Source organism: Mangrovimicrobium sediminis (genome assembly GCF_004745945.1).
GTDB classification, from domain to species: domain Bacteria; phylum Pseudomonadota; class Gammaproteobacteria; order Pseudomonadales; family Halieaceae; genus Mangrovimicrobium; species Mangrovimicrobium sediminis.
The window spans coordinates 1-55,519 of the sequence record NZ_SRLE01000006.1 but is presented as its reverse complement, the minus strand read 5'-3'; the positions used below and the strand labels follow the sequence as shown (position 1 = coordinate 55,519).

At 66.0% G+C, this 55,519-nt stretch carries 55 protein-coding genes; 27 read left to right on the top strand and 28 right to left on the bottom strand.

Going from position 1 to position 55,519, the window contains the following annotated elements:
- Positions 1–96: 96 nt before the first annotated feature.
- From recA to E4634_RS07110, 4 genes are all read left to right on the top strand, one after another.
- Positions 97–1,146, top strand: a complete 1,050-nt coding sequence (gene recA / locus E4634_RS07125) for a recombinase RecA (RefSeq protein WP_135442259.1) — start codon at positions 97–99, stop codon at positions 1,144–1,146.
- A gap of 135 nt (positions 1,147–1,281) precedes the next feature.
- A complete protein-coding gene (locus E4634_RS07120) occupies positions 1,282–1,686 on the top strand; it encodes a regulatory protein RecX (protein ID WP_240725113.1) in 405 nt (134 codons plus the stop codon).
- A 68-nt stretch (positions 1,687–1,754) separates the two neighbouring features.
- On the top strand, positions 1,755–2,252 hold the full coding sequence (locus tag E4634_RS07115) for a phosphate-starvation-inducible PsiE family protein (protein WP_135442255.1): 498 nt from the start codon (positions 1,755–1,757) through the stop codon (positions 2,250–2,252).
- Positions 2,253–2,265: 13 nt separating this feature from the next.
- The gene (locus E4634_RS07110) at positions 2,266–3,669 is read left to right on the top strand and encodes an MBL fold metallo-hydrolase RNA specificity domain-containing protein (protein ID WP_135442253.1); all 1,404 of its coding nucleotides are present in this window, start codon (positions 2,266–2,268) and stop codon (positions 3,667–3,669) included.
- 247 nt (positions 3,670–3,916) lie between these two features.
- On the opposite strand, the gene E4634_RS07105 is transcribed toward E4634_RS07110, so the two are convergent.
- From E4634_RS07105 to E4634_RS07085, 5 genes are all read right to left on the bottom strand, one after another.
- Positions 3,917–4,804, bottom strand: coding sequence for a heme-dependent oxidative N-demethylase family protein (locus tag E4634_RS07105; protein WP_135442251.1), 888 nt, complete (start codon positions 4,802–4,804; stop codon positions 3,917–3,919).
- Positions 4,801–5,583 carry a mechanosensitive ion channel family protein gene (locus E4634_RS07100; protein WP_135442249.1) on the bottom strand — a complete coding sequence of 261 codons (783 nt, stop codon included), beginning with the start codon at positions 5,581–5,583 and terminating at the stop codon, positions 4,801–4,803. The genes E4634_RS07105 and E4634_RS07100 overlap by 4 nt, the downstream gene beginning before the upstream one ends.
- Before the next feature lie 89 nt (positions 5,584–5,672).
- A complete protein-coding gene (locus tag E4634_RS07095; RefSeq protein ID WP_135442247.1) occupies positions 5,673–7,163 on the bottom strand; it encodes a carboxypeptidase M32 in 1,491 nt (496 codons plus the stop codon).
- 264 nt (positions 7,164–7,427) lie between these two features.
- Positions 7,428–8,915 carry a YifB family Mg chelatase-like AAA ATPase gene (locus E4634_RS07090; RefSeq protein WP_135442245.1) on the bottom strand — a complete coding sequence of 496 codons (1,488 nt, stop codon included), beginning with the start codon at positions 8,913–8,915 and terminating at the stop codon, positions 7,428–7,430.
- Between the two features lie 33 nt (positions 8,916–8,948).
- Positions 8,949–9,200, bottom strand: a complete 252-nt coding sequence (locus E4634_RS07085; RefSeq protein ID WP_135442243.1) for an accessory factor UbiK family protein — start codon at positions 9,198–9,200, stop codon at positions 8,949–8,951.
- A 388-nt stretch (positions 9,201–9,588) separates the two neighbouring features.
- Between E4634_RS07085 and E4634_RS07080 the strand changes: the two genes are divergently transcribed.
- From E4634_RS07080 to glnK (E4634_RS07060), 5 genes are all read left to right on the top strand, one after another.
- Positions 9,589–10,305 carry a TorF family putative porin gene (locus E4634_RS07080; protein ID WP_135442241.1) on the top strand — a complete coding sequence of 239 codons (717 nt, stop codon included), beginning with the start codon at positions 9,589–9,591 and terminating at the stop codon, positions 10,303–10,305.
- Between the two features lie 67 nt (positions 10,306–10,372).
- On the top strand, positions 10,373–10,711 hold the full coding sequence (gene glnK / locus E4634_RS07075; RefSeq protein WP_135442238.1) for a P-II family nitrogen regulator: 339 nt from the start codon (positions 10,373–10,375) through the stop codon (positions 10,709–10,711).
- 33 nt (positions 10,712–10,744) lie between these two features.
- Entirely contained in the window at positions 10,745–12,034 is a 1,290-nt protein-coding gene (locus E4634_RS07070) for an ammonium transporter (RefSeq protein ID WP_135442236.1), read from the top strand.
- A 288-nt stretch (positions 12,035–12,322) separates the two neighbouring features.
- Positions 12,323–13,090, top strand: coding sequence for a TorF family putative porin (locus E4634_RS07065; RefSeq protein WP_346763333.1), 768 nt, complete (start codon positions 12,323–12,325; stop codon positions 13,088–13,090).
- Between the two features lie 133 nt (positions 13,091–13,223).
- Entirely contained in the window at positions 13,224–13,562 is a 339-nt protein-coding gene (gene glnK / locus E4634_RS07060) for a P-II family nitrogen regulator (RefSeq protein ID WP_135442232.1), read from the top strand.
- Positions 13,563–13,651: 89 nt separating this feature from the next.
- Here glnK (E4634_RS07060) and E4634_RS07055 read toward each other — a convergent pair whose 3' ends face one another.
- The 6 genes from E4634_RS07055 to lptM are packed head-to-tail and all read right to left on the bottom strand — an operon-like array spanning position 13,652 to position 18,294.
- Positions 13,652–14,374, bottom strand: a complete 723-nt coding sequence (locus tag E4634_RS07055) for an HAD family hydrolase (RefSeq protein WP_135442230.1) — start codon at positions 14,372–14,374, stop codon at positions 13,652–13,654.
- A gap of 5 nt (positions 14,375–14,379) precedes the next feature.
- Positions 14,380–15,294 (bottom strand): tyrosine recombinase XerC, encoded by a 915-nt coding sequence (gene xerC / locus E4634_RS07050; protein WP_135442228.1) that lies wholly within the window; start codon positions 15,292–15,294, stop codon positions 14,380–14,382.
- A 1-nt stretch (position 15,295) separates the two neighbouring features.
- A complete protein-coding gene (locus E4634_RS07045; protein ID WP_135442226.1) occupies positions 15,296–16,000 on the bottom strand; it encodes a DUF484 family protein in 705 nt (234 codons plus the stop codon).
- Between the two features lie 33 nt (positions 16,001–16,033).
- A complete protein-coding gene (gene dapF, locus E4634_RS07040) occupies positions 16,034–16,864 on the bottom strand; it encodes a diaminopimelate epimerase (RefSeq protein WP_135442225.1) in 831 nt (276 codons plus the stop codon).
- Positions 16,865–16,869: 5 nt separating this feature from the next.
- Positions 16,870–18,126 (bottom strand): diaminopimelate decarboxylase, encoded by a 1,257-nt coding sequence (gene lysA / locus E4634_RS07035; protein ID WP_135442223.1) that lies wholly within the window; start codon positions 18,124–18,126, stop codon positions 16,870–16,872.
- Positions 18,127–18,135: 9 nt separating this feature from the next.
- Positions 18,136–18,294: an LPS translocon maturation chaperone LptM gene (gene lptM, locus E4634_RS07030; RefSeq protein ID WP_206046821.1), complete on the bottom strand. Its 159-nt coding sequence runs from the start codon at positions 18,292–18,294 to the stop codon at positions 18,136–18,138.
- An 86-nt stretch (positions 18,295–18,380) separates the two neighbouring features.
- On the opposite strand from lptM, the gene cyaY reads away from it, so the two are divergent.
- Entirely contained in the window at positions 18,381–18,701 is a 321-nt protein-coding gene (gene cyaY, locus E4634_RS07025; RefSeq protein WP_135442221.1) for an iron donor protein CyaY, read from the top strand.
- Entirely contained in the window at positions 18,692–19,693 is a 1,002-nt protein-coding gene (locus E4634_RS07020) for a DUF3187 family protein (RefSeq protein ID WP_135442219.1), read from the top strand. Before cyaY ends, E4634_RS07020 begins: the two co-directional genes overlap by 10 nt.
- 21 nt (positions 19,694–19,714) lie before the next feature.
- On the opposite strand, the gene argH is transcribed toward E4634_RS07020, so the two are convergent.
- A complete protein-coding gene (gene argH, locus E4634_RS07015; RefSeq protein WP_135442217.1) occupies positions 19,715–21,118 on the bottom strand; it encodes an argininosuccinate lyase in 1,404 nt (467 codons plus the stop codon).
- A gap of 273 nt (positions 21,119–21,391) precedes the next feature.
- Here argH and E4634_RS07010 point away from each other — a divergent pair, with 273 nt between their 5' ends.
- From E4634_RS07010 to E4634_RS06985, 6 genes are all read left to right on the top strand, one after another.
- Positions 21,392–22,354, top strand: coding sequence for a sensor histidine kinase (locus E4634_RS07010; protein WP_167854806.1), 963 nt, complete (start codon positions 21,392–21,394; stop codon positions 22,352–22,354).
- On the top strand, positions 22,351–23,100 hold the full coding sequence (locus tag E4634_RS07005) for a LytR/AlgR family response regulator transcription factor (protein ID WP_135442213.1): 750 nt from the start codon (positions 22,351–22,353) through the stop codon (positions 23,098–23,100). Before E4634_RS07010 ends, E4634_RS07005 begins: the two co-directional genes overlap by 4 nt.
- Before the next feature lie 182 nt (positions 23,101–23,282).
- Positions 23,283–24,215, top strand: a complete 933-nt coding sequence (gene hemC / locus E4634_RS07000) for a hydroxymethylbilane synthase (RefSeq protein ID WP_135442211.1) — start codon at positions 23,283–23,285, stop codon at positions 24,213–24,215.
- Positions 24,208–24,972, top strand: coding sequence for a uroporphyrinogen-III synthase (locus E4634_RS06995; RefSeq protein WP_240725112.1), 765 nt, complete (start codon positions 24,208–24,210; stop codon positions 24,970–24,972). Before hemC ends, E4634_RS06995 begins: the two co-directional genes overlap by 8 nt.
- A gap of 3 nt (positions 24,973–24,975) precedes the next feature.
- Positions 24,976–26,223, top strand: a complete 1,248-nt coding sequence (locus E4634_RS06990) for a uroporphyrinogen-III C-methyltransferase (protein WP_135442209.1) — start codon at positions 24,976–24,978, stop codon at positions 26,221–26,223.
- A gap of 3 nt (positions 26,224–26,226) precedes the next feature.
- A complete protein-coding gene (locus tag E4634_RS06985) occupies positions 26,227–27,489 on the top strand; it encodes a heme biosynthesis HemY N-terminal domain-containing protein (protein ID WP_135442207.1) in 1,263 nt (420 codons plus the stop codon).
- A 24-nt stretch (positions 27,490–27,513) separates the two neighbouring features.
- Here E4634_RS06985 and ubiD read toward each other — a convergent pair whose 3' ends face one another.
- The 3 genes from ubiD to trxA all read right to left on the bottom strand — a co-directional run bounded on the left by ubiD (position 27,514) and on the right by trxA (position 31,197).
- The gene (gene ubiD, locus E4634_RS06980; RefSeq protein ID WP_135442205.1) at positions 27,514–29,013 is read right to left on the bottom strand and encodes a 4-hydroxy-3-polyprenylbenzoate decarboxylase; all 1,500 of its coding nucleotides are present in this window, start codon (positions 29,011–29,013) and stop codon (positions 27,514–27,516) included.
- A 316-nt stretch (positions 29,014–29,329) separates the two neighbouring features.
- The gene (rho, locus tag E4634_RS06975; RefSeq protein WP_135442203.1) at positions 29,330–30,598 is read right to left on the bottom strand and encodes a transcription termination factor Rho; all 1,269 of its coding nucleotides are present in this window, start codon (positions 30,596–30,598) and stop codon (positions 29,330–29,332) included.
- Between the two features lie 272 nt (positions 30,599–30,870).
- The gene (trxA, locus tag E4634_RS06970; RefSeq protein ID WP_135442201.1) at positions 30,871–31,197 is read right to left on the bottom strand and encodes a thioredoxin TrxA; all 327 of its coding nucleotides are present in this window, start codon (positions 31,195–31,197) and stop codon (positions 30,871–30,873) included.
- A gap of 126 nt (positions 31,198–31,323) precedes the next feature.
- Here trxA and E4634_RS06965 point away from each other — a divergent pair, with 126 nt between their 5' ends.
- The gene (locus E4634_RS06965; RefSeq protein WP_135442199.1) at positions 31,324–31,584 is read left to right on the top strand and encodes a GIY-YIG nuclease family protein; all 261 of its coding nucleotides are present in this window, start codon (positions 31,324–31,326) and stop codon (positions 31,582–31,584) included.
- Positions 31,585–31,627: 43 nt separating this feature from the next.
- On the opposite strand, the gene E4634_RS06960 is transcribed toward E4634_RS06965, so the two are convergent.
- Entirely contained in the window at positions 31,628–33,535 is a 1,908-nt protein-coding gene (locus tag E4634_RS06960) for an ABC-F family ATP-binding cassette domain-containing protein (RefSeq protein ID WP_135442197.1), read from the bottom strand.
- 259 nt (positions 33,536–33,794) lie between these two features.
- Here E4634_RS06960 and bamJ point away from each other — a divergent pair, with 259 nt between their 5' ends.
- On the top strand, positions 33,795–34,568 hold the full coding sequence (gene bamJ, locus E4634_RS06955; RefSeq protein WP_135442195.1) for a BamJ family beta-barrel-assembly machinery protein: 774 nt from the start codon (positions 33,795–33,797) through the stop codon (positions 34,566–34,568).
- 18 nt (positions 34,569–34,586) lie between these two features.
- Here bamJ and E4634_RS06950 read toward each other — a convergent pair whose 3' ends face one another.
- From E4634_RS06950 to E4634_RS06920, 7 genes are all read right to left on the bottom strand, one after another.
- Entirely contained in the window at positions 34,587–35,054 is a 468-nt protein-coding gene (locus E4634_RS06950) for an Rsd/AlgQ family anti-sigma factor (protein ID WP_135442193.1), read from the bottom strand.
- Position 35,055: 1 nt separating this feature from the next.
- Complete coding sequence (locus E4634_RS06945) at positions 35,056–35,565, bottom strand: disulfide bond formation protein B (RefSeq protein WP_135442191.1); 510 nt, start codon at positions 35,563–35,565, stop codon at positions 35,056–35,058.
- Between the two features lie 191 nt (positions 35,566–35,756).
- Positions 35,757–36,341 carry an acyl carrier protein phosphodiesterase gene (locus E4634_RS06940; RefSeq protein WP_135442189.1) on the bottom strand — a complete coding sequence of 195 codons (585 nt, stop codon included), beginning with the start codon at positions 36,339–36,341 and terminating at the stop codon, positions 35,757–35,759.
- Positions 36,338–37,933, bottom strand: a complete 1,596-nt coding sequence (gene gshA / locus E4634_RS06935) for a glutamate--cysteine ligase (protein ID WP_167854805.1) — start codon at positions 37,931–37,933, stop codon at positions 36,338–36,340. Before gshA ends, E4634_RS06940 begins: the two co-directional genes overlap by 4 nt.
- A gap of 171 nt (positions 37,934–38,104) precedes the next feature.
- A complete protein-coding gene (gene cmoB / locus E4634_RS06930) occupies positions 38,105–39,085 on the bottom strand; it encodes a tRNA 5-methoxyuridine(34)/uridine 5-oxyacetic acid(34) synthase CmoB (RefSeq protein WP_434783499.1) in 981 nt (326 codons plus the stop codon).
- On the bottom strand, positions 39,082–39,813 hold the full coding sequence (gene cmoA / locus E4634_RS06925) for a carboxy-S-adenosyl-L-methionine synthase CmoA (protein WP_135442187.1): 732 nt from the start codon (positions 39,811–39,813) through the stop codon (positions 39,082–39,084). Before cmoA ends, cmoB begins: the two co-directional genes overlap by 4 nt.
- Before the next feature lie 153 nt (positions 39,814–39,966).
- The gene (locus tag E4634_RS06920; protein ID WP_135442185.1) at positions 39,967–40,152 is read right to left on the bottom strand and encodes a hypothetical protein; all 186 of its coding nucleotides are present in this window, start codon (positions 40,150–40,152) and stop codon (positions 39,967–39,969) included.
- Positions 40,153–40,424: 272 nt separating this feature from the next.
- Here E4634_RS06920 and pepD point away from each other — a divergent pair, with 272 nt between their 5' ends.
- The gene (gene pepD, locus E4634_RS06915) at positions 40,425–41,867 is read left to right on the top strand and encodes a beta-Ala-His dipeptidase (protein ID WP_135442183.1); all 1,443 of its coding nucleotides are present in this window, start codon (positions 40,425–40,427) and stop codon (positions 41,865–41,867) included.
- A gap of 14 nt (positions 41,868–41,881) precedes the next feature.
- On the top strand, positions 41,882–43,069 hold the full coding sequence (locus E4634_RS06910; RefSeq protein WP_135442181.1) for an amino acid aminotransferase: 1,188 nt from the start codon (positions 41,882–41,884) through the stop codon (positions 43,067–43,069).
- Here the strand turns inward: E4634_RS06910 and E4634_RS06905 are convergent.
- The 4 genes from E4634_RS06905 to E4634_RS06890 form a co-directional block, all read right to left on the bottom strand.
- On the bottom strand, positions 43,066–43,863 hold the full coding sequence (locus E4634_RS06905; RefSeq protein WP_135442179.1) for a methyltransferase domain-containing protein: 798 nt from the start codon (positions 43,861–43,863) through the stop codon (positions 43,066–43,068). The two genes, E4634_RS06910 and E4634_RS06905, sit on opposite strands and share 4 nt — an antisense overlap.
- A 78-nt stretch (positions 43,864–43,941) precedes the next feature.
- A complete protein-coding gene (locus E4634_RS06900; RefSeq protein ID WP_135442177.1) occupies positions 43,942–44,457 on the bottom strand; it encodes a DUF4124 domain-containing protein in 516 nt (171 codons plus the stop codon).
- A 39-nt stretch (positions 44,458–44,496) separates the two neighbouring features.
- Complete coding sequence (locus tag E4634_RS06895; RefSeq protein WP_135442175.1) at positions 44,497–45,186, bottom strand: hypothetical protein; 690 nt, start codon at positions 45,184–45,186, stop codon at positions 44,497–44,499.
- 135 nt (positions 45,187–45,321) lie between these two features.
- Positions 45,322–47,208, bottom strand: coding sequence for an ATP-binding cassette domain-containing protein (locus tag E4634_RS06890; RefSeq protein WP_135442174.1), 1,887 nt, complete (start codon positions 47,206–47,208; stop codon positions 45,322–45,324).
- A 93-nt stretch (positions 47,209–47,301) separates the two neighbouring features.
- Between E4634_RS06890 and E4634_RS06885 the strand changes: the two genes are divergently transcribed.
- Together E4634_RS06885 and E4634_RS06880 are read left to right on the top strand one after the other, a co-directional pair.
- On the top strand, positions 47,302–48,555 hold the full coding sequence (locus E4634_RS06885; RefSeq protein ID WP_346763332.1) for an acetyl-CoA C-acyltransferase family protein: 1,254 nt from the start codon (positions 47,302–47,304) through the stop codon (positions 48,553–48,555).
- Positions 48,556–48,571: 16 nt separating this feature from the next.
- A complete protein-coding gene (locus tag E4634_RS06880; RefSeq protein ID WP_135442170.1) occupies positions 48,572–49,609 on the top strand; it encodes a COX15/CtaA family protein in 1,038 nt (345 codons plus the stop codon).
- Between the two features lie 2 nt (positions 49,610–49,611).
- Here the strand turns inward: E4634_RS06880 and E4634_RS06875 are convergent, their stop codons facing one another.
- Positions 49,612–49,827, bottom strand: a complete 216-nt coding sequence (locus E4634_RS06875) for a hypothetical protein (protein WP_135442168.1) — start codon at positions 49,825–49,827, stop codon at positions 49,612–49,614.
- A gap of 457 nt (positions 49,828–50,284) precedes the next feature.
- On the opposite strand from E4634_RS06875, the gene E4634_RS06870 reads away from it, so the two are divergent.
- The 4 genes from E4634_RS06870 (at position 50,285) to E4634_RS06855 (ending at position 55,498) form a co-directional block, all read left to right on the top strand.
- Complete coding sequence (locus E4634_RS06870) at positions 50,285–52,411, top strand: type I secretion system permease/ATPase (RefSeq protein WP_135442166.1); 2,127 nt, start codon at positions 50,285–50,287, stop codon at positions 52,409–52,411.
- A complete protein-coding gene (locus tag E4634_RS06865; RefSeq protein ID WP_135442164.1) occupies positions 52,408–53,823 on the top strand; it encodes an HlyD family type I secretion periplasmic adaptor subunit in 1,416 nt (471 codons plus the stop codon). The genes E4634_RS06870 and E4634_RS06865 overlap by 4 nt, the downstream gene beginning before the upstream one ends.
- On the top strand, positions 53,823–54,452 hold the full coding sequence (locus E4634_RS06860; RefSeq protein WP_135442162.1) for a response regulator transcription factor: 630 nt from the start codon (positions 53,823–53,825) through the stop codon (positions 54,450–54,452). The genes E4634_RS06865 and E4634_RS06860 overlap by 1 nt, the downstream gene beginning before the upstream one ends.
- A 173-nt stretch (positions 54,453–54,625) precedes the next feature.
- On the top strand, positions 54,626–55,498 hold the full coding sequence (locus E4634_RS06855) for a retention module-containing protein (RefSeq protein WP_135442160.1): 873 nt from the start codon (positions 54,626–54,628) through the stop codon (positions 55,496–55,498).
- The last annotated feature ends 21 nt before the right edge of the window (positions 55,499–55,519 follow it).

The following is a 55,519-nucleotide window of genomic DNA, read 5'->3' as shown; positions in this document are numbered from 1 at the left end:
CGGCGGGCTTGCAATTCCCTTTCAAAGCACTGAGTATATATACAGTAGTTTTACTGTATAGCCATTGATTCTCAGACACCAGCAGGGGAGCGACACATGGACGCAAATAAGGAAAAGGCACTGGAAGCGGCACTCGCGCAGATCGAGCGCCAGTTCGGCAAGGGCACTGTCATGCGCATGGGCGACAAGGAGCCCGAAGCGATTCCCGCCATTTCCACCGGCTCCCTGGGCCTGGACATCGCCCTCGGCATCGGCGGCCTGCCGCGCGGCCGGATCTGCGAAATCTACGGCCCGGAATCCTCCGGCAAGACCACCCTGACCCTGCAGGTGATCGCCGAGGCGCAGAAGCTCGGCGGCACCGCTGCCTTCATTGATGCGGAGCACGCACTGGACCCCAGCTACGCCGAAAAACTGGGCGTGAAGATGGACGACCTGATCGTCTCCCAGCCGGACACCGGCGAGCAGGCCCTGGAAGTCACGGAGATGCTGGTGCGCTCCGGCGCGGTGGATGTGCTGGTCGTCGACTCCGTCGCCGCGCTGACCCCGAAGGCGGAAATCGAGGGCGAGATGGGCGATTCCCATGTCGGCCTGCAGGCGCGCCTGCTCAGCCAGGCGATGCGCAAGCTGACCGGCAGCATCAAGCAGACCAACTGCCTGGTGATCTTCATCAACCAGATCCGCATGAAGATCGGTGTCATGTTCGGCTCGCCGGAAACCACGACCGGCGGTAACGCGCTCAAGTTCTACTCCTCCGTGCGCCTGGATATCCGCCGTATCGGTGCGGTCAAGGACGGCGACGAGGTGGTCGGCAACGAGACCCGCGTCAAGGTGGTCAAGAACAAGGTATCGCCGCCCTTCAAGCAGGCCGAGTTCCAGATCATGTACGGCAAGGGTATCTACCACATGGGCGAGGTGATCGACTGGGGCGTGAAGCTCAACCTCGTCGACAAGTCCGGCGCCTGGTACTCCTACAAGGGCGACAAAATCGGCCAGGGCAAGGCCAACGCCTCCAAGTTCCTCGAGGACAATCCTGCGGTATCCAGCGAGATCGAGGGAGCGATTCGCGCCCAATTGCTCAACGTGACACCGCCGCCGAGGAATGCTGAGGCTGCTGCCGATGCCTCAGCCGAGGCGGAGCAGGAGTAGGTTCCCCGTTGTTTCCACGAGGCGTCGGGGTCCCACTTATCCCACTCTCTGCCCCGACGCCTTTTTTAATTCATGCCTGAGCGCGACACCAGCACGGCTCCAGTCCCCACCGCCACCCAGGTGCGTGCGGCGGCGATGGACCTGCTCGCCCGCCGGGAACACAGCCGGCGCGAATTGTGCGACAAACTGAAGCGACGTTTTCACGATCCTGCCCTGGTTGAGGCGCAGGTAGACCGGCTGGCCGATGAAGGTTTGCAGAGCGACCAGCGGTTTGCCGAGAGCTTCCTGCGTCAGCGGGTCTCGCGAGGGCACGGCCCCCTGCGTGTGCGCCAGGAACTGCGCCAGCGCGGTGTGACTGACGAGCAGATGGAAGCCGCCTTCGCTGGCGAACCGTGTGATTGGTTTGATCTCGCCGCCCAGGCGCTGCAGCGCAAATTCGGTGATTCCCCCTGTGTCGACATGCGTGAGCGAGCCCGCCGCGCGCGCTTCATGCAGTATCGCGGTTTCGCTTTCGAGCACTTTGCCGACCTGCTCGAGTGATTCTTGCGCTGTACCGGATATACCGGTAAGTTCGTCTCCGCAGCGTCCATGGATGCCAGGGGCAGAACATGAGTGAATCCAGCGAAGAGCGCACCATCCACGAGGAGTTCTCCGAACGGCACCCCGACCCGCTCATTCGTTCCCTGCACCGGGTCATCCGCCTGTGCGTCAAATTGATGTCAATCCTGATGGCGCTGGTCATCCTGTTTGGTGTGGCGGACGTCATGTACGTCATGTGGTCGCGGTTGATGCAGCCGCCGGTGGGCCTGCTCGGTGTCAGCGATATTTTCGCCATCTTTGGCGCGTTCATGGTGGTGCTGATTGCCATCGAGATATTTATCAATATCCGCCTCTATCTCGGTACCCGCACCCTGCCGATCAAACTGGTTATCGCCACTGCGTTGATGGCGATTGCGCGAAAGGTCATAGTTCTCGACCTCTCCAGTGTCCAGGCAATTTACGTTTTCGCCATCGCCGCTGTCGTGCTGTCTCTGGGTGTCACTTACTGGTTGATCAGCCAGTCCAGCCAGTCGTTTGCCTCCAGCACGACACTCAAATCTGATTAGGAGTCACCAGCCCATGGCATCACTGACGTTTCTCGGCGCGGCGCGTGAAGTTACCGGCTCCTGCCACCTGCTGGAATCACCGGCGCTCGGTCGTGTGTTGCTCGATTGCGGCATGCACCAGGGCGGTGACGCGGTAAAGCGAATTCACGAGGAAGAGTTTGCCTTCGACCCCGCGACCATCGACGCGGTGCTCCTGTCCCACGCCCATCTGGACCACTCCGGGCTGCTGGCGCGACTCTACCGGGAGGGCTTTCGCGGACGCCTCCTGTGTACCCGGGCCACCGCGGCCCTGCTCGACATCATGTTGCACGACGCGGTCGGTCTTTACCTGCGCGACCTCGAGCGCGAGAACCTGCGTCATGTGCGGCGCGGGCAGCCGGAGATCGATCCGGTGTACGACGAGTCCGATGTCGAGGCGGTACTCGGCCTGTGCGAGGGTTTTCCCTACGGCGAGCGCATCGAGGTGGGCGAGGGCGGTGTCGTAGTATTTCACGATGCCGGGCATATTCTGGGTTCCGCGATCATCGAGATCGTCCTCAACGAGGGTGAGCACAGCAAGACCCTGGTGTTTTCCGGGGACCTGGGCAAGCTCGATTCAGTGCTGATGAACCCGCCGCAGACCCTGCACAAGGCCGACGTTGTCTTGCTGGAGAGTACCTACGGCGACCGCGAGCACCGCTGCGAGGAGGATTCACTGGAGGAGTTGCGCGACATCCTGCACGACACCTGGCGTCAGGGCGGCAGCGTGATGATTCCCGCATTTGCCGTGGGCCGTACCCAGGACATCCTGTTCCAGTTGGGCCTGCTGCACCAGCAGGGCGAACTGGACAACTGGCAGGTGTTTCTCGACAGCCCGATGGCGATCGCCGTCACCGGCGTTTACGACCGCTGGTTGAAGCTGCTGGACCACGACGAGGTGCGCAAGCTCAGTGACGTCCACCGCGCCTCGCTGGAAGGCTTCCTGCCGACCCTGCAGATGTCGCGGGAGGTCGAGGAATCCATGGCCATCAACCGCATCAAGGGCGGGGCCATCATCATCGCCGGCTCCGGCATGTGCACCGGCGGACGTATTCGCCATCACCTGAAACAGCGCATCTGGGACGCGCGCAATACGCTGATCTTCACCGGCTACCAGGCGCGCGGCACGCTGGGCCGGATCATCGTCGACGGTGCGCGGCACATCAAACTGTGGGGCGAGGATTACGTGGTCAAGGCTCGGGTGGAGACCCTGGGCGGGTTGTCTGCCCACGCCGGCCAGTCAGGGCTGGTCGACTGGATCAGCCAGTTCCAGCCGGTGCCACAGGTCATGCTGGTGCACGGCGAGTTCGAAGCACAGGAGGCGCTGGCCGAGCGCCTGTGGCGGGAGCGCAAGCTACATGTGGATATCCCGCGCCGCGGGCAGCGCATGGAGTTCTGAGGCCGGGAACCCGGGTTCGGGAGTCCGGGAACTCAAGTACGCGTCGCCAGGCAGGGAAGCAGGCGCCATCCATAGAGTCAGGCGTCAGGGATTCGGTACTTCTGATTTAAGGCGTCGGGTTGCGCAGCTCGAGTGACCGGGGGATGCTTTCCGACTTCCGACTTCCGAGTGCCGACAGCCGACGTCTGTCTTGCGAGAGGCCTCCCGCCCGTTTACGGCCGACAGACCCTGCGACCTGCAGACCCTATTACGAACCGCGCGAAAACCCCGCCATCGAGTAGTAGCGTTGCAGCGCCGGCGCCAGACGGTCAAAACCCTTGTAGTTCGCCAGTGCCGGTGGCGTCTGCTCCACCGCCCGCAACAGCGTTCTCAGTGCCCCTTCCAGCGGCAGCAAGTCCTCCAGCGGGTGCAGGTAGACGCGAATCGTGAACACGATGGCGCCGCTCTCGGGCAGGCGGGTGAGCGACTGCCGTTCGACGCGGTAGAAGAGCTCTGCATCTTCGTCGACCCGGACGTGCTCATCGGGAAACTGCAACAGCTCGTCGCCCACTTGCAAAGACCAGTTAAAACGCTCGTAAGCCTGCGCGGGGTCCAGCCGCGCGAAGAAGCGGTCGATACTCGGCGTCAGTCGCTGGTGGAAGCCGGGTATCGGGTCGTGAATCTCGTGCATCGGTTTGCCGAATTTTTCCGCCAGTCGCCAGTGACTGGGACTGCACAGGCTGGCGGCAGTGAGCACGTAGGCATCGTCCTGTGGCTGCATGATGACGAGGTCGTCCGCGATCCACAGCGAACTGAGCCAGAGCAGTTCGTCGCCATCCGCCGGGGTGCTGAAACCGCCGGGCGTGCAGTGCAGTGTATCCCCATCGAGGCGGTAGTGGCGGGCCTGCACGCTGCACAGGTAATCGCGCAGCAGCTGCGCCAGTTCGCGTTGAGCGGGCAGGGATTCCGGTGTCGCGCGGTAGACCGCGTCGCCCAGGCGTGTGCGCTGGGCCAGTTTGTGCCGGTGGTAGTCCCCGATGCCGGCGTCGGTCTCGATCCAGTGCGTCCGCACCAGGGGTGACAGCCCCATGCGCAGAACCTCGGCATTGGGCTGGTGCGGGAGGTAGCGCAGCGCGGTGGAGAGGAGTTCGCTCATGCCTCGCTGACGTGCAGGCGCGGTACGGCCAGGGCGATGTCAGCGTGCGTGTCCAGCGCACCCGCGATCGAACGCCACAGGGTGTCGCGGGCGGCAAACCAGTCGCTGGTGGCCGCCCAGCAAAATCCCACCATACTGATCTTTTCTCCGCTGACTCCGGTGACGAACAGGCTGGGCGCCGGCTCGCTGAGCACCTTGTCCTGCTTCTGCATAAGTCCTATCAGCAATTCACTCGCGCGCTCGATATCCGACCCGGGCTGCAGGTCGATATCCAGTTGGATGCGCCTGCGCGGCTCCGCGGTGTAGTTGCGGATGGGGGCGGCCATCGCCAGCGGAGTGGGGATAAACACGGTCTGCCCGTCGAAATTGCGCAGCACGACCTGGTAGGCGGTCATCGCTTCCACGATGCCCATCTCTCCGCGCACCTCGACCATGTCGCCGGGAACGAAGGGCAGGCGGGGCAGAAATGGCACCAGGAAGAACACCACCACCGCGGCAATGATCACCACCAGGATGGCGACGCTGGCCAGGCCCTCCACCGGCAGCCCGATATGCTGCGCGGCGACCAGTGCGGTAATCACCAGGATCAGTACGTACAGGGCGCCGAAGAACACGGCGATGAAGCGGGCAAAAGTACCCTTGGGTTTCAGGGCGGAGTGCAGCAGCTTGTACAGCGCGAATACGGCGATCATGCCGCCGAACATGATGCCGATGATGGTGGCGATAAGGCTGCCGTAGCCGTTTAATTGAGCGAGGATGGAGGCCAGAGTGTCGCGCATCGTTGCTGCCCTTGGCGTTAGGTCACAGAAATCCTAGCACGGTTTTGGCGCGACAACGGCAGGCGGTTCGCTGTGTGCCGGCCGCCACATCACCCCAGGTAGCGTCGCTCCACTGTCGCCTTGTACGCGGCGGTCCCCAGCGGCTGTCCGCTCGCCTGTTCGATCAGTTCATCCGGCGTGTACAGGCAACCGCGCGAACGGATATTGGTGTCCAGCCAGCGGTAAAGGGGTTTGAAATCACCTTTCGCCAGGCCCGGCAGTATGCCCGGTTCGCCGCGGGTGGCGGTGGCGAACAATTGCGCCGCGGTCATCGCCCCCAGCGAGTAGGTGGGGAAGTAGCCGAGGATACCCTCCGGCCAGTGGATGTCCTGCATCACGCCATCGCGGTCGTCCGGCGGGCAGATGCCGAGCAGTTCCTGCATGGCGTCGTTCCAGGCGCCGGGCAGGTCGCCGGTGGCGATGTCGCCGCTGACAATGGCCTTCTCCAGGCGGTAGCGCAGGATGACGTGCAGCGGGTAGGTCACCTCGTCGGCGAACACGCGGATCAGGCCCGGCTCCACCTTGCGGTACAGGCGTACCAGGTTATCCGGCTCCCAGGCCGCGCCGTTGCCGCCGAGGACCTGGCGCACCAGCGGGGCGAGGAAGCGCAGGAACTCTTCCGAGCGGGCGGCCTGCATTTCCAGCAGCAGGGACTGGCTCTCGTGCAGGGTCATACCGCGGCTCTCGCCCACCGGCTGGCCGCGCCAGGCCTCGGGCAGGCCGTCCTCGTACAGCGCGTGGCCGGTCTCGTGGATCACTGCCATCAGGCTTTGCACAAAGTCCGCTTCCGAGTAGCGTGTGGTGATGCGGACATCGCCCTCGGCGCCGCCGCTGAACGGGTGCGCGGCGGTATCCAGGCGGCCGCGGTCGAAGGGGAAGTCCAGCACCTGCATGATCTCGCGGCTGAGCGCTTCCTGCGCCGCCAGCGGGAACGGGCCGGCCGGGACCAGCGGTGCCGGTGCGGCGGCCTGGCGCTCGCGAATGCGCGCGATGGTCGGCGGGAGGTAGGCCCCGAGGTCATCGAAAATCGCGTCGATGTGCGCCTCGCGGCGGCCGGGGTCGAATTCGTCGAGCAGGGCCTCGTAGGGCGTTACACCGAGCACCTCGGACTTGATCGCCGCCTCCTCGCGCTTGAGCTGGAACAGGGCGTCGAGCTTCGGCGCCAGCGCGGCGAAGTCGTTGTCCGGCCGCGCGCGGCGCCAGGTCATCTGGCTCTCGGAGCGCGCCCGCACGATGTGCTGTACCAGGTCGCCGGGTACCGCGTTGGCGTGCAGGTAGCGGTGGCGCATCTCGCGCAGGTTGGCGCGCTGCCAGTCGTCCAGCGTATTGCTGGTCGCTTCCGCCGCGTCGAGCAGGTCGGGCAGGGCGGCGTCGGTCTGCAGCTCGTGCACCATGAGCTGCAGCTCGGCGAGCACTTCAGCCCGCGCCGGCGCCGCACCCTCGGGCATCATGGTCTCCTGGTCCCAGTGCAGGATGCCCAGCGCGTTGTTCAGCGCGGCGATGCGTTTGCGGGTGTCTTCGAGTTGCTGGTAGGCGGACATGGCGGTTCCTTGGTGGGGGCGTTGGCGGGCTCTTCGGTGAACAGCGCCATGATAGTGCCTGTCCCGCCCTTTAAAAACACTCCTCGTGGGTAGCGTTACCCGGCAGTGATTTCGCAGGCAGACTGTTCCGATAAAACCTTAACCGGCGGGCTTCTCACCGTGAAAGGAATAGACAGTGCAATCTTGCGGGAAGAACTCGCCCGGTCCGGCGGCAGGGCGGTGGGTGTAGAACCCCCCTGATGACCAGGCGATGGGTTCCAGGCATCAACGCCGATACGCCAGCGCCTCCCCCAGTGCGACCGCGCCCACGGCCTCCGACCCGGCCATATCCGCAATCGTCCGCGCCACCCGCAGGGTGCGGTGAATGGCGCGCCCGGACAGGTGCATACGTGTTGCGGCCTGCTCCAGCAGGTTGCGCCCCTCGTCGTCCAGGGCACTCACTGCCAGTAATTGCTTCGGATCCAGCCGCGCGTTGAGGCATGACTGTCGCGCCAGTTGCACGTCGCGAGCCTGCAATACACGAGAGCGTACCGCGGCCGTGTCTTCCCCGGTGTGGCCCTGATTCTCCAGCAGCAGTCCCGGCGCCAGGCGCGGCACGTCGACGTGCAGGTCGATGCGGTCCAGCAATGGCCCTGATAGCCGGCCGCGGTAGCGCTGCACCTGTTCCGGCGAGCAGCGGCAGGGGCGCTCCGTGTCGCCGAGGTAGCCGCAGGGGCAGGGGTTCATCGCCGCCACCAGTTGGAAGGTGGCCGGGTAGCGCAGCTTGTGTCGTGCCCGGGACAGGGTGACCTCACCGGACTCCAGCGGCTCGCGCAGCACTTCCAGGCACTGGCGGCTGAACTCCGGCAACTCGTCGAGGAACAGCACGCCGCCGTGGGCCAGCGACACCTCGCCGGGCCGCGGGTGGCTGCCGCCGCCGATCAATGCGGCGGGGCTGGCGCTGTGGTGCGGGTTGCGGAAGGGGCGGCGCAGCGCCTGGTCCACCGGTTCGCTGTCGTCGAAGTCGCGCAGGGCCATGGCGACCAGGGTTTCCTCGCGGTCCGGTGCCGGCAAAATGCCGGGCAGGCGGCTGGCCAGCAGCGTTTTGCCGGTGCCCGGCGGGCCGACGAAGATCAGGTTGTGCCCGCCCGCGGCCGCTACTTCCAGCGCCCGGCGCGCGCCAGGCTGACCGACCACGTCGCGCAGGTCCGGATAGTTCGGGCAGGCGTAGGGCGGGGCGGGGTCTACCGGGTCCAGGCGCTCGGCGCCGTTGAGGTGAGCGCACAGGGTGAGCAGGTCCGGGGCGGCGATCACGCGCACATCCGGTACCCGCGCCGCGACGCCGGCGCTGGCTGCGGGCACGACCAGGGTGCGTTTTGCCGCAGCCGCCGCCAGCGCGGCGCACACGACGCCCGGCGCCGGTTGCAGGCTGGCGTCGAGTGCCAGTTCGCCGAGGAATTCATGCCGCCCCACGTCCTGTGCCTCCAGTTGCCCGGAGGCGAGCAGGATGCCCAGGGCGATGGGCAGGTCGAAGCGCCCGCCCTCCTTGGGCAGGTCCGCCGGGGCAAGGTTGACGGTGATGCGGCGGTCGGGAAACTCGAAATGCGAGTTGAGCAGGGCGCTGCGCACGCGGTCCTTGCTCTCGCGCACCGCGGTCGCGGGCATGCCGACGATGTTGAAGGCGGGCAGCCCGTTGGAGAGGTGGGTCTCCACACGCACCGGCGGCGCGCTGAGCCCGCTGAGGGCGCGCGTGTTGACGACAGACAGTTCCATGGCTCGTCCTTGAGCGCAGTATTGTCTCTGGGGTTACTGGCCCTCGACTTCCCGGGTCAGGGCCTCCAGTTCGGCTTCCAGTTCCGCCACCCGCTCGCGCGTGCGCCGCAGTACTTCGGCCTGGGCGTCGAACTCCTGGCGGCTGACGAGATCGAGGCGCGACAGGGCCGTCTGCGCCAGGCCACGCAGGCCCTTGTCGAGGTCGCCGCGCAGCCCGGATTCACCGACCATGTCGCCGACCTGTTGCAGGAATTCCCAGGGGGGTGGTGGGGGTTTCATTGCCATGTGCTCGACCTGTTTAGGTGCATTTTTGAGCAAATTTTAGGCGAATTACAGTCAAAAACACAGGTCCATTCCGTCCAGCACCGGCCGTGCGGACGAATTATGTGATGGCGTTCGCGTTGCTGCCGCGGCTGCATCAAATTGGTGCACCAATTTGGTGAGGAATTCCATTGTGGTGCGAAGGGCGTTTTTTTCTGGTGCACAGGCGAATGCTAGTACCTGTTCTTGAAAATCATAACTCGCTGAAATTTATGTAGAAAAGTACATCTGGCACATGCCCTGCAAACGGACTGGCAGATTTGTATAGCGCGCAGGCTATGCCCGACATTCAAAGACGTCGCAATACACTTCTTATTACAACACCTAGAAACGCATCACGGAGATCTGGAACATGATTAAAAAAGCACTTCCCGCTGTGCTCGCTGCCACTGTGCTTGGCGGCGTGTCAGCGACTGCGCAGGCGATGGAGATCAGCGGCAACGTTGCCCTCACCAGCGACTACCGTTTCCGCGGCATTTCCCAGTCCGACGAGTCTATCGCCATCCAGGGCGGTTTCGACCTCGGCTTTGAAAATGGCATCTACCTCGGTACCTGGGGTTCTTCCGTCGACTTCGACACCAATGGCGACGGTTTCGATGGTTCCCTGGAACTGGACTACTACGCTGGCTGGGCTGGTTCCATCAGCGACAATATCGGCATCGATGTCGGTATCCTGTACTACGACTACCCGGGTGATGACGACGCCGAAGGCGACTACCTGGAATTCTACGGCAGCGTTTCCCTGTGGGACGTTTCCCTGGGCCTGGCCTACTCCGACGACTACTACGGCGAGACTGGCGAGTTCTTCTACTACTCCGCCGATTACAGCCTGGGCCTGACCGACAACCTGAGCCTGGACCTGCACGCCGGTTACAACGACCTGGACGAGGAAGGCTTCCTGTCCGACGGCGCGACTTCCTACACCGACTACTCAGCTGCCCTGACCCTGTCCTGGCTGGCAGTAGACTGGTCCCTGGCATGGGTCGGCACGGACCTGGACGAGGATGAAGTGTTCGGCACCGACTGGGGCGACGACACCGTCGTTTTCACCGTCTCCAAGAGCATGTAATCCCGTTTGATTTCCCGATAGTGGACGCCCCCTGCGGGCGTCCGATTGCCAAGACCAGGAGAGCAACATGAAATTAATCACGGCTATTGTGAAGCCCTTCAAGCTGGACGACGTGCGCGAGGCACTGTCCGAGATCGGCGTGCAGGGCATCACCGTGACTGAAGTAAAGGGTTTTGGACGGCAGAAGGGCCACACCGAGCTGTACCGTGGTGCCGAGTATGTCGTCGACTTTCTGCCCAAGGTGAAAATCGAGGTAGCGGTGGCTGACGGGTCTGCTGACCAGACGATAGAAGCCATCACCAAGGCCGCCAACACCGGCAAAATCGGTGACGGCAAGGTATTCGTCTCCCCGCTGGAGCAGGTCGTTCGCATCCGCACCGGGGAAGCCGGCGAAGACGCGATCTAAACCCACAAAAGTACTGAGTAGAGAGTAATCCCTATGGAAAACAATATTTTCGAACTCCAGTATGCGATGGACACCTTTTATTTCCTGGTGTGCGGCGCGCTGGTGATGTGGATGGCCGCGGGCTTCGCCATGCTCGAAGCGGGCCTGGTCCGTGCCAAGAACACCACTGAAATCCTGCTGAAAAACGTGGCGCTGTTTGCCATCGCCTGCACCATGTACCTGGTCTGCGGCTACGAGTTGATGTACGGCGGCGGCTGGTTCCTGTCCGCTACTGACAACGTGGCTTCCATGACCGACGACGCTGTTGCCGGCGTACTGGAGGCACAGGCTGCTTTCCGTGCCGGTGAGGAAGACGCTGGCCTGCCGTACTCCGGCGCGTCCGACTTCTTCTTCCAGGTCGTGTTCGTCGCCACCGCGATGTCCATCGTTTCCGGTGCCGTGGCCGAGCGTATGAAGCTCTGGGCCTTCCTGCTGTTCGCCGTCGTCATGACCGGCTTCATCTACCCGATCGAAGGTAGCTGGACCTGGGGTGGCGCGGAAGTTCCGCTGATCGGCGCCCTGAACTACAGCGACTACGCAGGTTCCGGTATCGTTCACCTCGCAGGTGCTTCTGCCGCCCTCGCTGGTGTCATCCTGCTCGGCGCGCGTAAGGGCAAATACGGCCCTGAAGGCCAGGTCAACGCCATCCCCGGCGCCAACCTGCCGCTGGCTACCCTGGGTACCTTCATCCTGTGGATGGGCTGGTTCGGCTTCAACGGTGGTTCCACCCTGCAGCTGTCCGGTATCGGTGTCGCCAACGAAGTCGCCAGCGTCTTCGTCAACACCAATGCTGCTGCCAGCGGCGGCCTGATTGCTGCGCTGATCGTCGCGCGCATCATGTTCGGCAAGGCCGACCTGACCATGGCCCTGAACGGTGCCCTGGCTGGCCTGGTAGCCATCACTGCAGAGCCTGCTGATCCCTCACCGCTGTTCGCCACCATCATTGGTGCTATCGGCGGCGTGATCGTAGTGTTCTCCATCGTCACCATCGACAAGCTGAAAATCGACGATCCGGTCGGTGCCATCTCTGTCCACGGCGTGGTTGGCCTGTGGGGTGTCATGGCTGTACCCCTGTCCGACTCCGAAACCAGCTTCGGCGGCCAGCTGATGGGCGCCCTGGTGATCTTCGCCTGGGTATTCGTCACCAGCTTCATCGTCTGGTTCGTGCTCAAGATGATCATGGGTATCCGTGTCGGCGAAGAGGAAGAGTACGAAGGCGTCGACAAATCCGAGTGCGGCATGGAAGCATACCCCGAGTTCGTGGGTTCCAAAGGCAGCGCTTAAACCGTCTTGCGGGCGCATTGTTAAATGCGTGTACTTGGGGGCCTTTTGGCCCCCCTTTTTTTGCCTGGCGTTTTTTACTTTCCCCGTCTGCGCTGACGTTCGCTTCCCGGCCTGTTTCACGGCCACGCTTGCCCCGCTTGCAACAGTCTCCCGCGGTCTGAAATCAAGCACCTGCGCTTGGTAATTTGCACATTCGACAACGGTAATATCACCGTGCTTTGCCGCGCGCTGATTCCCTACACTAGAGCGCGCTGTAACACCGAGAACAATAAGGGGGGTCATCGGCAGATGACTTACGGCAGGGTTCCAGCCAGCATTCACCAACCACGGAGACGTTCTAAAATGTTGAAAAAAGTGCTTCCCGCTGCCGTTGCAGCATCTCTGTTCGCCGGCGCCGCCTCAGTGCAAGCCATGGAAATCAGCGGCAACGTTGCCCTGACCAGCGACTACCGTTTCCGCGGTATCTCCCAGTCCGACGAGTCCATCGCCATCCAGGGCGGTTTCGACCTCGGCTTTGAAAACGGCATCTACGTCGGCACCTGGGGTTCTTCCGTAGACTTCGACACCAACGGTGACGGCTTCGATGGCTCCCTGGAACTGGACTACTACGCTGGCTGGGCTGGCGAAGTGGCCGACAACATCGGTATCGATGTCGGTATCCTGTACTACGACTACCCCGGTGACGACGACGCCGAAGGCGACTACCTGGAATTCTACGGCAGCGTTTCCCTGTGGGACGTTTCCCTGGGTGTAGCTTACTCCGACGACTACTACGGCGAGACCGGCGAGTTCTTCTACTACTCCGCCGATTACAGCCTGGGTCTGACCGACAACCTGAGCCTGGACCTGCACGCCGGTTACAACGACCTGGACGAGGAAGGCTTCCTGTCCGACGGCGCGACTTCCTACACCGACTACTCAGCCGCCCTGACCCTGTCCTGGCTGGCTGTTGACTGGTCACTGGCCTGGGTTGGTACCGACCTGGACGAAGACGAAGTGTTCGGCACCGACTGGGCTGACGACACTGTCGTATTCACCGTGTCCAAGAGCATGTAAGGGAACGCGAGTTCTCGGGAAAGGGCGCCTGTCAGGCGCCCTTTTTTTATGGGCGATTGCCAGTCGGCGCTGAATTTACTCGGCGCGCAAATACACCTATGATTACACGCACTCGAACAAGGAGACCACAATAATGAAATTGGTAACTGCCATCATCAAGCCCTTCAAGCTGGACGATGTCCGCGCCGCGCTGTCACAGGTTGGCGTTCAGGGGCTTTCCGTTACCGAGGTCAAAGGCTTTGGTCGCCAGAAGGGGCACACCGAGTTGTATCGCGGCGCCGAATACGTCGTCGATTTCCTGCCCAAGGTCAAACTGGAAATTGCCCTGGCGGACGAGGAGGTCGACAAGGTTATCGAGGCGATCACCAGTACCGCCAACAGCGGCAAGATCGGCGACGGCAAGATCTTCGTTACCCCGCTGGAGCAGGTGGTGCGTATTCGCACCGGCGAGACCGGCGAGGATGCGATCTAGCAAGCGGACTCCGGCCTCGTCGAGTGGTATCGGGGTAGTCGTCGGGCGCCGGACTATCCGCCAGACCCGGCTCGGGCGGGGCCTCTGATTCAGCCGCGAGGTGGTGCAAGCCCGGCCGCGATACTCTCGATGGCGGCCGGCAACTGATCCAGATTGACGATCTCCCGGTCGGCGCGCGCGCCGCCGGGCCACTCCTCTCCCTGCGAATTGATCCACACCGTGTGCATCCCCATGTCGCGCGCCCCGCGAATATCGTGCTCGGGGTTGTCGCCGACGTGGACGATCTCGCCGGCCTCCACGCCAGCCACTTCGATGGCCGCGAGAAACATGTCCGGCGCGGGCTTGCTCACGCCAACCTCCTCGGCGAGAAATGCGAAGTCGAAATACTCGCCGGCGTCCGTCTTGAAGATATCCGCGTTGCCGTTGGTGAGTGCGCCGATGGTGTAGCGCCCGGCCAGCGCCTGCAGCACGTCCAGCGCCTCCTCGTAGAGTTCCACCCGATGCCGCTCCTCCAGGAAGACGGCGAAGGCCTGCGCGGCGCCGGCTTCAGCCTCGTGGTGGGGGAAGCCCGCCGCCAGTTGCAGTTCCAGCAGCATCTGTTGGCGCATGGCGCTGACGTTGTGCAGCAGTCCCGGATGACGGCGCCATAGATCCTGCTTGAAGCGCCACAGTCCCTCGTGGTCGTAGGCCTCGATGGCACCCGGGCGGTGTTGCAGTAGCCACTGCCGCTGGGCTTCCTCGGCGCGGCGCAGGGCCGGGTCCACGTCCCACAGGGTGTTGTCCAGATCGAAGGTGATAACGCGGATGGCCAAGGCGTTCAGCTGTCGCGGCGGCGTTTGGCGCGCGGGTGCGCGGCATCGTAGACCTTGGCCAGGTGCTGGAAATCCAGGTGGGTGTAGATCTGCGTGGTGGAGATGTTGGCGTGTCCCAGCAGTTCCTGCACCGCGCGCAGGTCACCGGAGGATTCCAGCAGGTGACTGGCGAAGGAGTGGCGCAGCATGTGCGGGTGCACGTCCTGTAGCATGCCCGAGCGGCGCCCCTGCTGGCGCAGGCGATCCTGCACGTTGCGACGGCTGATGCGGTGCCCCTGCTGGCTGAGGAACAGCGCCTGCAGGGCGTCGTCGTCTTCCGGGGCCGGCCTGCGCACTTCCAGCCACTGCTCGATGGCCGTCAGCGCGGCACCGCCTACCGGCACGGTGCGCGTCTTGCGCCCCTTGCCGGTGACGGTCAGCAGGCGTGAATGGCGATCGAGGTCCGTGAGGTTGGCTGCGGTGAGTTCCGCCAGGCGCAGGCCGGAGGAGTAGAACAACTCGGCCATGGCGCGGTCGCGCCGCGCCACCGGGTCGTCCGCCTCGAAATCCAGGTAGCGGTCCACCTGGTCGGCGTCCAGTGTCTTGGGCAGCTTGCGCGGCCGGCGCGGGGCCTGCACGGCCGCAGCGGGATTGTGTTTGTGGGCCTGGGTGCGCCCCAGGTAGTTGAACAGCGAACGCGCGGCAGACAGGCTGCGCTGGATGCTGCTGCCGGCCAGACCGCGCCGGTGCATGCGGCTGACCCAGTCGCGGATGTCGGCCTCGGTGAGCCGCGCGGGGTCGTCCGCGCCGCGGCTTTGGCAGTGCTCGGTGAGCGAAGCCAGGTCGCGGCGGTAGTTGTCGATAGTGTGGGGTGAGAGCTGGCGCACGTCGCGCAGGTAGGCGATAAACGCCGTGCAGGCCTGCTCCAGCGCCGAGGCCATGTCAGCCGGCTGCGCGCAGCCGCGGCAACAGGCGCACCATGACATCCGCGATGTGGGTGAGGAACAGGGTGCCGGTGCTGCTCGAGTAGCGGCCGGTGTCCGCGCTGCCCACGGCGATCAGGCCGAGTTCTTCATCGCCATCGACCAGCGGCATGAGGGCGGCGGAGCCGACACCGCCGGCATCCGGGAACAGGTAGCCCAGTTCCTCCTTGCGCAGTACGCCGCACACCGGTTTGTGCGCCCGGATCAGCGCGCCTATCTCGATTCGCGCGCTCTCCAGCGGCTCGATACGACAGGTCGCGGATTCACGCGGGTCGCCGAACAGGATAAAACTGGCGTGCTCCACCTTGAACTCCTCGCGCATGGCGCGGGTGAAGGCGGTATACAGTTCATCCAGCGTATTGGCGTCGAGCAGGGCAAGGACCAGGGCGCGTGTGTGGGTATAGAGCCGGTCGTTCTCGCGGGCGTTGGTAGTCAGGTGGGTGAGCCGGTGGCGCATGTCGATGTTGCGCTCGCGCAGCACGCTGACCTGCTTCTCGACCAGCGAAACGGCGCTGCCCGAGGCGTGGGAAATGTGCAGGTGGTCGAGCATGTCGGGGTTGCGTTGCAGGAAATCCCCGTTGTGCTTGAGGTACTCGCGCACCAGCTCGTCGTTGAGTTCCACCGCCGCTGCGACGGTCTGGGCCTGCTCGTTTCCTGCTGCCATCGTTTCGCTCCGCTGGTCTGTCGAGGCCGCGCCTCAGATTTTTATACTGCCCTCGAAGACGAGAGCGGTGGGCCCGATCATTTTTACCGAGTGCCCGGGACCGGCCCAGGATATGGAAAGCTTACCGCCGGGGAGGTTGACTGTCACGGTATCGCGCAACCAGCCGCGGTTCAGTCCGTACACCACCGCCGCACAGGCCCCGGTGCCGCAGGCCAGGGTTTCGCCGACCCCGCGCTCGAACACGCGCAGGCGTATCTCGCCGGGGGACACTACCTGCATGAAGCCGGCGTTGACCTTTTTCGGGAAAGCCTCATGGGTCTCGATGCGCGGTCCCAGGTGTTCGATATCCACGTCCGCCACGCTGTCGACGCGCAGCACCGCGTGCGGGTTGCCCATCGACACTGCGCCGATCTCCAGCGTCTGGCCGTCCACTTCCAGCGGATAGCAGTCGGCCTCCTCCTGCGCCTTGAACGGGATGCGGGCAGGTTCGAATACCGGCGTGCCCATGTCCACCTCGACCTGGTGGTTGTCGCGAATGCGTAACTGGATGACGCCGCAGTTGGTCTCCACCGAGATCACGCGCTTGTGGGTCAGTTTCTTGTCGCGTACGAAGCGGGCGAAGCAGCGCGCGCCGTTGCCGCACTGCTCCACTTCTTTGCCGTCCGCATTGAATATGCGGTAGCGGAAATCGACATCCGGGCTGCCCGGCGGCTCCACCAGCAACACCTGGTCGCAGCCCACGCCCAGGTGGCGATCGGCGAGCATGCGGATATCCCGCGGCCGCAGCTTGCAGCGCTGGGTGATGAGGTCGATGACCACGAAATCGTTGCCGGCGCCGTGCATCTTGGTGAACTTGAGCAGCATCGCAGCTAGTCCTGGCCGGGCAAGCGGTGTTCGCCGCGCAGCAGGTCGGCGAGTTGCTCGCGCTCGCGGGCCAGGTGCAGCTGGTTGCCATCGACCATGACCTCGGCCGCGCGCGGGCGGGTGTTGTAGTTGGAGCTCATGGCGAAGCCGTAGGCGCCGGCGCCGAATACCGCCAGCAGGTCGCCGGTGGCCACGCTCAGTTCGCGCTGTTTGCCGAGAAAGTCGCCGGTCTCGCAGACCGGGCCGACAATATCCCAGCTGGCGCGCTCGCCAGCTTCATCCTCGCTGGCATTGCGGATGTCCATCCAGACCTGGTAAAGGGACGGGCGCAGCAGGTCGTTCATGGCCGCGTCGACCAGGGCGAAATTGTGCTCCGGCGTCTGCTTCAGGTATTCCACGCGGGTGAGCAGTATGCCGGCATTTGCGGCGATCGAGCGGCCGGGTTCGAACACCAGCTTGAGCGGGCGTTCGCCGAGTTCCGCGCGCACCGCGGCGATATAGTCCGCCACCGCCGGCGGGGTCTCGTCCGCATAACGCACGCCGAGGCCGCCGCCCAGATCGAGGTGGTGCAGGGTGATGCCGAGGCCGGCGAGCTGGTCGACCAGGGCCAGCAGGCGACGCAGTGCGTCGATGAACGGGCTGACCTGGGTGAGCTGGGAACCGATATGGCAATCGATGCCGATCACCTCTATCCACTCCAGTTCAGCGGCGCGTTGGTACACGCGCAGTGCCTCGTCCACGCTGACGCCGAATTTGTTCTCTTTCAGGCCGGTAGAGATATAGGGGTGGGTCTTCGCGTCCACATCGGGATTCACGCGCACCGATACCGGCGCCCTCCGTCCGCACTGTTCGGCCACCCGGGCCAGGACCTCCAGTTCCGCGGCGGACTCGAGGTTGAAGCAGGCGATGCCCGCTTCCAGCGCACGGGCCATCTCGTCGGCGCGCTTGCCGACCCCGGAGAACACCACGCGCGCCGGGTCGCCGCCGGCGGCGATCACGCGTTCCAGTTCGCCCACCGAGACGATGTCGAAACCGGCGCCGCAACGCGCGAGGGTGTCGAGCACGGCGAGGCTGGAGTTGGCCTTGACCGCGTAGCAGATCAGGTGATCGCAACCGGCGAGCGCCGACTGGTAGTCGCCCAGGGCGGTTTCCAGCGCGCGTCGCGAGTAGATGTAGCAGGGGGTGCCGTACTGTTCGGCGATACGCCGCACCGGAACAGCCTCGGCGTGCAGTTCACCGTCGATATAATTGAAGCAGGACATTCGGATGTTCTAGTCGTTGGTCGCGTCGTCCGGCGCCCGGCCGCCCGAGCCATCGTCTGCCGTGGCCGGCTCGCCGGGCATATACAGCGGGCCCATCTGGCCGCAACCGCCGAGCAGGGCAAGAAGCAGTAGTGAGGCGAGCAGGCGCATGCAGTTTTCCGGAGACATAAAAGCGCCAAGTATACCCGCCGGTAGTCACGCAGGCGAGCAGACCTTATGATGGCCGCTGCTTTTAAACCCCGGTAGGAAATGCCATGTCAGATCCTGAGTACGACGCGCGGGTAGAGGACACCTACGCCGCTGTCGAGGAAGCGCTGGATGCCGTCGACGACGACCTCGACTACGAAACCGGTGGTGGCGTCCTCACGATTACTTTCACCAACGGCACCAGCATGGTGTTCAGCCGGCAGCCGCCGGTGCGCCAGCTGTGGCTGGCCTGCCGCAGCGGCGGGTTCCACTACGAGTACGACCCCGATGCGGGCGACTGGCGCAACACCCGCGACGGCAGCCTGTTGCGGCCCTTCGTCGTCGAGCAGATGCGGCAGCAGGGCGGCGTTAAGTTCGCATGGCAGTGAGGGCTGCAGCCCGTTACCTTGCCCTGGGTGTGCTGCTTGCCGCTACCCAGCCCCTGCTCGCGGGGGAGGCGCTATATATCAGGAACACCGGCCCGGTGGCCGGCCTGTTCGGCCTGCCGGCGCTGCGCGGCGACACACGCGCCGCCGCCGGCCACTGGCAGCTCGCGCTACACGGCTCGCTCGCCAGTCACTACGTATCAGAGGAGCGCGGCGACGAACTGCTCAACTTCGATGGCGAGACCGGGCGCCTGGCGCTGGAGTGGCGCTTCGGCCTGGCGCCGGACTGGGAGATACAGCTCGAACTGCCCTGGCTGCGCCACAGCGGCGGCCACCTGGACGGGCCGATCGAACAGTGGCACCAGTTGTGGAATAACACCGATGGTGGACGCTCGCGGGTTGCCGACGACCAGTTGAGCTACGGCTATCGCAGCGATCCCTTCAGCGCCACCGACGATTTCCTGTTACAGGACGAGCGCAGCGGCTTTGGCGACCCGTCACTGGCGCTGAGCCATCGCTTTTACCACGGCGAACGCTCGGCTTTGTCGCTCTCCCTCGGCTATAAATTCGGGGTGGCGGATGCGCAGCAATTTCTCGGCAGCGGCGCGGACGATGCATGGCTGGCCCTGCGCGGTAGCGCCGCCGTTACCGACAGTTTCGATCTTTACGGGCAGTTCGGCCTGTTGCACGCGGGGCGGGGCGACCTGCTGCCAGAGGTGCAGGAGCGTGACCTGTGGTTCGCCGGTCTGGGGATGGACTGGTGGTTCGTCAGGCACTGGGCCCTGCTGTTGCAACTGGACGCCCACGCGGCGCCGGCGGACAGCGCGATCAAGGGGCTTGGTGAGGACGCGCTGCTCGGTAGTGCCGGCCTGCGCTGGCGCGCCGATGCGCGGTGGGAAGTGGAACTCGCCATCGCCGAGGACCTGGCTACCGAGACCGCCCCCGACGTGACTCTGCTGGCGAGCTTTCGCTACCGGCCAGCGGCGCGTCCTTAACGGTTCCGGGGCAGCGCGGCGCTAGTGCGCGCGCGCCGCCAGTCGCTGCGCCGCGCGCTCGGCAGCGGCCACTACCTGGCGCGGCGCGGTGCCGCCGAGGTGGTCGCGGGCGGCGATTGAGCCCTCCAGCGTAAGCACTTCGTAGACGTCCTCGCCGATGTCCGGGTGGAAGCCGCGCAGGGTTGCGAGGTCCATCTCGGCCAGGTCCTTGCCGCTCTCCACACCGTGAGCCACCGCTTTGCCGACCACTTCGTGGGCATCGCGGAACGGCAAACCCTTGCGCACCAGGTAATCGGCCAGGTCGGTGGCGGTGGAGAAGCCGCGCCGGGCCGCCTCGCGCATGACCTCGATGCGCGGGCGGATCGCCGGCACCATGTCGGCGAAGGCGCGCAGGCTGTCGAGTACCGTGTCCACGGTGTCGAACAGGGGTTCCTTGTCTTCCTGGTTGTCCTTGTTGTAGGCCAGCGGCTGGCTTTTCATCAGCGTCAGCAGCGATACCAGGTGGCCGTTGACCCTGCCCACCTTGCCGCGCACCAGCTCGGGCACGTCCGGGTTTTTCTTCTGCGGCATGATCGATGAACCGGTACAGAAACGATCCGGCAGCTCGACAAAGTTGAACTGCGCCGAGGTCCAGATCACCAGTTCTTCGGACATGCGCGACAGGTGCGTCATGAGCAGTGCGGCAAATGCGCAGAACTCGATGGCGAAGTCGCGATCGGACACCGAGTCCAGTGAATTCTCGGTCGGCGCGTCGAAGCCCAGCGCGCTGGCAGTGTGGGCGCGGTCGATGGGGTAGGTGGTGCCGGCCAGGGCGGCGGCTCCCAGTGGCGAGCGGTTCATGCGCGCACGGCAGTCCAGCAGCCGGCTGTAGTCGCGTTCCAGCATTTCGTTCCAGGCCAGCAGGTGGTGACCGAAGGCGACCGGCTGTGCCGTCTGCAGGTGGGTGAAGCCGGGCATCACGGTCTCGCTGTGGGCTGCGGCCAGGCCGACCACGCCGGTCTGCAAGCGGGTGAGCTCGGCGGCGATGGCGTCGCAGGCGCCGCGCAGGTACAGGCGGATGTCCGTGGCGACCTGGTCGTTGCGCGAACGCCCGGTGTGCAGCTTTTTACCGGTAATGCCGATGAGTTCGGTGAGCCGCGCCTCGATGTTCATGTGCACGTCTTCGAGTTCCACCGACCAGGTGAAGCTGCCGTCGGCGATCTCGCCCTCGATCTGCGCCAGGCCCTGCTGGATCTGTTGCAGTTCTTTCGCGCTGAGCACACCCACTGCGGCGAGCATGCCGGCGTGAGCCAGCGAGCCGCGAATGTCTTCCAGCGCCATGCGCTGGTCGAAGCTCACCGAGGCGGTAAAGCGCTGCACGAAGCTGTCGGTCGCCTCGGCGAACCGTCCGCCCCAGAGTTTGCTGGTTTGCTCTTGCTTGCTCATGCGTTTGTCCTGTTAAAAGTCCTCTGTGCAAAGTCCCAGGTGGGAAATTCCCGGTGAGAACTCTCGTGTGAGACGTCCTGTGGTCTGCTGGGCCGGGTCGCGGAAACACCTGTTTTGGCTTGTCCGGACCGGAAAGGGATGCAAGTATACCAGCTATGTCGGTGGGGAACCGAGTACATGCAGCCTGCGCGTATCGAACAACAACAAGGGGCGAGGCAGCCCACGGGCGACTATTTCATTCCGGATCTTTGCGGGCCTCGCCCGGTCCTCTTGATGGTCCTGCTCAGCGAACTGATGGTCCTGGTTTTTACCCTGGCCCACAGCTCGCTGCTGCAGTTCGACTGGAACCTGCTCGCCTTCAGTTCGCTGCTGGTGCAGTGGGTCGTGCTGGTCAGCGCGCTGTTCCTGTGTGCGTCGCGCAGCTATCTCAATCGGCTCAGCCTGCCGCTGGCCAGTGCCGCGAGTTTTGCCGTTGTGGCGCTGGTGACTACCGGGGTCGGGCTGCTGTCGCTGGAGCTGTTTCCCTGGCTGTTCGCCACCGACGGCCGCTGGATGTGGCTGCTGCGCAACCTGCTGGTGTCGGGGGTGCTCGCCGGTATCGTGTTGCGCTACTTCTACCTGCAGCAGCAGTTGCGCCTGCGTGAACAACTCGAATCCCGTGCGCGGCTGGACTCGCTGCGTGCGCGCATCCGCCCGCACTTCCTGTTCAATACGCTCAACAGTATTGCCAGCCTGATCGTCTCGCGACCGGAGGCAGCGGAGCAGGCGGTGGAGGACCTCGCGGAACTGTTTCGCGCCAGCCTCAAGGAGAGCGAAGCGGATACCAGCGTGGCCGACGAGTTGCGCATGTGCGAACTCTACCTGGGCATCGAGCAGTTGCGCCTGGGCGAGCGCCTGGAGGTCGAGTGGCAAGTCGAAGAAGGCGTCGGCGCTGCACCCATGCCAAGCCTGGTGCTGCAGCCCCTGGTAGAGAATGCCGTCTACCATGGCGTGGCGCAGATTCCCGCCGGTGGGCGCATCCTGGTCGCCGTGCGCCGCGAGGGCGAGCGCGTGTGCGCGGTGGTGGAGAACCCGGTGCCGGGCGGCGGGGCCAGTGCCAGTGGCCATCGCATCGGCCTGGATAACGTGGCCCAGCGGCTGCAGGCGATCTATGGCGGCGATGCCGGGCTCAGCGTGCATCCCGGGCCGGGATTCTTCCGCGTCGAGCTGGCCTATGAGCCGGGGCAGCGCCTGTGAAGATCCTGGTAGTCGACGACGAACCGCTGGCCCGCGAGCGCCTGCTGCGTCTGTTGTCGCGGCTGTGCCCCGACGATGAACTGTTGCAGGCCGGCGGTGGCCGCGAGGCGCTGGCGATGCTGGACGCCAACGAACCGGACCTGCTGCTGCTGGATATCCGCATGCCCGAGGTGGACGGCATCGAGGTGGCGGCGCTTGCGGCCCAGCGCCCGGCCCCGCCGGCAGTGGTGTTCTGTACCGCCTACGACGAGTACGCGCTGCAGGCCCTGCAGCACCAGGCCGTCGCCTATCTGCTCAAGCCGGTGCGCGAGGCGGCGCTGGAGCAGGCCCTGGCCGGCGCATCGCGAGTCAATCGCCTGCAACTGGCGAGCCTGCGCGACAACGGCGAGGCCGAAGCGGCGAACCCGGAGGCGGGGCGCACCGCGGTCAGCAGCACCACGCACCGAGGCTTCGAATCGGAGCCGGTGGAGAACATCCGCTGTTTCATTGCCGGCCAGAAGTATGTCTCGGCAATCTCGCCGCAGCGGGAACTGTTGCTGCCGGACACACTCAAGGACCTCGAGGAAGAGTTCGCCGAAAGCTTCGTGCGCGTGCATCGCAACGCGCTGGTGGCGCTGCGCTATGTACAACGCCTGGAGAAAACCGACGACGGCCAGTGGCAGGCGGTGCTGGCGGATGTAGCGGTGACGCCAGCGGTGAGCCGTCGCCTGCTGCCGGCGGTAAAACAGCGCCTGGCACAGCGCTGATTCGGGCACCCGCAACGGCGCGGCTTCGGGCGCCCACAACAGCGCGGCTTCGGGCGCCCACAACAGCGCGGCATCGGGCGCCTGTAACGGCGCAGCCTCGGGCGCCCATAACAGCACTGAAGCGTGCGGCTCGCAGTGGTATGATGGCGCCCCTTCCCCACTGACACCCTTAAGGAACAAGCATGCGCGAGCGTCCACTGGTCATCGCAACCCGGGAGAGCCCGCTGGCCCTGTGGCAGGCGGAGTACGTGCGCGATGCCCTGCAGCGCGCCCATCCCGGGCTCGAAGTGGAACTGCTGGGGATGACCTCGCGCGGCGACAAGCTGCTCGACGTGCCGCTCGCCAAGGTCGGCGGCAAGGGGCTGTTCGTCAAGGAACTGGAGACCGCGTTGCTCGACGGCAGCGCCGATATCGCCGTGCACTCGATGAAAGACGTGCCCATGGAGTTTCCCGAGGGGCTCTGCCTCGGCGTGATCTGCGAGCGCGAGGACCCCACCGACGCCTTCGTCAGCAACCACTATGACAGCTTCGACGCGCTGCCCGCCGGCGCGGTGGTCGGCACCTCCAGCCTGCGCCGAGAGTGCCAGTTGCGCGAGCGGCGCCCGGACCTGCAGGTGAAGTTCCTGCGCGGCAACGTCAATACCCGGCTGCGCAAGCTCGACGAGGGTGAATTCGACGCCATCATCCTGGCCAGCGCCGGACTGTTGCGGCTGGGCTTCCGGTCGCGTATTGCCGCGCGGCTCACACCGGAGCAGTCGCTGCCGGCGGGCGGGCAGGGCGCGGTGGGTATCGAACTGCGCGTCGACGACAGCGCCACGCTGGAGCTGTTACAACCGCTGCACCACGCGCCGACCGCGACGCGCGTCAGCGCCGAGCGTGCCATGAACCTGCGCTTGCAGGGCAGCTGCGAGGTGCCCATCGCCTGTTACGCCGAGCTGCTGGATGCCGGACGTCTGCGCCTGCGCGGCCTGGTCGGCCGTACCGACGGCGGCGAAATCCTGCGCGCAGAGGTGGAGGGCGCTGCGGCGGACGCGCAGGCGATCGGCGTGCAGGTGGCCGAGCAACTGCTGGCCCAGGGGGCGGACGAGATCCTGGCCGTCCTGCGCGGTGACTGACCCCCGGGTGCTGGTGACGCGTCCCGCGGGCCAGGCGGACGCCCTGATGGACGCACTGCGCGGTGCGCAATTCAGCGTGGACCACCAGCCCTTGCTGGACCTGCAGGCGCTGCCGGAGCTTTCCGCAGACGCGCGACGCTGCGTGCTCAACCTCGATCTCTACCAGCATGTGATCTTTATCAGCACCAACGCCGTGCGCTTCGGCCTGGAATGTATCGACGATTACTGGCCGCAACTGCCGGTGGGTATCGCCTGGTACGCGATCGGCGACGCCACCGCCGCGCTGTTGGCCGAACGCGGCCTCGCTGTGGTGACGCCGGGAGATGCGATGCACAGCGAGGGCCTGCTCGCGCGCCCGGAACTGGCGCAGGTTGCGGGCGAAAAAGTCCTGATCGTCAAGGGCGAGGGCGGCCGCCAGACGCTGGCCTCGGCGCTGCGCGAGCGCGGCGCGACAGTGGACGAACTGGCCTGCTACCGCCGCACCTGTCCGCAACTGCCGGCGGGCGCCCTGGCCGGGCGCCTGGCACGGGGTCCGGTTGCTGCAATTTTGATCAGCAGCGGCGAGGGCCTCGAGAACCTGCTGACGTTGCTTAGCGCGAAAGAAACAACTAAGTTTAGGGATATTGCCCTGGTCGTGCCTTCGCCGCGTGTGGCGGCACAGGCGCAAGAGGCGGGGTTTCGCAGCGTGATCACCGCGAACAACGCCTCCGACACCGCGATGCTGCAGGCGTTGCAACAGTGGCGAGCCGGAGACTGAGAAGTGAGTGAGAAAGACAATAACGGGCAGGTGCAAGACGGCGACCTGACCGAACCTGAAGCAACAGGGGCAGGGGATTCCAGTGTGGCCAGCGAGCCGCCGCCGGCATCTGCGGCGGCGCCGGAGCCCGCAGTAAGCGCCGCGGCCACCGCCAGTTCTGCCGCCGCACAGCCCGCAGCGGCGATGTCCGGTAGCAACGTGGGTGGGAATGGCGGCGGCAAAGACGGCGGCAAGAGCGGCAGTTCCCTTCCCGGTTGGCTGGCCCTGGTACTGGTGCTCCTGGTGGCGGGTGCCCTGGGCTGGTCGTTGCAGCAGGCGCTGCAGCGTGAAAGCCAGCTCTCCGAGCGCGTGGCGCAACTGGAGGCCGACGCCGGTGGCGGCAACACCGAACTGGCCGAGACCGAGTCCCGCCTGCGCGACGCCATCGCCGCGGCGCGGCGCAGCGCCGACGGCGAGCGCGCCACCCAGGCCGGCAAGCTGGACGCCCTGTCGCGGCGTATCGAAAGCCAGGCCCAACTCCTCGACAGTATCAGCGCAACTGATGAAAACAGCTGGCTCCGCGCCGAGGCCCAGTACCTTCTGCGGCTGGCCAACCAGCGCGTGCTGATGGCGCGCGACCCGCAATCCGCGCTCGCCCTGCTGCACAGCGCCGATGGCATTCTCGCCGAACTGGACGACCCGGGCCTGCACGAGGTGCGCGCCGCGGTGGCTGCCGAGATCGCCGACCTCAACGCGCTGCCGCGGGTGGATGTCGAGGGCGTCTACCTACGCCTGTCCGCGCTTATCGAGCAGGCCGGCAAGCTGCGTATTTTCGAGATGCCCGAGGTGGCGCCGCGCAGTGACAGCGACGAACCGGCCCAGGATTGGAAAGTGCGCCTGCGCCGGGGCTACGAGCAGGCCCTGCAGAAACTCTCCGACTACATTGTGATCCGTCGCCGCGACGTGCCCATGCAGGCGCTGATGGACCCGCAGTGGGAGGGCCTGGTGCGGCAGAACCTGCGCATGCTGCTGGAGCAGTCCCAGGTCGCGCTGCTGTCCGGCAACCAGGAGCTGTACGAGGCCAGCCTGGGGCGGGCCCGGCACTGGGTGGCGCAGTTCGCCGACACCGATGCCGCCGCCGCACAGGCCATGGATACCGAATTGCAGGCGCTGGCAGCACTCACCGTGCAGGTGGACATGCCGGACATCTCGCGCTCGCTGCGCGCCCTGGATGCCGCGATCCGTCGCAACCCGCAGGGAGGCGCGGAGTAAGCCATGCGCAGGTTGTTCGTCATCATTATTCTCGCCCTGCTCGCGGGGGTGGGCATCGTCGCCGTGATCGAGAGCGATCCCGGCTACGTCCTTATCGCCTACGGCGCCTATACCGTGGAGACCAGCCTCTGGGTGGGGCTGGTGGTACTGGCCCTGCTGTGCTTCGCCGTCTACGCGGTAGTGCGCCTGTTGCGGCGTCTGCTCGGCGGACAGAATTCGCTGGTCAGTTGGGTAGAGGGGCGCCGCAACCGCGCCTCCTCGCGCCTGACCACCCGTGGCCTGATCAGCTACACCGAGGGCAACTGGGATCGCGCCCGGCGCCAGTTGATCAGCGGCGCCAAGGCCAGCGAGGCGCCGCTGCTCAACTACCTGGTGGCGGCGCGCGCCAGCCACCAGTTGGGTGAGGCCGACAAGGTGCGCGAATACCTCGGCGCCGCCGGCGAGACTGATTCCGAGGCGCGCACCGCAGTGGAACTCACCACCGCCGAGCTGCAACTGCGTTCAGGCGAATACCGCCAGGCGCTGGCGACCCTGGAGCAGGCGCGGCGCAACGTGCGCCGCCTCCCGCAGGCGCTGGACCTGCTGCGCCAGGCCTACGTCGGCCTCGGCGACTGGCCGGCACTGGCACAGCTGCTGCCCGAACTGAAAAAGCACAAGGTCATGCCCGCGGACGAACTGCAAACCCTGGAGCGCGAGGTCTACAGCGGCCTGCTGCGCGCCGGGGCCGTGGCGGACAGCGAACACACCGGCGAACCCCTGCGTCTGGCCTGGGAGCAGGTGCCCGCTGCGCTCAAGCAGGACGCTTCGTTGGTGCACGATTATGTCGACCTGCTGATCGGCGAGGGCTACCACAGCGCCGCAGACAAGGTCGTGCGACGCATGCTCAAGCAGCACTGGGATTCAGGCCTGGTACGCCAGTACGGCTACGTGCTGACCGACAACAACGCCCGGCAACTGGCCAAGGCGGAAAGCTGGTTGCCGCAGCACAGCGACGACCCGCAGTTGATGTTGTGCCTGGGCCGCCTCGCCGCACGGGAAAAGCTCTGGGGCAAGGCGCGTGAGTATTTTGAGCAGACTTACGCCATCGAGCGCACGCCCGAGGTTTGCGCCGAACTCGGTCGCCTGCTGCTCGCCCTGGGTGAGCCGCGGGTCGCCGGTGCCTACTACCGCGAGGGCCTGCAGGCGCAGCAGGGCGACCTGCCCGCGCTGCCCATGCCGGAGCATGCCAACCCGTCCGTGGCCAAGCGCCTGGCCAACTCGTCCTAGCCGCAGTCCTGGTCCCGGCCGAACCTAGCGCTGCTCGCCCGGGTCCGGGATCCCCAACTCCTCCCACATCTGGTCGACGCGGTTCTTCACCGCCTCGTCCATGACAATCGGGCGTCCCCACTCGCGGTCGGTTTCACCGGGCCACTTGTGCGTGGCGTCCATGCCCAGCTTCGAGCCCAGGCCCGACACCGGCGAGGCGAAATCCAGGTAGTCGATCGGCGTGTGGTCGATGAACACGCAGTCGCGGCGCGGGTCCATGCGCGTGGTCATCGCCCAGATAACGTCTTTCCAGTCCCGCGCGTTGACGTCCTCATCGGTGACGATGACGAACTTGGTGTACATGAACTGGCGCAGGAACGACCACACCCCTAGCATGACGCGCTTGGCGTGGCCCGGGTATTCCTTGCGCATGGTGACCACCGCCAGGCGGTAGGAACAGCCCTCCGGCGGCAGGTAGAAATCGACAATTTCCGGGAACTGCTTTTTCAGTAGCGGCACCACTACCTCGTTCAACGCCACACCGAGAATCGCCGGCTCATCCGGCGGCCGGCCGGTGTAGGTGCTGTGGTAGATCGGGTCCTCGCGGTGGGTGATCGCTTCCACCGTGAATACCGGGAAGCGCTCCACCTCGTTGTAGTAACCCGTGTGGTCCCCGAACGGACCCTCGTCCGCCATCTCCCCCGGCGCCAGGTAACCCTCGAGAATAAACTCGGAACTCGCCGGCACCTGCAGACCATGCGCGCGACAGCGCTCGGTAAAGCACTCCGCCACCTCCGTCTTCTCCCCGCGCAGCAGACCCGCAAATGCGTACTCCGACAGCGTGTCCGGCACCGGCGTTACCGCACCCAGCGTGGTCGCCGGGTCCGCCCCCAGCGCCACCGCCACCGGGTAGGGTTCGCCCGGATGGCGCTGCTGCCAGTCGCGATAATCCAGCGCGCCGCCGCGGTGCGACAACCAGCGCATGATCAGCTTGTTGCGCCCGATCAACTGCATGCGGTAAATGCCGAGATTCTGCCGCTCTTTCTCCGGCCCGCGGGTAATCACCAGCGGCCAGGTCACCAGCGGCCCAGCATCCCCCGGCCAGCAGGTCTGGATCGGCAACTGGTACAGATCGACGCCATCACCCTCGCGGGCGTGATACTGGCAGGGCGGGTTGCGCACCACCTTCGGCGCCATGTTCAGCACCTGTTTCAACACCGGCGCCTTGTCCACCAGGTCGCGCACCCCCTTGGGCGGATCCGGCTGGCGCAGGTAGGCCAGCAACTCGCCGATCTCACCCAGCGCATCCATACTCTCCGCACCCATGCCCAGCGCCACCCGCTGCTCCGTACCGAACAGGTTCGCCAGCACCGGCACCGAATGTCCCTTGGGGTTTTCAAACAGCAGGGCGGGGCCGCCGGCGCGCAGCGTGCGGTCCGCAATCTCCGTCATCTCGAGATTAGGATCGACCTCCGCCTTCACGCGCACCAACTCGCCGCGCGCTTCCAGCGCAGCAATAAATTCCCTGAGATCTTTATACTTCATGCAAACCAACCCGTCTTACGATGACGAGACACTACCGTCAGCCGGGAATATGCGCAATGGAGTTGTGGCAGTGAAGCTCCCCGTGTCGGGGGCGTCCGAGGCCATGGATGGCCGAGGCCGAGCTGCCATGGAAGGCGCTTTTGCGGCCCCCGGCATGGGGAGCTTCGCTGCCACGACGGTAGCCGGGAGCCATCGAGCATTCGGAAAGAAGATTGACGAGGAGAGAAGAGCCTTAGCCGACTCGGGGAAATTCGTGTGGTTAAGTGAACGGGGGCGTGAAACGAGAATCGCTCACGCCCGTAGGAGGGGGGTGACGTTACTTCCGCCGCATCGACATGAAGAACTCGTCGTTGGTCTTCGTGTCCTTGAGCTTGTCGATCAGGAACTCAATCGCCGGCAGGTCCTCCATGCCGTGCAGCAGCTTGCGCAGGATCCACATGCGCTGCAGTTCCTCCTCACCCGTGAGCAGTTCCTCCCGACGGGTACCGGAAGAGCGGATGTTGATCGCCGGGTAAACGCGTTTTTCCGCCACCTTGCGATCCAGGTGCAGTTCCATGTTACCCGTGCCCTTGAATTCCTCGTAGATCACCTCGTCCATCTTCGAGCCCGTGTTGATCAGGGCCGTGGCGATGATCGACAGGCTGCCGCCTTCCTCGATGTTCCGCGCGGCGCCGAAGAAACGCTTCGGGCGCTCCAGGGCGTGGGCATCGACACCACCGGTCAGTACCTTGCCGGAGGAGGGGATGACCGTGTTATAGGCGCGGGCCAGGCGGGTGATGGAGTCGAGCAGGATCACGACGTCCTTCTTGTGTTCGACCAGGCGCTTGGCCTTCTCGATGACCATGTCCGCCACCTGCACGTGGCGCGAGGGCGGTTCGTCGAAGGTGGAGGCGACGACTTCCGCGCCGCGCACGCCGACCGAGCGCTGCATTTCGGTCACTTCCTCCGGGCGCTCGTCGATCAGCAGGACGATGACATAGCACTCGGGGTTGTTGGTGATGATCGCCTGGGCGATGTTCTGCATCATGATCGTCTTGCCCGCCTTGGGCGGGGCGACCAGCAGGCCGCGCTGGCCCTTGCCGATCGGGGCGACCAGGTCGATGATGCGGCCGGTGAGGTCTTCGGAGCTGCCGTTGCCCTTTTCCAGGGTCAGGCGCTCGTTGGGGAACAGCGGCGTCAGGTTCTCGAACAGGATCTTGCTCTTCGAGTTTTCCGGGCGGTTGAAGTTGACCTCGCCGACCTTGAGCAGCGCGAAGTAGCGCTCGCTGTCTTTCGGCGGGCGGATCTTGCCGGAGATGGTGTCGCCGGTGCGCAGGTTGAAGCGGCGGATCTGGCTGGGGGAGACGTAGATGTCGTCCGGGCCCGCCAGGTAGGAGCTGTCCGCGCTGCGCAGGAAACCAAAGCCGTCCTGCAGGATCTCGAGCACGCCGTCGCCATAAATGTCCTCACCGCCTTTCGCATGGCGCTTGAGAATGGCGAAGATGATGTCCTGCTTTCGCGAGCGGGCCATGTTCTCCAGCCCCATTTCCTTCGCGATGTCGATCAGTTCCTGGGTGGATTTGGTTTTCAGGTCGGTAAGGTTCATAGATAGATAGTCAAACGGTGTGAGTTGAACTTGCGGGGATGTAATCAGCACGCGCGGCACGCGGGCGCCAGCGGGCTGTCAGAATGGTGCTGTGTAATTGAAAGACAGAGTTATTATCGGTGCACAGGGGTGTGCAACTGTCGAGAATTTAGCACGCCCCGCAGTGGTCGTCTACCGGAAATTTCAGGTTTTTCAGGGCGGTGGCGGCGCGGTTGGGAGTTCCCGTTGCGAGTGTTTTCGCAGGCCGGGCCAACCGCGCGTCGCGGGGAAGGTCAGACGACTTCCTTGATGAACTCGGACAGCTGTGACTTGGACAGGGCGCCCACCTTGGTGGCCTCGGCGCTGCCGCCCTTGAACAGGATCAGCGTGGGAATGCCGCGGATGCCGAACTTCGGCGGGATCTCCGGGTTGGCGTCCACGTCGACTTTCACGACTTTCAGCTTGCCGTCGTATTCCTCGGCGATTTCGTCGAGCACCGGGGCGATCATCTTGCAGGGGCCGCACCACTCCGCCCAGAAATCCACGAGGACGGGGACGTCCGCGCTGAGGACTTCAGTGTCGAACGTCGCGTCGCTGACGTGCACAATTTTCTCTGACATTGTTGGTCTCCAAACAGGTTGCGGCGGGAGCCGCTGGGAACGAAGGGGAATGATACCACCGGCTTGAGTGCGTACAAGTTGCGCGCTAGAGTTTTTCAGCATAGCGCTATAACCGAAGAGCTGGATATGCCTTCACACGCCGATTGGTTCGTCTACATCCTGCAGTGCGCGGATGGCACCCTGTACACCGGGATTGCCCGCGACCTCGCCCGGCGCCTGCGCCAGCACAACGGCGAACTCGCCGGCGGGCCGCGTTACACCCGCGGGCGCCGGCCGGTGCGCCTGCTGTGGCAGGAGACGGCGTCGGACCGCGCCGCGGCACAACAGCGCGAGGCGCGCATCAAGCGCCTGCCGCGGCCGGCCAAACTGGCGCTTGTCGGCGGCTAGGCCGGCATTTGCCGGCGCTGGTCGGTGGCTGAGCGCGGCGCGCTCACTCTTCCAGCGACTGCAACTCCTCCAGCGCGGACTCCAACTCCAGCCACGCCTCCTCGCTCTGGGCCAGGGCCTGCTTGACCTCGCCCTCGCGGCGCAGCAGCGGGGCGAGATCATCGCGCCGCTCGTCGGTGTACAGCGCCGGGTCGGCGAGTTGCGCCTGTAAATCACCCAGCTCGCGCTCGCTGTCGGCCATGGCCTTTTCCAGCGCCGAGATTTTCTTTTGCAGGGGCTTCAGGCGCTCGCGCTGGGCGGCGGCCTGCTGACGGCGCTCGCGGGCAGACAGCTCCGGTTCCGGCGCGGCGCTGACGGTTTCCGCCGTTTCGGTGGCCGGCCGCGTGCCGCCGGCGAGCCAGCGCTCGTAGGCGGCGAGGTCCTGCGCGTAGCTCTCGACCACGCCGTCGTGAACCAGCAGCAGTTCATCCACGCAGTTGCGCAGCAGGTGGCGGTCGTGGCTGACCAGGATGACGGCGCCCTCGTAGTCCTGCAGGGCCAGCTCCATGGCGTGGCGCATTTCCAGGTCGAGGTGGTTGGTGGGTTCGTCCAGCACCAGCAGGTTGGGTCGCTGCCAGGCGACCATGGCCAGGGCCAGACGCGCCTTCTCGCCACCGGACAGCGGTGCGACTGCGGAGGTCGCGACGTCGCCGCGGAAGTCGAAGCCGCCGAGGAAGTTCAGCACCTCCTGGTCGCGCGCCTGTGGCCGCAGGCGCTGCAGGTGCAGCGCGGGGCTGGCGCCGAGGTCCAGCGCCTCCATCTGCTGCTGGTCGAAGTAGCCGATGTGGCAGTGTTCGCCCGGGGTGCGGCTGCCGGCGACCAATGGCAGCTGCCCGACCAGGGATTTCAGCAGCGTGGACTTGCCCGCGCCGTTGCGCCCGAGCAGGCCGTAGCGGCTGCCCGGGCGCAGTTGCAGGTCGACCCCCTGTAGCACCGCCGTGCCGGCGTAGCCCAGGCTCGCCTCGTCCAGGCGCAGCAGCGGGTCGCTGGATTTGTCCGGCGCTGGAATACGGAAATCGAAAGGCGAATCGAGGTGGGCGGGGGCGATGGCCTGCATGCGCTCGAGTTCCTTGAGCCGGCTCTGTGCCTGTTTCGCCTTGCTCGCCTTGGCGCGGAAGCGGCGCACGAAGCTGTCGATTTCCTGCATGCGCCGCTGTTGTTTCTCGTAGGCTGCCTGCTGGTTGGCCAGGCGCTCGGCGCGCTGGCGCTCGAACTGGCTGTAGTTGCCCTTGTAACTGACCAGTTGCCGGCCCTCCACATGCACGATGCGCTCGCAGGTGGCGTCGATGAAGTCGCGGTCGTGGGAGATGATCAGCAAGGTGCCAGGGTATTGCTGCAGCCACTGCTGCAGCCAGATGGTGGCGTCGAGGTCGAGGTGGTTGGTGGGCTCGTCTAGCAGTAGCAGTTCCGACGGTGCCATCAGCGCCCGCGCCAGGTTCAGGCGGATGCGCCAGCCGCCGGAGAACTCGCGCACGCCGCGGCCGCCGGCATCCTCGGCGAACCCCAGCCCCTGTAGCAGGCGCTCGGCGCGGCGCGCTGCGCTGTAGCCGTCGACGGCTTCGAGGCGCGAGTGGATCGCGGCGGCAGCCTCGAAGTCGCCGGCGGCTTCCAGTTCCGCCAGTCGGTCCATCAGCTGGGCCAGTTCGCCATCGCCGCGCCACACGTATTCCGCCGCGGGCAGGTCGGCGGTCTCCACCTCCTGGGCCATGTGGGCGATACGCAGGGCGTCGAGGCCTTCCAGTTCGCCGTGGTCCGGTGCCAGTTCGCCCAGCAGCAGGGCCAGCAGGCTGGACTTGCCGGAGCCATTGGCGCCGATCAGGGCGATGCGCTGTCCGGGCTGGATGGTGAGCTCGGCGTCCTGCAGCAGGAGCTTGCTGCCGCGGCGCAGTTCGATGTCGCGAAGTATGATCATGAGGCGGCGAATTTTACGCGTCGGCCGCGGTCAGAACCAGCGCCTGGTGCAGCCTTCGGCCTCTTGGTGGCGGGGTGGAATCGGTCACAAGCCGGTAGTACACTGGGCACCCGCTGCGGTCACCGCCGACTCCACGTATCAGCGCCTGGCACCCGCGCCCGGGAATCACCCGGCCGCGCCGGGTTGTGAATGCCGGTCGTGGACGCAAGTTAGGGGCGTGACTGCGCGCCCGCAATCTCATCAATAATGGATCTGCTATATGAAGAAGTTCGTACTGCCGTTCGCCCTTGTCGGCCTGGTTGGCCTGCAGGCCTGTAACCAGCAGGCCGGCGACAGCCAGCCCGCGCAGCAAACCACAGCGGCCGCGCCGCTTGCCCTGGAAACCGCCGAGCAGCGCCTGAGCTACGGTATCGCCTTCAACCTCGGCCAGCGCATGAACCAGGACGACATGAACGTCGATGTCGACGCCTTCGTCGCCGGCTTCACCGACGGTTTTGGCGGCGATGCAGGCAAGATGACCCAGGAGGAAATCAGCGCCGAACTGCAGGCCTACCAGGAGCGCATGATGGCCGAGCAGCAGGCGGCCCACGACCAGGCGGCGAGCACGAACCTGGCGGCGTCCGCGGCATTCCTCGAAGAAAACAAGGCGCGCGAAGGCGTCGTGGTCACCGACAGCGGCCTGCAGTACGAGGTACTGGAAGCCGGTGAAGGCGACAAGCCCGGCCCCGACGACACCGTGGAAGTGCACTACCGCGGCACCCTGGTCGACGGCACCGAGTTCGACTCCTCCTACCAGCGCGGCCAGACCGTGACCTTCGGCGTCGGCCAGGTCATCCCCGGTTGGACCGAGGCTCTGCAGCTGATGCCGGTGGGCTCCAAGTGGAAGCTGTTTATTCCGCCGGAACTGGCCTATGGTGCCGGCGGTGCCGGCCAGCTGATCGGCCCGAACGCCGCCCTGGTGTTCGAGGTAGAGCTGATCTCCATCCCCAGCCAGGCAGAAGGTGAGGCGGCAGAAGACGCCGCTAGCGAGTAAGCCGTCCCCGCACCAGCGTCAGTCGCACTGGCGCTGGTGACTGTAGTGCAAAGCGCCGATCAGGCGGTCTTCCAGCGTAAAACGTGATTCGAGCACCTCGCCCAGCGCGGCGAGGTCGCGCTCGAGCGTGGCGTTGCTGGCAGCGTTGGCGGTGTATTTTTCCTCGTAGGCGAGGATGAACTCGGTGGTGTCGCCGATCTCCGGCATCAGTTCCCTGGCCAGGGCGCCGCTGCCATCGGCGAAACTCTCCGCCTCTTCGATCAGTTCCAGGTAAACCTCGAAATGTCCGGCGGACACGTAGTCCACCAGGACCTCACACAGGTCGCGCTGCTGCGCGTCCATGTCCAGCTGGCCGCCGGAGGCGCGTGTCGCCACAGCGATTTCCGTATACCTCGCGACCAGGGAGCGGCGCTCGCGCAGCCACCCGGTCAGCAGATGCTCCACCGCCTCGTATTGCTGGCGGGCCTCGCGTTTCCGAAAAGGCATATCACCCTCCGCGGGGGTATTTGCGGAAAGTCTGCCACAGGCTGATCAGGGCGGCCACGATAAACACGAGTAAAGTCTGTTCCGGAATGCTCAGGCCGAGGAAGGTCCACATGGTCTCGGCACAGTTGCCATCGCCCATCAGGACGATCTCCAGGGTTTCGCTGAACGGCAGGGTCTGCAGCATGTACTCCAGGCTCGGTCCGCAGGCGGGGACCTGGTCCGGCGGCAGGTGCTGCAGCCAGACATGGCGCCCGGCGACCGCGCCGCCGACGACAGCGAACAGGGTGCACAACAGGGCGTACACCCGCAGGCCCCAGCCGCGCGGGTTGTGGATTGCCGCAAGCAGGGCGAACACGCCACAGCCGACGATAAAGACCCGCTGGGTCATGCACAGGGGGCAGGGTGCCAGGCCCAGCTTCTGTTGCAGGAAGAAGTAGGCGAAGGCCATGGCGATCGCGCACAGCGCGGCGAGTGCGGCGAAGACGACGCGGGGGGACAGTGATTGCAGCATGTGGTGAATCCTTGGAAATCCGGGGGCATACGTTAGGGGCTTTTCCCGGCGCATTCAATATGCACTGCGGGTAGCCCGGGGCTTGGACCGCAGCTGCCGCCAAAGGTGCGCGGTCGCGGCGCGGCGGGGCTGTTGAGACGGCTGTTTAGAGGGTTGTTGAGGGGGTTGTTGAGAGGGTCGCTGGCGGGCCGCTACAGTCTCTCGCGAGCGGCGGACACGAATTCCAGCAACTCGGGGTAGAAGTCGAGAAAGGCGCGCTCCATCGGTTCGCGCAGTGGTTCCAGGTGCGGCGCCGCCGCGCTGAAGGGATTGCCGCGGCGCAGGCGTTCGCCCACACGTTGTGCGCCGGCCGGTACGGTTTCCCAGTCGCGGTAGCGCGCCAGCAGGTCGATCTCTGCCATACGCCGGGCCATGCGCCGGGCGTCGGGACTTAGCTGTTGCGCGTGCCGCTCCAGGTTGGCGTACACGCCGCGATGGAAGTGTTCCGGCGTCTCTGCGCTGAAGCGGTTCCAGTGCCGGCTGAGGAAGTAATCGAAGCTCATGTCGATGAGGATGCCGGCGTAGCGGCGCAATTCTGCGGGAAACTCGCAGCGCAGCCTGGCAACGGTCGTGTGGCTGTCGGTAAAGGCGTCGATGGCGCGGTGCAGGCGCACACCGCGCTCTATCGGGGCGGGGAGTTCGCCGCGCAACGGGCCCTTGCGGTAGTCGCCCTCCAGCGCCCCGGCCAGCAGGCCGGGGTCCGGCCAGGCGAGGTGAAAGTGGGCGAGATAGTTCAAAACCCGGGCAGGGCGTCGTACTGCGCGTAGAACTCCGCCAGGTACTGTTCGAAGCTCAGCTTATCGCTGGCCTCCACTTCCGCCTGCGCCTGCAGCGAGCGTTGCGCTTCCTGTACGAAGAGCGCCACCTTGTCGGCGGGCAGGCCGCCGGCGAGCATCTCCTGTGCCCATTGCCGGCTGTAGCGCAGGCCGAGGGCGAAGAAGGACTCGTTGTTTTCGGTCATCTCGCGCAACATGCGCGCCGAGGGCGTGAGTTCGGGGTCATCCAGCTTGGCGCGCTGGGCCGCGACCGCGCTGGCGTATTCATCGCCGGTGTGGGCGGCGTCCAGCGCGGCGGCGACATCCGCCACGCCGGCCATGACCTCCTGCGCCCACTGCAGGAAGTCACGCTCGCCGTTGGCGTCGGCCAGGCGCAGCCCGGGCTCGCGGCCGCGGTTGACCACCGCGGCGAGGTTGGCGGCGATGGTCGTCTGTTCGTGGTCATCGCAGGGCGGGCTGTCGTGCAGCAGGCAGTACAGCAGGAACGCGTCCATGAAGCGGATCTGGCGCGCGCAGATGCCCAGCGGCATGAACGGGCTGACGTCGATGCAGCGCACCTCGATATATTCGATGCCGCGCTCGGTCAGTGCGTGCAGCGGTGTTTCGCCGGAGCGCGCCACGCGCTTGGGCCTGATCGGGCTGTAAAACTCGTTCTCGATCTGCAACAGGCTGTCGTTGAGTTGCTGGTAGTCGCCGCCATCGCCGGCGCAGAACGCGGCGTAGTCCGCGTGCGGTTGCATGATCGCCCGGCGCAGTGTCTCCACGTAATTGTGCAGCGAGTTGTAACAGACCTTGAGGCCCTTCTGGGCGGAACTGTTATAGCCCAGGTCGCCCATGCGCAGCGAGGTGGCGTGGGGCAGGTGCAGGGTATCGGAGCGACCCTGGAAGGGTTGCAGGCCGTGGCCGTCGCGCCCGCGCAGGAAACTCGCGCACAGTGCCGGGGAGACGCCGAACAGGTATACCGGCAGCCAGACGAAACGGCGGAAGTTGCGGATCAGTCCGAGGTAGCGCTCGCTGACATAGTCGCGCAGTGTGCCCGGTTCGCCGTCCGCCGCCCAGGCCTGTTCCCAATAGGCGGTCGGCATGGAGAAGTTGTAGTGGATGCCGGCGATGGTCTGCATGACGCGGCCGTAGCGATGGCCGAGTCCCACGCGGTATACAGTTTTCATGCGCGCCACGTTGGAACTGCCGTAGCGCGCCACCGGCACCTCGCTGTCCACGCCCATCACGCAGGGCATGGAGGCGGACCACAGCATCTCGTCCTGCAACTGGCTGTAGGCGAAGCGATGAATATCCTCGAGTTGCGCCAGGCTGTCCTCGATCACCGCGTTGACCGGGGTGATGAACTCCAGCAGCGCCTCGGAATAGTCGGTGGTAATCCAGCTGTGGGTAAGTGCGGAACCCAGGCCTTCCGGATGCGGGGTCTGCGCCAGGCAGCCGTCTTTGGCAACTCGCAGGCTTTCTTTTTCAATGCCGCGCTGGATACCGCGCAGCAGGTGTTGCTGCTCGGGTACAGAAAGGGCGGCGAGTTGCGTGTGCAATCGGGAAGCCAAAGGTGCTCCTTAAATGTGTTCCGGGTCGAGCGGTGGCACGGCGCTGCGCGGCAGGCTTCCGCGGTGATTCAACGGGCGCCCAAGTGTAGCCCTCATGCCCGGGTGAGTACAGCAGGGTGCTTTTTCCTCCACCGGCCAGTGGGCCGGGAAATCCACGGCCCGGCCGACCGGCTAGCCTCCCGGCGCGTTGGCGACGATCACCGCCCGGCGCGGCGCGGGGTAACCTTCGACGGTTAACCTCGGGTCGTCCGGGTGCAGGAAGTTGGCCAGCGAGTGGAAAGTCATCCACGGCGTGGCGCGCTGCTCGTCGGTGGTGGTCGCGGCCTCGGCCACCACTTTGGCATCGGTGAACCCGAGCTTTGCCAGCCAGCCGAGCAGGGTGGGGCAACTGGGCAGGAACCAGACGTTGCCCATGCGCGCGTAGCGGCCCTCGGGCACCAGTGTCGCGCCGGGTCCGCCCTCGATCACCAGTGTCTCCAGCACCAGTTCGCCGCCGGGACGCAGGCAGTCGCGCAGGGCCAGCAGGTGGTCCAGTGGCGAGCGACGGTGGTAGAGCACGCCCATGGAAAACACCGTGTCGAAGGCCTGCAGTTTTTCCGGCACCTGCTCCACGCCCACCGGCAGCAGCCACACCTGCGGCTGTTGCAGGTATTTCTGCAGGGCCCAGAACTGCACCGCGAACAGCGGCGTGGGATCGATGCCGATGACCTCGGCAGCACCGGCGCCGCGCATACGCCAGCAGTGGTAGCCGTTGCCGCAACCGACGTCGAGCACGCGGCGACCGGCCAGCGGGGCGATGTCCGCGGCCAGCCGGTCCCATTTCCAGTCCGAACGCCACTCGGTGTCGATGTGTACGCCGAACAACTCGAACGGCCCCTTGCGCCAGGGGTGCAGGCCCATCAGTGTGCTGCGCAGCGCGTCCTGTGCGGCGGTGTCCAGGGGGTGCGCGGCGTCCGCACCGACCCGTGCGCGGTCCAGATGAATGGTGCTGACTTCGATATCCGGCAGTGCGTCGAGCACCGTCAGCCAGCGCGGCAGGTCACCGTGGCGGGCGGCGGACAGGCCCGCCTCCAACTGTGCCGGCAGGACTTCCGCCCAGCGCGCCAGGTCGCCCTCGCGCCAGCGCTCGAGTAGTGGTTGGTAGTCGATCACTTGAGCGCGATCAGCGAGGCGAAGTTGAAGCACTGGAACCAGACGTCGCAGGCGGAAAAGCCCGCGTCGCTGATGCGCTGGCGGTGGCGGGCCAGGCTCTCGGGTACCAGCACGTTTTCCAGTGCCGCGCGCTTTTGTGCGATCTCCAGGTCGCTGTAGCCGTTGGCGCGTTTGAATTCGTGGTGCAGGTCGATGTTCAGTGCATCCAGATGCGCGTCCTCGAAAATGACCTTCTCCGACAGCACCATGATGCCGCCCGGGCGCAGCCCGTCACAGATACGCGCGATGACCGCATCGCGCTGCGCCGGCGGCACGAACTGCAGGGTGAAGTTCAGCACCACCACCGAGGCGTCCTCGATCGCCACGTCGGCGAGATCGGCGCACAGCAGGTCTACCGGCGTGGTGTTGTCGTCGGCATCGATGATCTGCCGCGCGCGCGCGAGCATGGCGGACGAGTTGTCCACGCCGACAATGCGACAATCGCTACTTTCGAGGTTGGCGCGCATGGCCAGGGTGGAGGCGCCGAGGGAACAGCCCAGGTCGTACAGCCGCGAACCCGCGCTTGCGTAGCGTTGGGCTAGCAGGCCGGTCATCGCCACGATGGTGGCGTAGCCGGGCACCGAGCGCTGGATCATGTCCGGAAAGACCTCCGCCACTTTCGCGTCGAAGGCGAACAGGCCGGTGGCCCGCAGCGGGTCTGCGTAAATGGTGTCGCGCGTTTCGCTCATGCTGGTATGCCGGACCCTGCGGCCCATGGAGTACGTCGGGCCGGCAATTCTAGCACGCTGGCTGCCCCACGCAGGGCGCGCGCAGGTTGCACGCAGACCGCGTGAAGGCGCGCGCTGCGATCACAGGCGCGCATGTGCGCGCGCCAAAGGGACTCAGTTGGCGCTGCGTACCAGCAGTTGGTCTTCGAGGCTGCGCAGGCGCGCGGGGCGCACCTGCTGGTCGAACCGGGCGAATTGTTCGCCGCTCGACGCTTGGGTGTCGCGCTTGTTGCGACGGTTAAACCGGATGCTGGAAAGGAATTCCACGAGGCTGGTCTTGCTCTGGTCCAGGCGCTTCATGAGTGGCTCGCTGGCAGGTTTGGAAACACAGCCCGAGTTTAGGATTTGCTGTGCACTTTTGGAGGTAAAAAATACGGCCGATTTATGTGAAAAATCACCCGCGAGGCTATAATGGCCGCGCTGCGGCGCCAACCCGGGCGCCAGCCGAGCGCCGGGGCCGCGACAGAGCCGCGCCGCCGCGACTGCGACAGCGCCACGAGAGAGTCGCGAGAGAATCGCGAGAGAGAGCCGCAAAAAAGCCGCGCCAGCGCAGACACTGCAGAGAATCACCGATGAAACCCGCGAGCTATCCCACCGACCCCGCCCACCTCTGGGAACACTTCTACCGCTTCACGCAGATCCCGCGCCCCTCCGGTCTCGAACAGGCGGTGCGCGACTACGTGATCGAGCAGGCCGTCGCGAGTGGCTGTGAACACCGCGTGGATGCCATTGGCAATGTGGTCGTCTACGTGCCGGCGAGCGCCGGCCGCGAGTCCCGGCCCACCGTAGTAATCCAGAACCATCTCGACATGGTTACCGTGAAGTCCGCCGCCAGCGCCCACAATTTCGAGCGCGATCCGCTGGTCCTGCAGGTGGCCGATGGCTGGGTCAGCGCCACGCAAACGACCCTGGGCGCGGACAACGGCGTGGGTTGCAGCGCCGCACTGGCGTTGATGACGGACGCCGGGGTCGAGCACCCGCCGCTGGAACTGCTGTTCACGGTGGACGAGGAGACCGGCCTGGGCGGCGCGCTGAATCTCGACGCCGGCATGCTCAGCGGCGAGCTCATGCTCAACCTGGATACCGAGGACTGGCACGAGCTGTATGTGGGCTGTGCTGGCGGCGCCGGCATGGAATACCGCGGCGAGTTTGCCGTCGCGGCACCGGACCCGGCCCTGCGCGGTTTCGAGCTGCGCATCGGCGGGCTCTGCGGCGGGCACTCGGGCATCCAGATCCATGAACAACTGGGCAATGCGATCAAGCTGCTCGGCGAGGCCCTCGCCGACGTGTCCGGGCTGCAGCTGGCGGCATGGGACGCGGGCCTCGCGCACAACGTTATCCCGCGCGAGGGCGCCGTGCGCTTCGCTTGTGACGCCGCGGCCGGCGAGGCGCTGGCCGCGCGCCTGGACGGCCTGCGCGAGTCCTGGCTAGCCTATCTGCCGGCGGCGGATGCGCAACTGAGCCTGGAGCTCTCGCCGGCGACGCTAGAGGCCGTCATCAGCGCAACCGACAGCCGTCGCCTGCTCGACCTGGTCGCGGCCACACCGCACGGCGCGCAGGCCTACAATCTCGCGCTGCCCGCCGAACTGGTCGACCTCAGCGTCAACCTGGCGCGCTGCACGCTGCGCGACGGCGAACTGTATGTGGAGACGAGCTACCGCTTCTTCGACGCCGGCCAGGCCGTCCCGCTACTGCATACCCTGCAGGCGCTGGGCCGCAGCTTCGGCCTGGCGATGACCGAGGACCCGGGCTATCCGGGCTGGAAACCGGATTTCGACAGCGCCCTGCTCGAGCGCGCCGCCGCCCTGCACGCAAAGCTGTTCGGCGAGCGCCCGGCGGTCAAGGCGATCCACGCCGGTCTCGAGTGCGGCATTCTCAAGGGCAAGAAGCCGGACCTGGATATTCTCTCTTTCGGGCCGACCATCCGCGGCGCCCATTCGCCCACCGAGCGCCTGTGCATCGAGACCGTCGCCCCCTTCTGGCGCTTTCTCACTGCGTTGCTGAACGATATCTGAGCGAGGAACTCACTATGCTGGAAACCCTGCAGACCCTGCCCCAGGACCCGGTGCTGGGCCTCGCCGGCGAGGCGCGCGCGGATACCAACCCGGACAAGGTGGACCTGACCCTGGGCGTGTATATGGACGAGGACGGCCTGTGCCCGGTGTTCGACGCCGTGCGCCGCGCGCAGGACGAGCTGGTGGCGCAGGAACAGACCAAGGTGTACATGCCGCCGGCGGGGGACGCCGACTTCAACGCGGGCATGCGCGATTTGTTGCTGGGTGCCGGGCATTCTGCGTTGGCCGACGCCCGCGTCAGTAGTATCCAGACCCCCGGTGGCTGCGGCGCGCTGCGCATCGGCGCCGAGGTGTTGCGCGCCGCTTCGCCGCAGGCGCGGGTGTGGGTCAGCGACCCGACCTGGCCGGTGCATATCCCGCTGCTGGGCAGCGTGGGCCTGGAGTTCGCCAGCTATCGCTACTATCGTCCGGATACGCACAGTGTCGATTTCGACGCGATGATGGAAGACCTCGCCCAGGCGCGCCGCGGCGACGTGGTGCTGCTGCACGGCTGCTGCCATAACCCCTGCGGTGCCGACCTCAGCCCGGCACAGTGGGAGGCGGTCGCGACCCTGGCCGAGCGCCAGGGCTTCACGCCCTTCATCGACATCGCCTACCAGGGCCTGGGCGACGGCCTGGACGCGGATGCCGCGGGCCTGCGCCTGCTCGCCGAGCGCCTGCCCGAGGTGATTGTCGCCGCTTCCTCGTCGAAGAACATGGGCCTGTACCGCGAGCGCACCGGCATCACGCTGTTTGTCAGCCAGGCGCCGGAACACGCCGCCAACGCGCTGGGACACGGCCTCGCCGCGGCGCGGCGCTGCTACAGCATGCCTCCGGCCCACGGTGCGATCATCGCCGGGCGGATCCTGGCCAATGCCGAACTGGGCGCCCTGTGGCGCGCGGAGCTGGCCGGCATGTGCGGGCGCATTAACGGGCTGCGCGCGACCCTGCGCGCCCAACTGGAAGCCGCCACCGACCGCGACTTCGGTTTCGTCGAGCGCGAGAAGGGCATGTTCTCCTTCCTCGGCCTGAGTCCGGAACAGACCCTGCGCCTGCGCCGCGAGCACAGCGTGTACATGCTCGATTCCTCGCGCATCAACGTGGCGGGGGTGAACGCCTCGAACGTGGAGTACCTGGCAAAGGCGGTGGCGGCGGTCCTCTAGGGCGCCGTCACCAGTAGCGCCGACACCTCGGATACCATGCGGCCCTCGTCGTCGCGGTAGTCCGCAAGATCCTGCTCGGCGCGCTCGATCATCGCCTGGGCCAGCGCGTCCTCCAGGACCACACCCATGAGCGGCAGCCAGCCGTGCAGTTCCGCCGTCATGAAGCTGCGGATATCCGGGTAGCAGGCACTGCCGGGGTGGGGCTGGACCTCGACGCCGGGCATGCCCGCCGCAGCGAACAGCTCGCGTAACATGTCGATGTCACCGAGGCAGAACGGGGCGCGCAGGGCGTCCCCCGCCGCGCGACCGGCCATTTCGTCCAGCAGTGCCACGGTGTGGGCGAAGGCGGGGGCACTGTCGAGCTGGTCCCAGACGGCGACTGCCAGCCTGCCGCCCGGGCGCAGCACCCGCCGCATCTCGCGCAGGGCGCGTTCCCGGTCCCGGAAAAACATCAAGCCGAACTGGCTGGCGACCACGTCGAAGCTGGCGTCGTCGAAGGGCAGGGACTCCGCGCTACCCTCGCGCCAGTCGATCTGCGGCGCGAGGTCCCGCGCCACCGCGAGCATACCGATACCGGGGTCGACCCCGGCGACGATGCCCTCCTGTCCGACGCAGCCGGCGGCGCAGCGGGCGAGTACACCGGTGCCGCAGGCGACATCCAGCACGTGCTGGCCCGGGGTGACCTGGGTTGCTGCAAGTATCAAGGGACTCCACTGGGCGAACAGGGCGGGGACGTGCAGGGCCTCGTAGGCGCGGGCACCGGCGATGTCGGCGCTGTGATCGGGCTCGGTCATGGCGGGGCCTCGCTGGGATCCCTTTCCAGTAGAGGCTAGCAGTCTAGACCAGGCCGGCGCGGACCGCTGTGGGTGGGGTCAGTAGCCGGGACAGCCCAGTTGCGCCGCATACTGGCGCAGCTGCTCGACGTGGGCCTGCTGCTCCTCCTCGGTGGCCACGCGGCCGTCGCTGTGCAGGCCGGCGGTCAGCACCCGCTGGCCATCGACGACGCGAATGCCCGAGAAACGCTGTATCTCGGCGTCCAGTTCGCCGCAGACCTCCGCCAGTCGTTGTTCGCGTTCGGTCCGCTCGCGCTCGGCCTCGGCCTGTTCTTCACGGCGCAATTCGCGCGCGCGGTTCCAGTTGGCCTCGCTGGCATCGCGCATCTCCTGCAATTCTTCGTCGCTGCGCTCGGGCGGGCGGTAGGCCTCGTTGACCTCGACATTCTCCGCCTCAGCCGCCTGCGCCGGGTCGCGCGGCTTGTCGCCGAAGTGCACGTTGCCCTTATCGTCCACCCAGCGGTAGATTTCAGCGGCGCCGGCAAGTGGCGGTGCGAGGAGTATCCAGCCCAGTGCGAGGGCGGCCAGGGCGAAGCGGTGGTGTGCCTGCTGCATGCGTCGAGGTCCTTTTCCAGTGCCTGCGCAGAGAGTGGTTCAATCCCCGCCGGTGCCGGAGACGAGGCGGATTTCCAGGCGCAGCGCCGGCATGTGGTACTGCATCCCGGGCGGTGCCATGACGATGTAGACCGGTCCCGAGGCTGCGATGCCCGGCGCATCGCTGCGCAATTGCATTTCGATCACGACGAAATTTTCGCCGAGTTCGCCGACGAAATGATACACCGGATCGATGTCGGCGACGCCGGCAGCCGGGATGTCCCCGGCAATCGTCAGTTGCGCCGGCAGCGCGCGCGAGGACACGTCGGTCTGGTTCAGGCGGATGCGCACTTCCTGGTCTTCGCCCAGCGGTTGCAGGGCGTCGCCAATGGCGGTGGCCGCGGCCACCTGTTCGGCGTCGGTCAGGTAGAAGCCGGTGACCTCGGCGTAAACGCTGTGCCCGGCCAGTGGCGTGTCTGCGGGGATATCCAGCCCGGGCAGGTTGGCCGAGCCGATGGGTTGGCCGTTGAGCACGAACAGGTCGAAATGATCGTGGACGACGTTGGGGTAGGGGCGCACCGGGGATTCGCCCATCGGGGGCGCCGACTTGGTATTGACGCCCTGGGCGACGATGCGGCCGTCGACCACCTGGATCTCGAAGCGTCGACCGGGATGGGCCTCGACCCAGCCGGGCGCGAGCAGGCAGAGCAGCATCAGGCAGAGACGGAAACGGCCGTGGCTTGTGGTCATCCGGAGAACACCTCACGGGTTGGCAAATTCATGGCGCCCGGCGCGGGCCGGGAATACACGGCCGGTTCGGGGCGGGGCCAAGTGTAATGTCCCTGCGCTGCGGCGTAAAAGGACTCACCCGGGCTACCCGCCGGACTATTCGTTTTCCAGTTCCACCCAGCGCTCGATGGCCGCTTCGAGGTCCGCCTGCACCGTGCCCAGTTCGCCGGTCACGCGTTCGACTTCCGCGCGCTCGCCAGCGTAGAAGTCGGGCTCGGCGAGTTGCGCTTCCAGTTCGGCCTGCCGCTGCTCCAGCGCCTCGATCTGTGCCGGCAGGGATTCCAGCTCGCGCTGTTCCTTGTAGGAGAGCTTGCGCGGTCGCGCCCGGGGTTTTTCCGCAGGGGGCGGTGGCGCTGCGACCTCTTCTGCCGCCGGTGCGACAGGCGCCTGGGCCGTGGCGGCCTCGAGGCGTCCGCCGCGGGCCTCCCAGTCGCTGTAGCCGCCGGCCTGTTCGTCGACGCTGCCGTCGCCGCGCAAAACCAGCAGGCTGGTGACCACGTTGTCCATGAATTCGCGGTCGTGGCTGACCAGGATCACCGTGCCGTCGAAGTCCAGCAGGATTTCCTCGAGCAGTTCCAGGGTCTCGATATCCAGGTCGTTGGTCGGCTCATCGAGCACCAGCAGGTTGGCCGGCCGGGTGAACAGGCGGGCCAGCACCGCGCGGTTCTGCTCGCCGCCGGACAGCGCCTTCACCGGCGTGCGTACACGCTCCGGGCCGAACAGGAAATCGCCCAGGTAGCTGATGGCGTGGCGCCGGCGGCCGCCGGTCTCGATGAACTCCTGGCCGCCGCAGACGTTGTCGATCAGGTTTTTCTCAGGGTCCAGCTGGCCGCGCAGCTGGTCCGAGTAGGCCACCTCCAGCTTGCTGCCGAGCTTCACAGTGCCGCTGTCCGGCGCCAGTTCGCCGAGCAGGATCTTCACCAGTGTGGATTTGCCGGCGCCGTTGGGGCCGACGATGCCGATGCGGTCGCCGCGCTGCACCACGGTGGAGAAGTCGCGCAGGATGACCTTGTCGCCGTAGCGATGGCTGACGTGCTGCAGTTCCGCCACCACCTTGCCCGAGCGCTCGGCGTCGGCCACCGCGAAATCGGCGCGCCCGACCTGCTCGCGGCGGCGGCCGCGTTCATCGCGCATCGCCTTCAGGGCACGTACCCGGCCCTCGTTGCGCGTGCGCCGCGCCTTGATGCCCTGGCGAATCCAGGCCTCTTCCTGGGCGAGTTTCTTGTCGAACAGGGCGTTGGCGCGCTCCTCAGCGGCCAGGGTCTCCTCGCGGTGGCGCAGGAAGCCGCGGTAGTCGCCGCGCCACAGGTCGAGGTGACCGCGGTCGAGTTCGGCGATGCCGTTGACCACGTTCTGCAGGAAGCGCCGGTCGTGGGTGACCAGCACCAGGCAGCCGGGATAGCTGCGCAGTTGTTCTTCAAGCCAGGCGATGGCGGGGATGTCGAGGTGGTTGGTGGGCTCGTCCAGCAGCAGGATGTCCGGGTCGACCACCAGCGCCCGGGCCAGCGCCACGCGCCGGCGCCAGCCACCGGACAACTCGGACATGGGCGTGTCCGCCGGCAGTTGCAGGCGGCTGAGTATCGTGTCCACCCGGTTCTGCAGGTTCCAGCCGTCGTTCGCCTCCAGGCGCTGCTGCACTCCGGCCAGGGCATCCATGTCGCCCTCGCGCACCAGTTGGTGGTAGCGCGCGAGCAACTCCCCGGTCTCGGCAAAGGCGCCGGCGACCATGTCGTACACCGTGTGCGTGTGCGCCGCCGGCAGGTCCTGTTCCAGCCGCGCGATGCGCGTGCCGGGGCGCAGCCAGCGCTCGCCGTCGTCCAGCGCCTGGTCGCCGGCCAGCACGCGCAGCAGGGTGCTCTTGCCGGCGCCGTTGCGGCCGAGCAGGCCGAGGCGGTCGCCGCGGGTGAGGCTGAGGTCGACGTCCTCCAGCAGGACGTGGGTGCCGTGGTGCAGGCCGGCCTTGTCGAGTCGCAGCAGGGGCATGGAATGGCTTCGTGGTTGCGCGGGAGGCGCAGTCTACGCCAAGGCCGGCGCCCCCGCCAGCGGGCCTGAATTTCCCGGGCGCTTCTGGTAAAGTTGCCAGCCCTCGAACACCGGCCCCGGGGCGTCCGCCCCGGGCAGCGACAGCAGCGGAGAGAACAGATGAGCCAGCGTGAAGTAGTGATCCTGAGTGGCGTGCGTACCGCCGTGGCCGATTTCGGCGGCAGCCTGAAAGACCTGGCGCCGACGGAACTGGCCGGGCGGGTGGTCGCGGAGGCGCTGCAGCGCTCCGGCCTGGCTCCCACCGATATCGGCCACTGCGTGTTCGGCAACGTGATTCACAGCGACCGCCGCGACATGTACATGGGCCGGGTGGCGGCGCTCAAGGGCGGCCTGCCCATCGAGACCCCGGCGATGACCGTCAACCGCCTGTGCGGCTCCGGCCTGCAGGCGATGATCTCCGCGGCGCAGATGATCCTGCTCGGCGACTGCGACGCGGCGGTGGCCGGCGGCGCCGAGTCCATGAGCCGCGTGCCCTACTGGGTGCCCAAGGCGCGCTTCGGTGCGCGCATGGGCGACGCAGTCATGGAAGATGCCATGACCGGCGCCCTGACCTGTCCGTTCAACGACTACCACATGGGCATCACCGCCGAGAACCTGTCCGAACAGTATTCGGTGACACGCGAGGAACAGGACGCCCTGGCCGCCGAGAGTCACCGCCGCGCCCAGCGCGCCATCGAGGAGGGCCGCTTCAAGGAGCAGATACTTCCTATCGAGATCAAGACCCGCAAGGGCGTGGTGGTCTTCGACCAGGACGAGCACGTGCGTTTCGACGCCACCGACGCCGACATGGCCAAGCTGCGCCCGGCGTTCAAGCCCGATGGCACGGTAACCCCGGCCAATGCCTCCGGTATCAATGACGCCGCCGCGGCGGTGGTGATGATGGAGCGCGGCGCCGCCGAGGCGCGCGGCCTCAAGCCGATGGCGCGCATGCTCGGCTACAGCCTGGCCGGCGTCGATCCGTCGATCATGGGCATCGGCCCGGTGCCCGCGGTGCGCCAGTTGATGGAACGCACCGGCGTGGCCATCGAGGATGTCGACGTCTGGGAGTGCAACGAGGCGTTTGCCGCCCAGGCGCTGTCGGTGGTGAAGGAACTCGGCCTCGATCCGGACAAGGTCAATCCCAACGGCTCGGGCATTTCCCTGGGCCACCCGGTGGGTGCCACCGGCGCCCTGATCTCGCTGAAGGCGATCTGCGAGCTGCAGCGCACCGGCGGCCGTTACGCGGTGGCCACTATGTGTATCGGTGGTGGCCAGGGCATCGCCGCCCTGTTCGAACGCTGCGAGTGAGGGGATGTAACGCGGTATGACCCTGACCCAGCGCAAGCACGCCGACCACGATCGCCAGGTGGCTGCCTGGCTGCTGCTGTGTGCGGCGGTGATCTTCGGCATGATCATCCTCGGCGGCGTTACCCGCCTGACCAACTCGGGCCTGTCCATGGTCGAGTGGAAGCCCCTGATGGGCGCTATCCCGCCACTCAGCGAAGAGGCCTGGCAGGCAACCTTCGACAAGTACAAGCAGTTTCCCGAGTACCAGAAGGTCAACCGCGGCATGGACCTGCACGGCTTCAAGTCGATCTTCATGTTCGAGTACCTGCACCGTTTGCTGGGCCGGATGATCGGTGTGCTGTTTTTCCTGCCCATGGTGTTCTTCGCCATGCGCGGTTGGGTGCGCCCCGGGGTGATGCCGCAACTGTGGGGGCTGTTCGCGCTGGGCGCGCTGCAGGGCCTGCTCGGCTGGTACATGGTCAAGAGCGGGCTGGTGGACAATCCGCGGGTCAGCCAGTACCGGCTGACCGCCCACCTGGGCCTGGCGGTACTGATCTACGCGTTCATGCTGTGGGTGGCCATGGGCCTGCTGGCGCCCGCGCGCAGCGGGCGTCATCCGCTGGCGGGGAAGGCGCTGGGGCTGGTCGTTCTCATCTACCTGATGATACTCAGCGGCGGACTGGTGGCGGGGACCCGCGCCGGTTTCGCATTCAGTACCTGGCCGCTGATGGGCACCAGTTTTATCCCGCCCGGCCTGTACGCGACGGACCCGGCCTGGCTGGCGGCGTTCGACGATATCACCACGGTGCAGTTCAACCACCGCATCTTCGCCTACGTGATTTTTGCCCTGGTGCATTTGTTTGCCTGGCGCGCCTGGCGCCGCGGCCTGAACGGACGACAGGCACTGGCCACCGGCCTGCTGCTGGCGGCGGTGTGGGTACAGGCGGGTTTGGGGATCAGCACGCTGCTGCTGCACGTGCCGGTGAGCCTCGCCGCTGCCCACCAGGGCGGGGCGGTGCTGTTACTGAGTGCGGTGCTGTTTGCGGCGCACACCCTGCGCCACGGCGAGGGCTGAGCTCACCAGAATTTGGGCATGCGATCCTCGGCCCGCCGCCCGTTATTCTTGCGACGGTCCTGCTTGCCCGGTTCGAAGCGCACATCCATGCGCCGGTCTGCGCGGACGCGGCGTGTCATGTGGCGCCGCTCGATGCCGATGTAGCGCGGTGTGCCGGTGCCGCAAGAAGGCTGCTCGAAACCGAGGTCTCGCGCTTCGAAGCGTGCTCTTTCGCCCATGGATTCTCCCGCTGCCACCGCGTCGGGTGAGAGACTGTCTGCAGGTTAGTTGCAGTTATGGTAACGCCCCGGGGGGGACGTCGCTGTGGAAATCGCAGGCTTTGTGAAGCGGGTCACAAAAAGCCGCTGCCGCGCGTTGTTCCGCCGGCGCCGACGCTGCACCATGGCGCGACCCGTTGCCGGTGGGTGCGCTGTGCACCTGTCCACAGTTGTGCGCTATCTCGTTTGGTTTCTCCGTGAAGTGTGAGTGAAGCCGCATGGCGCAATTAGAAATAGATGGCCGCGTGACCTATGCTGGGAGCGCGGAAATGCCATCCCGGCGGCACCCGTCGTAGAAGATTTTTCCAGGCCGCCGATAGACCTTTGAAGGCGAGTCAGTCCTGGAAGCCAGGGCAGTCCCGACAGGCAACGGCAAGACAGCCCCGAACAGCAAAATGGAAATTGCGTGAACAGTGGAATGAACACAACCTCCCGCGCGGACGACCCGTTGCTGCAGTGCCTGTTGGCGCTGTGCCGCTACCACGGTAGCGCGTCCACCGCGGAGGCGCTGGTCAGCGGGCTGCCGATTACCGACGGCGCGCTCTCGCCCTCGCTGTTCGAGCGCGCGGCCAGTCGCGTGGGCCTGGCCAGTCGCGTCCTGCCGCGGGCGTTGGACGAACTGGAACCGGCGCTGCTGCCGGCGGTGCTGCTGCTGCACGACGAGCGCGCCTGCCTGCTGATGGGCTGGGAGGGCGACAGTGCCCGGGTGGTCTACCCGGAACTCAACGAGGCGGTGGTCGAGGTACCGCGCGAGCAACTCGAGGCGGCCTATACCGGCACCGCCATCGTCTGCCGGCCGCGCTACCGTTTCGACCAGCGCGCGCCGCGCACCGGCACCAGCGAACGCGGCCACTGGTTCTGGGACGCCATGCGCGCCAACGCGCCGATCTACCGCGATGTGCTGGTAGCCGCGTTTTTTATCAACGTGTTCGCGCTCGCGCTGCCGCTGTTCACCATGAACGTGTATGACCGCGTGGTGCCGAACCACGCGGTGGAGACCCTGTGGATGCTCGCGGCGGGGGTGGTCATCGTAATGGTGGCGGACATTTCGCTGCGCAGCATGCGCGGCTACTTCCTCGATCTCGCCAGCCGGCGCGTGGACATCAAGCTCTCTGCGCGCATCATGGAGCGTGTGCTCGGCATTCGCCTGGAACACCGGCCGGCATCGGTGGGTTCCTACGCGGTGAACCTGCGCTCCTTCGAGACCGTGCGCGATTTCATTACCTCCGCGTCGATCACTACCCTCATCGATATTCCCTTCGCTCTTATTTTCATTGCGGTGATCGGCTGGATTGCGCTGCCGGTATTGTTGCCGCTGGTGCTTGGGTTGGCCCTGGTGCTCGGCTTTGCCATGTCGGTGCAGGGCAAGCTCAAGGAACTCGCCGAGACCACCTATCGTGCCGGCGCCATGCGCAACGCCACACTGATCGAATCCCTGGTCGGCCTGGACACGATCAAGGCGATGGGCGCGGAATCGCGCATGCAGCGGCGCTGGGAGGAGACCACCAGTTTCCTCGCCCGGGTCGGCATCCAGCTGCGTTTGCTGTCCAGTTCCGCGATCAACGTCACCCAGGTCAGCCAGCAGCTGGTGACCATGTTCGTCATCGTGACCGGTGTCTACCTGATCACCGCCGGTGATTTGAGTATGGGCGGGCTGATCGCCTGTACCATGCTGTCCGGGCGGGTGATGGCCCCCTTCGGCCAGCTCGCCGGGCTGATCACCCAGTACCACAACGCGGAGATCGCGCTGAAGACCCTCGATGAGGTCATGAGCAAACCGCTGGAGCGACCCGAGGGGGCGCACTTTTTGTCGCGCGAGATGTTCCGCGGCGACATCGAGTTCAAGAACGTATCCTTTGCCTATCCCGGCGGCGGCATGGAGTCGCTCAAGGACGTTTCCTTCCGCATCCGCCCGGGTGAGCGGGTCGCCATTCTCGGCCGCGTCGGCTCGGGCAAGTCGACCCTGCTCAAGCTGGCCATGGGCCTGTACCAGCCCACCGAGGGCGCGATCATGGTCGACGGTGTGGACCTGCGCCAGCTCGACCCCAGCGAATTGCGCTCGCGGGTCGGCTACGTGCCCCAGGACGTGACCCTGTTCTTCGGCAGCCTGCGCGAGAACCTCACGCTGTCCAACCCACAGGTCTCGGACGCCGCGCTGGTGCGCGCGGTGGAAATCGCCAATCTCTCGGAATTCGTCAACCGCCACCCGGCCGGCTTCGACATGATGATCGGCGAGCGCGGTGACTCGCTCTCCGGCGGCCAGCGCAAGTCGGTGGCCCTGGCGCGCGCCGTGGTGAATGAGCCGCCCATCCTGCTGATGGACGAGCCCACCGGCTCCATGGACCACTCCTCGGAAATCGCCGTCAAGAAACAGCTCAAGGACTTCACCAACGGGCGCACCTGGATCGTGGTCACCCATCGCAACGCGCTGCTCGACCTGGTCGACCGTATCCTGGTCGTCGACAACGGCAAGCTGGTCGCCGATGGCCCGCGCGAGAGCGTGGTGCAGGCGTTGCAACAGGGCCGTATAGGCAAGGCGCAATGAACGAGAAGCTGCCCGAGGAACTGCTCCCCCAGGCCGCGCCGGTAAAAAAACGCCGCGGTCCCGGCCGCCGCCTGGTCGACTGGCTGTTTTCGCCGTGGATGAAAGAAGTGGACAGCGCGCCGCTGGACTGGCGCCAGGACGCCCATCGTGCATTTGTCGAGCAGCAGCCGCTGCGCGCCCGCGCCATGCTCTATACCGTCGCGCTGATTACCGTGTGCCTGGTGGTGTGGGCGGCGCTGGCGAAGATCGACGAGGTCACGCGCGGCCAGGGCAAGGTGGTGCCCTCGCGGCAGGTGCAGGTCATCCAGTCCCAGGACGGCGGGGTGGTCACCGAGCTCCTGGTACGAGAAGGCGATGTCGTGCGCAAGGACCAGCTGCTGGTGCGCCTGGACCAGACCCGCTCGCAGTCATCCCTGCGCGAGAACCTCGCCGAGTATCGCGCGCTGGTGGTGAAGGCGGCGCGCCTGCGCGCGGTAGTGGACAAGACCCCCTTCGAGCCGGACCCGGCGATGGAAGAGTTCGTGCCGGGCATCGTCGACCAGGAGATGGCCCTGTACGCCTCCAGCCAGGAGCAGCTGGCCCTGGAGAAGCAGATTGCCGAGGAGCAACTGCACCAGCGCCGCGAGGAACTGGAGGAAGTGCGCGCGCGCGAGGCGCAGGCGGCGCGCTCCCTGGTCCTGGCCCAGCGCGAGCTGGACCTGACCCGTCCCATGGTCAACTCCGGCGCCGTCTCCGAGGTGGAAATCCTGCGCCTGGAGCGCGATGTCAACAAGCTCAGCGGCGAGCGCAAGCAGGCAGCGGCGCAGATGAACCGCCTGCAGTCGGCGATACAGGAAGCGCAGCGCAAGGTCTCGGAAGTCGAGCTCAATTTCGTCAACGAGGTGCGCGAGGAGCTGGCCGAAACTATCTCCCGCCTCAACGCGCTGCGCGAGGCGGGGACCGGCCTGTCCGACCGGGTCAAGCAGACCGAAGTACGCTCGCCGGTCAACGGCACGGTGAAGCAGCTCTACTACCACACGATTGGCGGCGTGGTACTGCCGGGCAAGGAAATCATCGAGGTGGTGCCGGCGGACGACACCCTGCTGCTGGAAGTGCGCATCCGGCCCAAGGACATCGCCTTCCTGGTGCCCGGGCAGCAGGCGCTGGTGAAATTCACCGCCTATGATTTCGTGGTCTACGGCGGGCTGGAGGGTGAAGTTGAGCACATCGGTGCCGATACCGTCATGGATGAGGAGGGCAATCCGTTCTACGAGGTGCTGGTGCGCACCTACGAGTCCGGACTCGCCGAGGACAAACCGATTATTCCGGGGATGACCGTGGAAGTGGATATCCTGACCGGCAAGAAAACCATACTGGCCTACCTGATGAAGCCAGTGCTGCGGGCCAAGCAGTACGCCCTGACGGAACGCTGATGAAACAGGTGTTTGTCAGTGCCAATCCCGGCCTGCGCGAGCGCTGGCTGCAGGCCTTCCCCGGCGCCCGCGTGGTGCCCGGGCTGGAGACCCTGCCGGGAGCGGTAAACGGCTCGCGCGCCATCCTCTGGCTGGACCTCGGCACCACGCCGCCGGCGCAGCGCGCCGACGACCTGCGCGCCGCCGTCGCCACCGGGCAACCGGTGGTGGTCATGTCGCCGGTGCCCGGCGACGCGGAAGCCTTCCAGTGCCTCAACCAGGGGGCCATGGGCTACTGCCACAGCGGGGCTGCGCCGGAGCAGTTGCGTGAGATCGCCACCGTGGTGGAACACGGCGGCTTCTGGATGCCGCCGGGGCTCATGCAGCGCTTCCTCGCCCTGTCCAGCCGGGTGATCGCGCCGCAGCCGCGGGTCGAGCGCGAACTCAACGAGCTCACCTCGCGCGAGCTGATGGTCGCGGAGCAGGTCGCCCACGGCGCCAGCAACCGTGAGATCGCCAGTGCGCTGAACATCACCGAGCGCACGGTCAAAGCACACCTGTCGACTATTTTCGACAAGCTGGGGGTGCGCGACCGCGTGCAGCTGGCCCTGGCCATGAACAACATTCCCACCTATTCCACCGTCAATTGACCCGACGTTTTCTGCGCTTGTTGTGACCCGCCTCACAGACCGGGACGCCGCTCCCGGAACCTGTCCAAAAGTACAATGTGAGCCCTCTGTCGGGGGCGTATGATCTGGCCATCGAAAGTCATCACTGTGCCTGAATCCGCCTCCCATGGGCGGTGTGGGCAGGAGAAAATGATATGGAAGGAACAGCAATCGCCACCGTCGTCGCTATCACCGGCCAGGCCTATGCGCGCAGCGCGGACGGTGAAATCCGCGAACTGCAGCCCGGCGACGTCCTGCTTCAGGGCGAGACCGTGGTCACCCCCGCCGGCGCCCAGCTCGAGCTGGAAACCACCGATGGCCAGCCCCTGGTGGTCAGCGATGTCCCGGAACTGCTGCTGAGCGCCGACCTGGTCGCCGAGCGTGCCCCGGGCGCCGATGAGAGCGCCGTGCAGGACGAGACCGTGCAGCAGGTTCTGGCCGCGTTGGAGAGCGGCGAGGACCTCGGCGAGATCCTGGACGACACCGCGATCGGCGAGCGCGACCTTCCCAGCTCGGGCAACCACAGCTTTATCCGTCTCGGCCGCATCGCCGAGGGTACTTCCGAGTTCGCCGGGATTCCGGGCAGCTTCGCCTACAGTGACGCCGCCGCCTTCGCCCAGGACGAACAGGAAGTCGTCGATGCCATCGATGACGCCGAGACCACCGAGCAGAACACACCGGTCACTGTCGAGGTGACCCTTAACGACGTCTTCAACTTCGGCGAGGTAGTGGTCAGCATCACCCAGCCGGAGAACGGCGTCGCCGTGCTCAACCCCGACGGCACCGTGACCTACACGCCGAACCCGGGCTTCCTCGGCCAGGATACATTCACCTACACCGCCACCGATCCGGCCGGCAACCAGGTGGATACGGCCAACGTTATCATCGACGTGGTCGGCCCTATCGAACCGCCGCCTCCGGTCTCTTATCCACATCTCCGAGCCCACGACACTAATGCGAAGTTCGTATGCCGTCTTCAGACTGAAAAAACAACGAAAGTGGCTTTAACATATCTGAACACACAATAGCTAAGACCCAAACTGGGATTA

What these genes read in the sequence shown, in the direction of transcription:
- recA (WP_135442259.1), top strand. Translation starts at nt 97, where the DNA reads ATGGACGCAAATAAGGAAAAGGCACTGGAAGCGGCACTCGCGCAGATC.
- E4634_RS07120 (WP_240725113.1), top strand. Translation starts at nt 1,282, where the DNA reads ATGGACCTGCTCGCCCGCCGGGAACACAGCCGGCGCGAATTGTGCGAC.
- E4634_RS07115 (WP_135442255.1), top strand. Translation starts at nt 1,755, where the DNA reads ATGAGTGAATCCAGCGAAGAGCGCACCATCCACGAGGAGTTCTCCGAA.
- E4634_RS07110 (WP_135442253.1), top strand. Translation starts at nt 2,266, where the DNA reads ATGGCATCACTGACGTTTCTCGGCGCGGCGCGTGAAGTTACCGGCTCC.
- E4634_RS07105 (WP_135442251.1), bottom strand. Translation starts at nt 4,804, where the DNA reads ATGAGCGAACTCCTCTCCACCGCGCTGCGCTACCTCCCGCACCAGCCC.
- E4634_RS07100 (WP_135442249.1), bottom strand. Translation starts at nt 5,583, where the DNA reads ATGCGCGACACTCTGGCCTCCATCCTCGCTCAATTAAACGGCTACGGC.
- E4634_RS07095 (WP_135442247.1), bottom strand. Translation starts at nt 7,163, where the DNA reads ATGTCCGCCTACCAGCAACTCGAAGACACCCGCAAACGCATCGCCGCG.
- E4634_RS07090 (WP_135442245.1), bottom strand. Translation starts at nt 8,915, where the DNA reads ATGGAACTGTCTGTCGTCAACACGCGCGCCCTCAGCGGGCTCAGCGCG.
- E4634_RS07085 (WP_135442243.1), bottom strand. Translation starts at nt 9,200, where the DNA reads ATGGCAATGAAACCCCCACCACCCCCCTGGGAATTCCTGCAACAGGTC.
- E4634_RS07080 (WP_135442241.1), top strand. Translation starts at nt 9,589, where the DNA reads ATGATTAAAAAAGCACTTCCCGCTGTGCTCGCTGCCACTGTGCTTGGC.
- glnK (WP_135442238.1), top strand. Translation starts at nt 10,373, where the DNA reads ATGAAATTAATCACGGCTATTGTGAAGCCCTTCAAGCTGGACGACGTG.
- E4634_RS07070 (WP_135442236.1), top strand. Translation starts at nt 10,745, where the DNA reads ATGGAAAACAATATTTTCGAACTCCAGTATGCGATGGACACCTTTTAT.
- E4634_RS07065 (WP_346763333.1), top strand. Translation starts at nt 12,323, where the DNA reads ATGACTTACGGCAGGGTTCCAGCCAGCATTCACCAACCACGGAGACGT.
- glnK (WP_135442232.1), top strand. Translation starts at nt 13,224, where the DNA reads ATGAAATTGGTAACTGCCATCATCAAGCCCTTCAAGCTGGACGATGTC.
- xerC (WP_135442228.1), bottom strand. Translation starts at nt 15,294, where the DNA reads ATGGCCTCGGCGCTGGAGCAGGCCTGCACGGCGTTTATCGCCTACCTG.
- E4634_RS07045 (WP_135442226.1), bottom strand. Translation starts at nt 16,000, where the DNA reads ATGGCAGCAGGAAACGAGCAGGCCCAGACCGTCGCAGCGGCGGTGGAA.
- dapF (WP_135442225.1), bottom strand. Translation starts at nt 16,864, where the DNA reads ATGCTGCTCAAGTTCACCAAGATGCACGGCGCCGGCAACGATTTCGTG.
- lysA (WP_135442223.1), bottom strand. Translation starts at nt 18,126, where the DNA reads ATGTCCTGCTTCAATTATATCGACGGTGAACTGCACGCCGAGGCTGTT.
- lptM (WP_206046821.1), bottom strand. Translation starts at nt 18,294, where the DNA reads ATGTCTCCGGAAAACTGCATGCGCCTGCTCGCCTCACTACTGCTTCTT.
- cyaY (WP_135442221.1), top strand. Translation starts at nt 18,381, where the DNA reads ATGTCAGATCCTGAGTACGACGCGCGGGTAGAGGACACCTACGCCGCT.
- E4634_RS07020 (WP_135442219.1), top strand. Translation starts at nt 18,692, where the DNA reads ATGGCAGTGAGGGCTGCAGCCCGTTACCTTGCCCTGGGTGTGCTGCTT.
- argH (WP_135442217.1), bottom strand. Translation starts at nt 21,118, where the DNA reads ATGAGCAAGCAAGAGCAAACCAGCAAACTCTGGGGCGGACGGTTCGCC.
- E4634_RS07010 (WP_167854806.1), top strand. Translation starts at nt 21,392, where the DNA reads ATGGTCCTGCTCAGCGAACTGATGGTCCTGGTTTTTACCCTGGCCCAC.
- hemC (WP_135442211.1), top strand. Translation starts at nt 23,283, where the DNA reads ATGCGCGAGCGTCCACTGGTCATCGCAACCCGGGAGAGCCCGCTGGCC.
- E4634_RS06985 (WP_135442207.1), top strand. Translation starts at nt 26,227, where the DNA reads ATGCGCAGGTTGTTCGTCATCATTATTCTCGCCCTGCTCGCGGGGGTG.
- ubiD (WP_135442205.1), bottom strand. Translation starts at nt 29,013, where the DNA reads ATGAAGTATAAAGATCTCAGGGAATTTATTGCTGCGCTGGAAGCGCGC.
- rho (WP_135442203.1), bottom strand. Translation starts at nt 30,598, where the DNA reads ATGAACCTTACCGACCTGAAAACCAAATCCACCCAGGAACTGATCGAC.
- trxA (WP_135442201.1), bottom strand. Translation starts at nt 31,197, where the DNA reads ATGTCAGAGAAAATTGTGCACGTCAGCGACGCGACGTTCGACACTGAA.
- E4634_RS06965 (WP_135442199.1), top strand. Translation starts at nt 31,324, where the DNA reads ATGCCTTCACACGCCGATTGGTTCGTCTACATCCTGCAGTGCGCGGAT.
- E4634_RS06960 (WP_135442197.1), bottom strand. Translation starts at nt 33,535, where the DNA reads ATGATCATACTTCGCGACATCGAACTGCGCCGCGGCAGCAAGCTCCTG.
- bamJ (WP_135442195.1), top strand. Translation starts at nt 33,795, where the DNA reads ATGAAGAAGTTCGTACTGCCGTTCGCCCTTGTCGGCCTGGTTGGCCTG.
- E4634_RS06950 (WP_135442193.1), bottom strand. Translation starts at nt 35,054, where the DNA reads ATGCCTTTTCGGAAACGCGAGGCCCGCCAGCAATACGAGGCGGTGGAG.
- E4634_RS06945 (WP_135442191.1), bottom strand. Translation starts at nt 35,565, where the DNA reads ATGCTGCAATCACTGTCCCCCCGCGTCGTCTTCGCCGCACTCGCCGCG.
- cmoA (WP_135442187.1), bottom strand. Translation starts at nt 39,813, where the DNA reads ATGAGCGAAACGCGCGACACCATTTACGCAGACCCGCTGCGGGCCACC.
- E4634_RS06920 (WP_135442185.1), bottom strand. Translation starts at nt 40,152, where the DNA reads ATGAAGCGCCTGGACCAGAGCAAGACCAGCCTCGTGGAATTCCTTTCC.
- pepD (WP_135442183.1), top strand. Translation starts at nt 40,425, where the DNA reads ATGAAACCCGCGAGCTATCCCACCGACCCCGCCCACCTCTGGGAACAC.
- E4634_RS06910 (WP_135442181.1), top strand. Translation starts at nt 41,882, where the DNA reads ATGCTGGAAACCCTGCAGACCCTGCCCCAGGACCCGGTGCTGGGCCTC.
- E4634_RS06905 (WP_135442179.1), bottom strand. Translation starts at nt 43,863, where the DNA reads ATGACCGAGCCCGATCACAGCGCCGACATCGCCGGTGCCCGCGCCTAC.
- E4634_RS06900 (WP_135442177.1), bottom strand. Translation starts at nt 44,457, where the DNA reads ATGCAGCAGGCACACCACCGCTTCGCCCTGGCCGCCCTCGCACTGGGC.
- E4634_RS06895 (WP_135442175.1), bottom strand. Translation starts at nt 45,186, where the DNA reads ATGACCACAAGCCACGGCCGTTTCCGTCTCTGCCTGATGCTGCTCTGC.
- E4634_RS06890 (WP_135442174.1), bottom strand. Translation starts at nt 47,208, where the DNA reads ATGCCCCTGCTGCGACTCGACAAGGCCGGCCTGCACCACGGCACCCAC.
- E4634_RS06880 (WP_135442170.1), top strand. Translation starts at nt 48,572, where the DNA reads ATGACCCTGACCCAGCGCAAGCACGCCGACCACGATCGCCAGGTGGCT.
- E4634_RS06875 (WP_135442168.1), bottom strand. Translation starts at nt 49,827, where the DNA reads ATGGGCGAAAGAGCACGCTTCGAAGCGCGAGACCTCGGTTTCGAGCAG.
- E4634_RS06870 (WP_135442166.1), top strand. Translation starts at nt 50,285, where the DNA reads ATGAACACAACCTCCCGCGCGGACGACCCGTTGCTGCAGTGCCTGTTG.
- E4634_RS06865 (WP_135442164.1), top strand. Translation starts at nt 52,408, where the DNA reads ATGAACGAGAAGCTGCCCGAGGAACTGCTCCCCCAGGCCGCGCCGGTA.
- E4634_RS06860 (WP_135442162.1), top strand. Translation starts at nt 53,823, where the DNA reads ATGAAACAGGTGTTTGTCAGTGCCAATCCCGGCCTGCGCGAGCGCTGG.
- E4634_RS06855 (WP_135442160.1), top strand. Translation starts at nt 54,626, where the DNA reads ATGGAAGGAACAGCAATCGCCACCGTCGTCGCTATCACCGGCCAGGCC.